The organism is Paenibacillus aurantiacus (assembly GCF_042431225.1).
GTDB lineage: Bacteria > Bacillota > Bacilli > Paenibacillales > Paenibacillaceae > Paenibacillus_Z > Paenibacillus_Z aurantiacus.
Window position 1 is genome coordinate 56,617 of record NZ_JBHMDO010000056.1, and the last position, 57,671, is coordinate 114,287.

A 57,671-nucleotide genomic window follows, 5' to 3' on the forward strand; every position below is an offset into this window, starting at 1 on the left:
GTGATTCAAGGATTGGCGGCCGCAGGGTTCATCTACTCGGGCTGGTTGAAGGCGGTTCAGTATGATAAAGCGAAAGCATCCTGGGGATGGGTAAGCGACGTCCCCCAAGCGTTCGTCGTCTGGATCGGGATCGCGGAATTGTTGGGGGCGATCGGACTCATTCTGCCGCAAGCGACGCATATCGCGCCCGTATGGACGCCTATTGCCGCCACCGGACTGGCCGCGATCGTGCTGCTTGGCGCCCTGTACCATGTGAGACGCAAGGAGTACCGGGAAATTGGAGTGAATGTTGTGTTTTTGGTATTGGCGGCGGTTGTGGCGGTCGGTCGGTTTTGAGGAGGGCTGGCAGAATGTCGAGCTTGCGCGGTAATAGCGAATAATCAAAAGAGACCTCCTCGACGCTTCTTCGGGGAGGTTCTTGTGGTTGAATCATCGGGCGCGGGTACTGGCATTAGCCGAAAATCCGTCTATTAATACACGCAAGCCAAAATGAAACTCGTGGTCCCAATTGGTCTTCGTGGTATAGGCAGCCAGGCGAATCATATTCGGAAATTGTTCTTCCGGCAGTTGGCGGAAAAATTGGTCCGCCTTCTCCTCCATATCCTCATATGACGCATATTGATTTTTGGCGGTTGCCTGCAGTCGGGCCTCTTCCGCCGCAAATCCGAGCACGTAATTTTTGAGCATGGAGGCCATCCATGGCACCTGGAGATCCGAGAAGCCGGCTGTAACGAATACTTGATAGAGCTTCTCCACCTGGGTGAGGCGTTCGTAGCCTGACGGGATCGCGAGATTAAACAGCTCTACCGCATCGCGATGGGAGAGCAAGACTTTGCGGAACTGTTCCGCCCATTGATAAATCTGTTCTTGCCAGGATAGGGACGTGGAAGGCCACGCCATTTCTCGGCATATGGCGTCAAGAAGCAGCTGCATCAATTCTTCTTTGTCTTTCACGTGATAATACAGCGATGCTGTCTTCACCTGCAACTGATCCGCTATTCTCCTCATGCTTAATTCCTTCAGCCCAATCTCATCCAGTACCTGCATAGCTGTATCCAGGATGCGTCGACGGTCGAGCGGGATGTAGCTCGTGCCTTCTTCCGTTATCGAGTTCGGGAATGGGACGATTCGTCGTCTTGCCAATTTTTCTCACCTCTTATCTTGACAATTATACCATGCCTCTGTATTCTAACACCATTAGATTATTCTAACGGTATTAGATTAATTACGGAGAGGAGCTCCACCCATGAAACTTAACCATATGAATTTAGGTGTGCACGATCTGTCGGAGGCCGTTACCTTTTTCGAGCAGGTTTTCGATTTTCAGCTTGTGGATCGAAAAGGCGATTTCATTGCCGCGATGAACGACGGTCATGGATTTAGCCTGGTTCTGAGCAAATTACAGGCCGATCCAGACAGCGCAGCCCCGTACCCTAAGGATTTTCATGTAGGCTTCTATGTCGATACGAAGTCCGAGGTCGACCAGTTCTATAAGAAGCTTGCGGCATTCGGCCTTGCATCGGAAAATGAACCTCGAATGATCAGGGCTGGGTATACGTTGTATTTCACGGCATTAAGGGGAATCTTGTTCGAGGTTACTTGCTATAATCTGTAGGCCGCTCACAAACACTTGCCACGGCAAGAAAGACCATCCTTCGCGGGATGGCCTTTCTGTATCCGTTCCATAATGGTGAAGGCGTAGGCGCTTGGCAGGCCACGCTTGTGGGATGGCCTTGTCGCTAAAGCTTATTGGCCTGCTGCGAAACGGTCGATCACCGCGATCTCCAGATGGTCGGTGACAAGTTGACTATAATGGGCCACTTGCACGATTCCATCCTCGTTGATTAATAAATCAGCGGGGATTCGATGAAAGTTAGCGTCCTTCTCGTGGGTCAGCTCGTAGCCGGCGGCTGCAGCCCCCGCGATAAACGCTTTTGTCCGAGGGTCGGCCAAGGTTGCCTCCATTTTCTCTTCGGATGTCTCGATCCCATACAAGTCGTACAGGACAGCTGTTGGATCGGCAACCAGCGGGAATGGCGCGTCTTGAGTTCCTACATAGGTATTCATGTTAGCTAAAGGTGATTCGAACACGGCGATGATGTCCATGCCTTGATCCTTCCACTGCAAGCTTCGACCAATAAACTGGTGGACGCGTAGATTGCAGAGCGCACAAGCAGCGTTGCGGAAAAAGGCGAGCAGCACTTTACGACCTCGATAGCTCTCCAACGCGACTCGGTTGCCATGGATGTCAAAGGTATTGAATGTTGGGGCGATTTGGCCCGGTTGAAGCAGGTGTACCATAGAATATGCCTCCTATGCTTCATGTAGATGAGTGTGCAACTCCATCTTAACAAGAGGTATATTCCGCTTCTGTGACCTAGTCACCTAACCGCGATTCCAATGCATCTCGTCGAATAATTCGAATCCAGCCACGCCCCGTCTCGATCCACCCCTGCTGCCGATAGCGCCGCAGCGCACGGCTTACGACTTCACGAGAGGAACCGATCTCTACAGCCAGCCCATGATGGGTCAAGTTCAGCAGCAACCCTTGTTCCGAAGGCATTCGCAGCAGAGCTCTCGTTAGCCGTGTATCCAACGCTTCCGCCCGATGCCCATCAACCTGCTCGCTGATGCGAAGCAACCCATCCAGCAGCCCTCCGAACACCGCGCTCCGAATTTCCGCGTACCTATGCAGCCAGCCAAGGAAGCTCTCTTTGGCCACAAAAAGCGCCTCGACTTCCGACTCCGCCGTTATGGTCCCGGGGTAGTCGCGGCTGCTGAGACCGCTAAGCACGAAAAGGGCACATACTTCGCCTGCGTGGAGAATACTCATGACGGATTCACCGCCATCTTCGGCAATCCGGCTGATGCGCGCGGTGCCGCTTAGTAGAAACATGCCGTAGGAAGCAGCTTCCTCCCGCTGAAAGATACGAGAATTAGCTGCGTACTTCCGGACTGCCGGTTGTGCCTTGACCCACTCCTCGGATGAAACGACGCTCAACCAGGGAAAAACGTCCAGCACTCGAGAATTATGAGATGGCGATAGCATATCGAATCGGATCACTCCCTTGACCTTGAATCTAAAGCAACTTAATCAGCGCTTCCAGCTCATCAAGCAATCCTTTGGCAAGTTCAAAATCCGTATTTTTCAGAGCCAATTCGATTTTCATTTCAACTGATTTTTTCTTTTGTTCCATTTCTAAATAGTCTTTATCAAAATGACTGGCATAAATCATCTGTTTAAATTTTTTCATCGTCATTTTTCTAATCGTCTTATCGTCGATAATTAAAACATAATCCATCACATTGACAACCGAATAGAAATCATGCGAAATCATAAGAATCGCACCTTTATAGTCTGCGATGGCTTTCTCCAGTGCGAGTTGCGTATAGGTATCTAAATGGCTTGTCGGCTCATCAAGAAGTAATACGTTTGCTTGACTGGCGGCAACCTTAGCCAATTGAAGCAGATTTTTCTCTCCACCAGATAGAGATCCTATTTTTTGACTAACGATTTCTCCTTCAAAGCCATAGTTTGACAAATATGATCTAACCTCATCATACGTTTTAAACCCTGCATCGATGAATTCTTCGAGTATGGTATTCGAATCCGTCAGCATTTCGCCTTGAATCTGAGATAAATAAGCCACTTTAGCGTCCGGATTTATTTCGATGGAAGCATGATTATTTTTGAAAATATCTCGGAGCAAGGTCGTTTTCCCGGTACCGTTCGCACCGATAATAGCGACTTTATCCGTCGATTTGATCTCAAAGTTAACATTGTCTAGCAGCAGCTCATCAAAGCCAACACGATAATTAGTAACGTTTACAACTGTGGCGTCTTCCATTTCATTATCCATACCAAAATGGATAATCGGTTGTTTAATTTCAACGAATGGCGCTTTAATTCGACGCGCTTCCAGTCTTTCTTGAAATCTAACTCTAGCTTTCAACGCTCTCCCTCTTGAAGCGTCTGAATTATAAGTTGCGATAACTCTAAGATTGTTGATGATCGTATCGTTTCTCTCCATCTCTTCTTGTTCAGCGACTGCGATTTCTTGCAGCTCGATTTTTGTCTGAAGCAAGGAGAAGTTATATTCCATATATCGCCCGTCAAACTCTTGGATCTCCATGTTTTCAAGATGGATAATTTTGTTGAAGCAATGATTCAATAGATACCGGTTATGCGTAACAACGAGCAGCATGCCTTTGTACGAATTAATCAATTTTTTAAGCGCATTAAGGTTTTCGAAGTCCAGAAATACATCCGGTTCGTCCATAATCATGAGGTCGGGGCGATTAAGCATTTCCTTCATCACTTGAATAAGCTTGAATTCCCCGCCGCTCAGGTCGGCTACCTTACTATCTCTTCGCTTCATCAGGTTGGCTACATTTAGCTGCTTATGAATGTTACTTTCAAAATCATCCCCACCCATTGCATCCAATGCGTCTAAAGCGAATTGATACTTTTCCAGTAACGGTTCTATATCTGTTGAGGTTTCCATCTCCGTGCAAATCAACTGAATTTCATTTTGAAGCTTTATAAAATGTTCGCCTATATATTCAAAAACGGTTGTTTCTCTCGAGTTGTCTAGTTCGGAGAACTGACTCACATATCCAATTGTGCAATCGGGGTCCATCTCTAATTTTCCATCATAAAGATATCGTTCCGGGTCCATCAGGATATCGATCAATGTACTTTTCCCACTGCCGCTTGTTCCGATAAAAGCGCAATGCTGCGCTTCTTCCAACGTAAATGAAATGTTGTTATAGAGTTCTTTTTGCGGAAATGAGAAGGATAAGTTTTCAACTTTTATCATCGTATGACCTTTCTTTTAACCATAATAGTGATTATCATGAGATGTTTTTGCAGACATAGGTTTTCCGTTTACCCTGGTTAGCGTAACACCGTTTACAACCAACTTCAATCCATTAGTACCCCTCTTATTCTGGAATCTCCCTGCGTTCCATATCTACCAAAGCTCATCCGGCCCGGCCCTTCCCATCCACTCCCTGACCACTTCGACCAGCAGCGGTTCTTTCGTGCTGAAATGGTACCTGATCAGCCCTCGAGCCACGCCTTCCTTGGCCGCAATGTCCGTTTTTAATTTATGTTGACGGCAACATATTTACCTGTTATCTTAGATACATGGAATATGTTGACGACCACATAAAAAAGGAGATGACCTAATTGAAGAACAGCGACAACAACGCAGCCATTGAGAATGAAATCAGTGCGGGCACCCAATTTCCCGTAAGCTTCTCGATCTTCAGCTTGGCTCGTTCTCATCATCGCATTGCGGGACAACTGCTTCGGGAAGCAGGTTTATACCCCGGGCAGGAACTCGTACTGATGCAGCTATGGCACCGGGACAGCCAATCTCAGAATAGTCTCTCAAGATCGCTGCGCCTTGATCACTCGACCATTGCCAAATCCGTTCGTCGTTTGGAAGATGCGGGCCTTGTCACCTGCAGCCGCTCTGAGGAAGATAAACGAGTCACCCTCGTATCGCTTACCCAAACAGGGCGTGAATTTGAATCCAGAGTCACTCAGGCCTGGAGCAAGTTGGAAGAGATAACAACCGAACATCTTCATGATGAAGAAAAAGCGCAGTTTGCAGCCTTGGCCAAAAAAATAGCCGCTACGCTAGAAAAGTAAATGGAAGTCATCCAAACAAAGCGTGATATTGGAGGAGAGATAGGTATGTCTAAAAGGTCGATACAAGCTGTTCTGATCAACGAATATGGTGGTCCTACCGTTTTGAAAGGCGCAACCGTCGAACGCCCTCAACCGCAAGCGGATGAAGTGCTCGTTCGCATCGCGTATGCTGCGGTCATCCCGCTTGACTTTAAAATCCGTAACGGTTGGCTTCAAAATGTTTTTCCTGTCACAATGCCCTACATTCCTGGTTTTTACGCTTCCGGAGTTGTCGAAGAGATTGGGCAAAGCGTAACAGCGTTCAAGCCCGGGGATCGTATATTCGGCAATATCAGAGGGGCTTACGCAGAATATGGCATTGCAACCATTCAGGAGTTGGTTAAAATACCGGACAATCTCACGTTTGAGGATGCAGCCACCATTAAAGCCGGAGCTGAAGCGGCTTGGAAGGCGTTGTTCACCGAAGGCGAGCTCGAATCCGGACAGACCGTTCTCGTTCATGCGGCAGCAGGCGGAGTTGGACAGTTCGCCGTTCAATTGGCGAAGTGGAAGGGAGCAACCGTAATCGCCACGGCTTCAACCTCTAACCTGGACTTCGTTAAGTCATTGGGTGCGGATCAAGTCATCGATTATACAACGACAGATTTCGAAGACATCGCCAAAGAAGTCGATCTGGTCGTCGATTCTGTTGGAGGCGAGACGGAGACCAGATCCTGGTCCGTTCTGAAGAAAGGCGGGATCCTCGTTTCTTTGACGCAGGATCCATCCCAAGAGCACGCTCAGCAGCATGGCGTAACCGCTAAATTCAATACCAAGTTCCCAACCCGCGAGGACTTGCAGCGCTTAACGGAATTAATGGCCGAAGGCACGATTAAGGCAGAGATTGATTCCATATTCCCGTTAAGTCAAGCGGATAAAGCGCTGGAGAAAAGCGAAGCAAGACATGGACGAGGAAGAATTTTGCTGAACGCAAACTTTATCTAAAGAAGGAACAACACGAGTGCATCGCGCACTTCGTGTTGTTTTCTTTTCTAGGCTGGTTACCCCATCCGACAGAAACCTGCGGTACGGTTCACGTAAGCTTTCTAAGGCAAAATAAAAAGGCATCCGGATAGATGCCTCAAAGTGAAAGATTCAATGATACGCCCTTATTTGGCGCGCCCGTCCAATCGTCGCGGCCAGCAGCAGGATCACCGTGCCGAGCAGGTAATACAAATAGACGCCGTGGCTGACCGATTGTGCCATGGAACCGATAAAGTCCAAATCCTCAAGTCTGTTAAGCGGACCTATATACCACATTAACAGAAACACCACCTGAAACAGCTTACCGCTTCCCGACCATACGCCCAACGCGAGTGCGAGCGCGGGAATAAACAACGCTCCCACGGCCATCGCAGCCACTTGTTCCCAATCCATGATCACGATGAAATGAATGAATGCGCCGATGCCGGTGAGAACCGATAAGATGACGCCTGCCAGCCACAGGGTCACGAATTGACGGCGAATCGGATTTACCGCGGTAAAGACCAGCAGATTCGTACGGAAATATGCTTCATTCGTACCCATAGCCGACCAGATCAGGACAGGCCACAACCACGTGAGCGGCAGCACCACCTTTAATACCACATCCGTCGGCAGCAACAAGCAAAGCACCGTCATCACAACGGCCATGGCATACCACCACAGATGCACGCCTTTCAGCATGAGGCGCAATTCATGTACGAGCGTTGTGCCAAAACGGGGTCGGCTGCTGACCTTCATATAAGGCGTTAGCTTGACCTCCGTACGTTCTTGACGTACCGGCTGATTTTGCATCTCCGCAGCCGCAAGGGGACCCCGCCTCTTCTTTTTGCTTGCTTTTACGCTGCGGGTCAAATCGAAGCGATGAAACAACAAGGAGGCCAACCAAACGATCAACAAGGCGACGGCAATCCACATGAGCCGGTATAGAAACATGGATGGATGCCAGTCTATACCACCCCAATCGTACATCGTCGGTTCGCCCTTCAACGGGCTGATCCCCGAGACATGGTCTGCGGCGTTGTGAGCCGTTCGGGATTTTGCTTCGTTCGTCATTTCGTTCGTGAAAGAGGATATACCTAGAATGTCCTGCCACGCGCCGCCGGCCGTCGTCGAGAATCGGATCATAACGCCCCACAGAATAAGATAGAGAATATTACCGAGCCCTCTGTTCAATAGAGGGACGGCTTCGAATAAGATCGCAAGTGCGGAAACCAATGCCATCGTCGGTATTGTCGAATAGAGGAAAGGCAGGAGTAACGCGGCCCAATCAACCGTGCTCTCTTCCCCCCGAATGAGCTGCATCGCAGGGGCCATCGCCATCAATACCGCTACTAAGGAAAGCAGTAGAATGAAGTTGCCCCACATTTTCCCGAGTAGGTACGTCCAGCGGCTAATCGGCGTTGTGGCAACGATTTGCCCCACACCGGTCTGAACGTCCCGCTCCACCGCGTTCTTAACCAGATAGAAGGCCGGAAGACTGAGCAGCATAGACGCCAATATGGCAAGCGCGCTGCCGATCCAAGCCGAGTTATAGACGCCCCGCACCCCATTCAAGGATAACGTTGCATAGCCGTCTCCGTTGGCGGGAATAAACTTGTACGCGATGAAAATCGACAGCACGACGGTGATCAAAAAGCTGTACCGCCGCGTCCGTTCCAAAAAATCGGCTTTCATCATGTGGGATACCCTGCGGAGCGAAGTCATATGCTAGCCTCCTGCCTGGAGGCCGATATGTGATACAAGTAAGCATCTTCCAGCGTCGGTGTCACCTTGGTGCATGCTGCAGAAGGCGGTGTGTCGGCAATGACCCGGACACGAACCCCTTCATTGGTCTGGATCGTGCTGCTGATAATGAGTTGATTCCGGTATGCTGCCCACGTATCGCTCGGCATCAGCCATTCCCATACCTTGTCGGTTGCGGATGCCAGTAGGCTGCTGGGCGACGCATGCGCCACAAGCTGCCCCTGCCGGATGACCGCGATATCGGTTGCGGTCGCCTCAATATCAGACACGATGTGCGTTGAGAGGATCACGATCCGATCACCGGACAGCTCGACTAACAGATTGCGAAACCGAATCCGCTCCTCAGGATCCAAGCCTACCGTGGGTTCATCCACGATCAGCAGATGTGGATCGTTAAGTAAGGCTTGCGCGATTCCCACACGCTGCCTCATGCCTCCTGAATAGGCACTCAGCGGCTTCTTGCGAACCTCGTGCAGGTTGACCAGATGAAGCAGCTCATCGATCCTCTTTCGGGCCGTTCTGGAATCCAGTCCCCGGATAGCGGCCAGATACTCCAGGAACTCCACGGCATTCAGATGCGGGTACACCCCGAAATCCTGGGGCAAATAGCCGAGCACCTGTCTCAGCGCATTCGGATTGTGCGCAATATCGATGCCATTCCAAGTCACCCTGCCGGTAGATGGCTGGGTAATGGTCGATAAAATCCGCATCAGGGTTGACTTACCGGCGCCATTGGGACCAAGCAGCCCCAGAATGCCCGTATGGATAGTAAGCGATAGGTCACGAAGCCCGTAAAAATTCCCCTTGTACTGCTTGCTTACACCCTCAATGATCAGCTCCATAATTCCCTCCCCATCGTCACAGCTCAATTGGGAAATAATTCAATTGTTTCTGTCACCTTCATCATAAACGAAGGATGAATGTATTACCATTGCTTCATCTAAATTTAAGGATGGCGATAGTACCTTTTGCTATCTTCAATCAAAAGTCCCACTCTAGGGATCTGTGACCTGAAAGGCAATTATCAGAAGCCATTTATTGAGATTTGCGTCATTTGTGATACGGTTCAGCTAAACGGGGGTATCGGCGAAAAAGACAAGGGAGCAGCGCCGCGGTGGCCTGCTCCTTGTTCGTTGAACTATCGTTCCCAGATGTATCTTCAATCGCAATTAACTTGCCTCATAATCCAAATTTGCACGGGGAGGGAGTTTAGAGAAAGCCTAGTTCAAATTTAATAATTAAAGTCAAAAAGCTGCAAATAGTTAGAACTATCGCAATTGCTATCTGTGGAGCCCTTGCCCATTCTAAGAAGCTTACTATTCCCGATTACTTAGTTACATATAAGCCATCTACTAAGGCCGACCGGCTTTTCTAAAAGTTCTTGCTTACTCTCGTATTTCTTCTTCATTTTTTGATAATCACAAGAGATGACACAGCGGCAGCGATAACGAGCAAAGCAGATATAGCACTGATGAATTTCGGTTCCTTATACGGAAGAAATATAAAACTGATTGCCAGCCATCCAACTGCGGCGGTGACAGTGAGTATAACGGCCGGCCATTGATTCAGCAATTGCGGAGCTTTTTGAGCAAGAATCAGACCGAATACTCCAAGAATAATCTGCCCGAGTGAGACGGCGGTATTCATCCCATAATAAAAGGTCGTCTCCGTGCTGGGAACGCGTATACCCCGCACATACTGGGAAATCACATCAATTATAAAATGCATGAAGCCCGTAACAATAATCCAGCCATAGGCTACAAACCACAAGATCATATTTTCAAACTCCCCTTAAGAAAACTTATAGGTTCATTGAAGCTATATACTGAAATCCACTTGCGTGTCTGCGAATCTGAAGTTTCGGCACTTGCCCCATGGTAAAGCCTCATACTTTTTTACTTAGTCTATTTTACTTTTTTGATTTCTTTTTCTCCACCTATTGACCACTAGTGCCGTTAAGAAAGAAATCACCGCAAAAATCATATTAAATCCTCTCCTCGTATATTAGTTAAAGTTGAAACCGCCCAGCAAGTTTAAGCATTTTACTCAAACCCGGTAGAATTTCAAATTTATCTCTCTTTATGCTGTCAATCGCCACAGCGACCACTTTTGGAACCTCCATTGTTGGCATACGATTATTCTTTTCATCATTTGGATTGGCACGATTAATAAGAGGTGCTGAAGTTTTGGGAGGTGCAAGTTCAAATACTTTGACGCTTGTATTTTTAAGCTGAAGACGAAGCGACTTTGTATATGCGTGAAGACCGGCTTTTGCCGCACTGTAGATAGGCGCCGTCGGAAACGTGATAAATGCAAGACCTGATGAAACATTAACAATGGCAGATTCAGGCTGTTTCTTTAAATGGGGTAAAAACTGCTGTACCATGCGAATTGGACCATTCAAATTAATGTCGACTTCATCGCAAATTTTGTCGTATTCCGTATCGTTAAAGTCAACTGCGCGCATTATTCCTGCGTTGTTTATTAATATATTTAACTTTGGAAAATCTGCCGTTACTTTTGCATGCAGCTCACATATTGCTTGTGAATCACTTACATCACATTGGTATATATGAATCGATGGCAATTCTTTTTTTGTCAATTCCAATTTAGAAATGTCTCGTCCTGTTATAATAACTGTGTTTCCTAGCGATATGAGCTGTTTTGCCATTTCAAGACCAATTCCTGATGAACCTCCGGTAATTAAAATAGTATCTGTTTTTAATTCCATACAATAATTCCTCCATTACTTTTTATTAATTTTATAATCTCGCTATTAAAGCGTGACTAGTCACTCTTTAATAAACAAAAAAAATTATACGACCACTCGCCAGAAGGCTTCGAATCCGGCCCTGCTATGTTTATCTGCGTTGGCTGGGTCCTGCATTATATAGTCGATTGTCGATTCCGCTATACCGTTTATCAAGGCAGCTCGCAGTCCTAGTGGCTCTTCGCTTAGGGGCCCGTTTTGGGTGACGCGCCTCATAAATTCTCTGAATCCGCTCATGGCTTGTCCTGCTGCCTGACGGCTCTCCGTTCTGATATCGTCCGATACGCTCAGCAGTGCCAGCGTTCGGCGCTTCTCCGGATGGGACGTTGCCCAGTTCATCCACTGGGACCACATATAGAGCGCCTGTTCCCGGAGGCCGCTTTCAGCCGGGATTCCATCTAGGACCGAAGCCATCTCCGTCTTGAGCTCGATATAAAGCTGGTTCAACAAATCTGCCTTAGTAGCGAAGTAGGTGAACAGTGACCCATTGGAGACACCAGCTTCCTTGGCGATTGCTGCCGTCGCTGCCCCCAATCCCTGAGAGGCAATCACACGGGTCGCTCCCGCAATGATCGCGCTTTGTTTATCATCACTTCTAGGCCTAGCCATGTTTCCCCTCCTTTTTCTTTACTACCACCATCTTATAGCAGAGTGATTAGTCAGTCAATACCCTATATTTACGATCATTTTGAAAAATGTGAAAGACATGTTTGTATACACGTACTGTTTAAATCCTCCAAGTACCAGAACAAAGGAAGTGCTGCCTACAAGCCGAAAGGCTCAATGACAATGTATGGGTCAGGGCAACAGCCGAAATCCATAGACGAAGACGCGGAAGTTCGAATCGATACGAACGAGCAAGTGGACTACATCAAGCGGCAGCCTGACGTGACCCTGAGTGAGGAACAGATCGAACCGAACCTTGACCTGGAGCTTAAGTTACTTGTCGAGAAGGGTATTGCTGTCAGAAGAATAGCAGCAGGGAAACTAGGGAAGAACCCTTATTCCTCACGGGTTTTTCCCTAGTTTCCACCAAAAAATTTGCGTCACTTGTGATACGGTTCACCGCGATTGATCTTAAACTATCCCTTCTGCGCAGTCTCCGTTCCAGCAACCATCACACCATTCCCAACACGCAACAAAGGCAGCCCACCTGAGCTGCCTTAACCTGCCCTTCTTATTCCGCACGCACTCTCCCCGCCAAAAAAACCGGCAGCTCATCCTCCGACAACACCCGAATCCCATTCCGGGCCAACAACGCCGTCGTCACGCCATCCCCCGGCACCCGCACCCCCGCGAACGTGCCGTCGTAGATCGTCCCGCTCCCGCAGGACGGGCTGTTTGCCTTCAGCACGACGACCTCAGCGCCCGCTTCGCGCGCCTGCCGCAGCGTCTCGTACGCGCCTTTCACATAGAGCGCCGTCACGTCCTCGCCGGACCGCGTGACCACTTTGGCCCGGCCGTCCAGCACGTCATGCCCGTCTCCGCCTTGAATCTCCGCCGGTTCGCGCGGTACGGCGAAGCCGCCGAGCAGCTCCGGACACACTGTGGCCGCCTGTCCGCTTCCGATCAGCTCCGCGATCGCGTCGTCCAGGCAGTCCGTACCGTTATAGCGAACCTTAAGCCCTGCCAAGCAGGCGCTAACCAGCAGCATTACGAGTCCTCCCTTTACACAACCTTAGTTATTCACGATCTATCCACATGTGGACTTGTGGATAATGTGGATGAAGCTGTGGATGAACGTGCCGCGCCACCTAATTTGAACACAATGACGCCACCAATAATGACCAGTACCCCGATCAGCTTCTTCGGCGTGAACGGCACTTGCTCCAATCCGAATAATCCGAGCGAATCCCAGACCAGCGCGCAGAGCAGCTGAGCCGTTAGCGCAATGGCGATCGCATACGTCGGCCCGAGCATCCGAATGCCTTTGACCAGACAGGTTACGACCCCAACGCCGATTATGCCGCTAAAATAAAACCACGTCTGCATCCCCTCGACTCGGAACATCGCCTTCCCTTCGAAGGCGACCCCAAATGTCAGCGACGCCAGAAACCCCATCCCGAGGACGAGCGTCGTCGTCGCCCACGATCCCGTCCGTTCGTTGACCTTGCTGTTGAAAATATTTTGCACGCTGACCAGCGCGCCCCCCATCATCGCGAGCAGTAGTCCGAGTATCATCGCCGTCTTTCCCTTCTATTCATAAATATTGCGGTCGGCAGCTTTCGCCTGCAGCCCCGCTTTGTCCAGTACCACGAGATGGCCGTCGACCCGCTCGATCAGCCCCGCCTCGCAGAACTGCTGGATGACCCGGTTCAAATGCCGGTAGCTCGTTCCCATCGAATTGGCCGCGTCCTTCAGCCGGCGCACCGGCAGCCGTCCCCGGAAGTCGGCATCCGTCTCGTCGAAGCAGACCGACAGCAGGTAGCTCGCCAGCCGCACCTCGACCGGGTACAGCAGATTAAGGTTCGTTAAGTTCGATTTAATCAGGAACTTGCGCGTCATCAGGCGAAGCAGAAAGTCCAGGAGCGGCGCGTGATCCTGCCCGTATTTGCGCAGCCATTTGTACGGAATCGCGATCATGTGGACGGCTCCGACCGCTTCCACCGTATTGTGGATATCCGTCTGGCTGACGTATTCCAGGTCCCCGATCACCTCGATCGGCGTCTTGAAGCAGAGCAGCAGCGTCCGGCCTTCCGCCGTATTCGTATACACCTTCAGCTTCCCCTTCACCAGCACGAACAGTTCCTCGGCCCGCTCGCCCTGCGCGCATATCAGCTCCCCTTGCTCGAACCGACGCAGCGACATATGGGGAACGAGCGCCTCGGGGAACACCCGCGCCAGCTCCGGATCGCGCAAATATTCGTGCAGCAGCCGCGAGTCCAACGGTTCCGACATTCCGCGCGCCTCCTTCATCTCCTCGATCTCTATACGCTCAAAATCACAACGCCCGCGATCATCATCCCGATCCCCGCGAAATGCGGCCATCGCATGCGCTGCTTCGCCACGCCGAACCAGCCGTTGCTGTCGATGGCGAAGGTTAATCCCAGCTGCGCGATAAGCAGCGACGCGCTCGAGATGGTGACGCCGACCATGCCAATGGCATGCACGTTGCTAAAAATAATAACCGCGGCGAATGCGCCGCCGAACAAGTAGCCCGGCTTCACCCGCCCGTAATCCCGAAGCTTGCCGTCGCGCACGATCAGCAGCACGAGCAGCGCCACGACGAAGCCGGTGAATTGCGTCAACGCCGCCGCCTGCCACGTGCCGATCGATTGGCTGATCTGCGCGTTCGCGACGCCCTGCAGCGTAATGAAAGCCCCGCCCAAGAATGCAAATATAGCGCCCATTTGTTATGTCACCTCATATTATATAAGTTGCTTCATTAATTAAAAGCGATTCGCCGGGCGCAGAGAAAGGACATATGTCCTAACCTTGCCGAAATCCGCGCGCGCGGGGCGTGCTCAGAATGACAAAAGCGGCAGCCACGAACGGCTGCCGCTTGGATTATTCATCTGTAACGTGACGTAAACGCTAGAAACCAGATTAGGAAAGGATTTGCTGAAGTTTAACATTCCCTTCGCTCTGCCACTCTCTCAGAGCTTGACGAACCTCTTTATCCCCAGTAAGCACTTCATTCAATTTATTGCGCCCAATTTCCAACACCTGGTATAGATCTGGCTTTTCATCGAACAAGCGTCCGAGTTTGATCTGGTAGGGAGCAGGCTCAAGCTTAAAGAAGGCATCCAGGTTGTAATTCAAATTGTTTTGAGGCTTGTTTGATTTCACATAGGTGAACAACTCGTTGCTATTGCTGCGCGATTTCGTGGTCGCCCATTCCTTGCTATTGAGAAACTTAATAAATTCCCATGCCTCTTTTTTATTCTGCGCATTCGCCGCAATACCGACGGCATTGTTAATGGTTATGTTCCCGCCTATGCCTGGCTGATCAGCATGGACCGGGAGGGTAACAACGTCCCATTCAATCTGTTTCATTCCCTGAATTCGCGGCGCGTTCCGATTCGCGTCTATTAACTGATTGACGTAATTATACGAAGCAATTGTCATTGCGGTTTGGCCTGATAAAAAGTAATCGTTAGAGTAAGGATTCATAGCGCCGCTGCTTGCTTCGGCATTATTGTTGTTCTCGGCGTCAGGCAGCGGTAGCTTTGTATTGCGAGCCAAATTGATAAAGCTCGTCCAGACCCGTTCCCAACTATCCGTATCAACCGTCATTTTGCGTTCCTTCTCATTAAAAATCATGGTTTGAAGCGGCGACGCATAACTCAACATATCGTAAAACGCATCCGAAGAGAAACTGTTGAATGTAAATCCATACGATAATTTCCCTTCTCCCGGCTGAAGACGCCCTGCCAACTGAATCATATCCTCCCATGTCATTCCATCGCGGGGGAACGGAACTCCCTTTTCATCAAAGATCGTTTTATTATAGAAGAGGGCGGTGGTTGAAAACGTTGGCGAGAGCGCATATGTACTGCCATTGCCTATCAGGGTCATGGCATTATTGACCGGCGCGGCAAATTGACCGGTATCAATCTGATCTTCCTTTATTAAGGAGTCTAGATTAGTCAACAGATTGTCATCAATTAGTCCCCACAAGCTTTGGTAGTCAACCATAACCAGGTCAGCCTTATTAGGCTCCCGTAACGTTGTCCTTAGTTGTTCTATAGGGCTCTGCCCTTGATCACCGTCGATTGTAACAGGGATAAATTCGATCGTGACGTTCGGATGCATGAACTCGAAAATCTCGGCGAACTGTTGTCTAAGCCAGTTGTTCTCAGACTCACCGTATGTAGTGGCGATCCGCAATACGCTGCTCGCTGTATCCGTTTCGGATGGCCTAGATGTACAACCTATTAAAGCTATAGTGAGCACCATGATCACTGCAACTGCGCTTACCGCGTTTTTACGTATACGCTGCATGGTATAGGCCTCCAGAGATGCGTTTATTCAAATTCCTTGTTTATCTTAAGAAGCGCTAGGATATTCTTCCTCGAATATCGCCGCAGGATCCATAAAACAATCACGCGGTTAATAGCGAAGAGAATGAGCAGTAGGAGTGCAACTACGGAGAGTGTGTATGCATACACATTTTTGCCTATGAAAATAGAACTCACGACCACGATGTAAAGCGTTATTCCCATAGCCGTAAACAAGAAGATTGCGTTAATATTCCGTGAATAAATTTGATTAATCGTTGTCATGCTGTATCCCAATTGCTTTAATATTCCCATATCCTTTTGCTGTACTTTGAGATACGAATTAAAGGACAATATTACATGCGAGGCCGTTATCATCAGGATCAGAAAGCCTAAGGCCAATGACAACGCGACCGTATTTTTCATTGATCCATCAAAATTGTCGAATGCTTTGAACGTATAGTTCGTATTATATCCTTTCGCATTGACCAGCTCTGCAATGCCTTCCACTTGAGATAAGGCATCGACATAGACATATATCTTCCTCAAGGATTGGATACCGAACGGATTATCGCTATCATATCGCTTGACGAATTGGTCCCATGGTATCCGGTATGTTTGTTCGATCATATCTTTATACGTATTGCCGCCTATATAAATAGTCTCTAATTGCTCATCGTTATATAGGGAAAAAGGGTTTTTATCGGCTACACCTAACTGATAGTTAATCGGATATTCGACGATTTCGCTGCTGCTCAGCCCATCTTCATGGACATCGACAATAGGGAGTTTCAATGTCAGCACCGGATCTAACTCCGTCTTTCCGCAAGCCCTTTTCGTTCCCAGGTCACAGCTTCCTAACAATGCGCCGCCTGCCTCATCGAGGCCGTAAATAAAATGGGTATCTCCATTGGCATCTTGTATGCCAAAGTTAAACTGATACTCCTTAAAGACCTGGTAGCTCGCTTCGGGAAACTTTGTTTCGATCTCTTCGCGAATGACCGTTTCATCCTCGTACTTCAAGGGCTGAGCATGCATCGCATTGCCTCGCGATGTCGTAATTTCAATGATATGCGTATTATCATTGGAAAGAAAATCTTTATCCACTTGCAAATATTGATTGATAAAATAAACGGCCGAGCTCGCAACCAACACAAGTGAGAAGATAAAGAGCAAAATTGAAATACGCAGATACGAGTTTGATTTCTTTAGAATTAAACGGGATATAACAGGCGTATTCTTAGCACTTTTCATGATACAATCTCCCGTTCTCCAGCCTTAGGTCCATTCCCCCCTCTAATAGCGGGTTACTTTCATGACTAACCACAATAATCAACTTGTCTTTGAACACCGTTTCGATCGTCTTGATAATTTGCTCTTTGTTTTTTTTGTCAAGCTTCGACGTCGGCTCGTCCATCAGAATAATATCCGGTTCTGAAATCAGAATGGATGCTAACTGCACGCGTTGTTTCTCTCCGCCCGACAGCATAGATACTTTTCTGTCGATCAGATCAAGAATATTGAAATCGTGCAGCGTTCGCGTAATCAGCGCTTCGAAATGCGAATCTGCTTGGTGATAAGGCGAGAATGAAGCGTACTTAATGAATAAATTCTCTCTAACCGTTAAATTTGAAAATAGCATTTCATCCTGGAATAAATAGCCGACGTTTAAAGCGCCCCCTCCTTCCACACGGCCGCTGTCCGGGTTATCGTAACCAGCTATCAAATTGAGCAGCGTGGTCTTCCCGGACCCGCTTTCCCCATGAATGATATACCGGCTTGGACTATGGAATTCGAAATCGAGCTGATTAAGAATATGCTTCTCGCCAAACTTTTTGGTCAACCCCACTAATTGTAACGTCTTCATCGGCCCCTCTTATCTGCCATTATGGAATATTGATATGCTCAATGCGTCCTTCACAATAAACGGTAACTACTCGCTGGTCGATTGAAAAATCAATAACGCCCGAAACACTTCCAATTTGTTTCTTAGACGCCGTATCTATAACGTCCAGCACAAGATCTGCTTGTTCGTTAGGATAGATCTGAATAAGAATATTAAGTTCATCTTCTATGTAATTTAACGTCTTCTTCTCGAATTGCATGCTGTCATTAAAAATCAACTCATTGTTGGAGGTCAGCAGTTCGCCATTTAAACTATATACATTTCCAGATTCGAGGTTTTCCGCTTCCGTATGTGGCGCTGCTTGCAAATTATCCAATAATAAGGATTGTAATTCGAAAGAATTAGAGCTTTCGTTATAAACCGTATAGTACAGTTTATCCTTTACGATTGCCCCATCTGACACCAGTCCTGATACATTCGGGATATCTTGCGTACGATCTTGAATTAATTCCGCAATTGCGCGTTTCGTTTCCTTCCCGCTGTCATCATAGTAGGAATGAATAAAGAAATGACGCTCATTATTTGTTGCCAATGGGAAAATCGCTTCGTTTTTTCTATCCTTTAGCCGCACGACTTCATCGACGACGTTCTTGTCCATTTTTAAAATGGAGAAGCCATTAGTGATACTATTGCCAACCGTAAAAAATGGACTAACCGTATTATATTCATAGTAGATGTAATTCGGGATATTCTGTTGTTCTTCGATAGACTTGGTCTTTGGATTATAGGTTAGTAGTTTCTGAGAATACCGATTGACCAAGTATACACACTGACCTTCATCGCTACATTTAGGCAGTTCAACATCGTTCACCGTCTCGCCGCTCGTCGGTCTATCATTTTGACGACTACAACCTACAATCGCGAGCTGAACAATAAGCAGCAGCAGTACGAATTTCTTCATTTGCCCCCCACATCAATCATGAAAGATAGTAAACGACAGGTAAAGAATCGGCCGCATGACGGCCGATTCTTTGCCTTTCACCTTATTATCGAATTAAACGCCTGCGCTAATTTCGTAATACTTAGGATCGCTCGAAAGTTTTACTTTAGCGGTATTTGTCGTGACGATCGTTCCGCTTCTATAGTCGCCGCTCGGTCCGATAACGATATTCGAACGCCAGTCAGACGACTTGGATCCATTGGAATTCTCCCAGTATTTCAGGACCGTTGTTGTATTTACCCAGGTAGAGCCTCCCCCTGCGCTTGCGCCGTCTGCAGAAACCCCCATAGAAATGTTCGCGGAGTTTCTCAAAGAAGCCGTACTTTGCCAGGAAGTTCTAATGGACGATACGGTTTTGGTACCGCTGTAAACAGCAGACACCTGCCAGTCCCATTGAAGCGTGTTGCCGGAAGACGTTGCAAGTGTAGCTCTCCATACGTTAGAGGTTAAAGTGCCTTGACTGGATGGAATCGTCAACTCTTTTGCCTGGGAACTAGCAAATGAAATTCCGGAAAAAAGAGAAATACTCAAAAGCGGCACAGACAAGAGTGTTGCGCAAGTCTTCTTGAAATTGATTGTCATTACTTAACCTCCATACGTAAAGTAATTTTTATTTGATAGCTGGCCAGCTTCTCAAACCACCACAATGTTCTTTCACTCCCATATTTTTCTTGCTTACTAGATACTATCATATTGATTACATTTTGAGAATACTCTCTTACAAATTTATTCCAAATTCCTACTCACCTGCATCGCTACCTCTCTTAAAATTGAAACTGTCCTCGTTCAACCTTAAGTTAAACGATTATGGGGAGGCTAACTTGAACAAATCTTAAAGCCTATGGTAAGGTGGAGTCGTTAAAATATGGAAACCACACAATATGGCGAGGTGAATTATGAATTTTTTTCGGAAGGATTATAGGCTTCTAATGATTATGATGATGGTAATGGCGCTTGCGCTAGCTGCATGCACTTCAACTAACATGACTCCGAATTCTGATGAAGACTTATTTAAGTTTAAGAACACCCCCTTGGGCAATAGCAGTGCCGTCGGGCAAATCATTCATCAGTTACCTGCAAGCGATAAATTTAACGAGATGAAGCTTGAAACAGACCAAGAACCGTATGGCTTGTCCTTAAGCTATGATAATGTCAATGAGCCGCTCTCCCTTGACGATTTGGAGCAAACGATTGTCTATAATGCCTCTTTTATTTTCGCCCTGATCCCAAATGTGGAGCGTGTCACGTTTACCTTGGAGGCAAAGACCTATGTGATCCACCGCGAGGCCCTGCAGAAATGGTACGATGGTCGCGTTCTCGAGGAATTTGAATCGGCAGATGCTTTAAAGGAATATATCGGGGCGTATATCTCCGATCAACAAAAAATGGATCAGCTATTAGAAGAGTCGTAAACCTGTAATAAATCCTCGTTACCAATGGCAGTGCATGTCGAGTAACCTTACCGACAAATGTAGCTGTTATCCTGGCATACCCCCATATACAACCTCACTCCCCTCCAATATGAAAAGGTTGCTCTGTAGTATCAGAGCAACCTAAGACGTAACCCGGTTCAAGAAAACCAATCTCGGAAGCTGACCGTGATCTGAACGATGCCAGTGCTCGTGCCAAGTCCGAAATTCAGCATGCCGACCAACTGGCAGCCCCTTGCGATGTTTCCTTCGTTCAACGTTCCTTGGTCGATCAACGCAGTCCCGCGAATATGATTATTGACCGCTACACAACCAACGCGCCGATCTCCGCTGCCACGCGCTTCGCGTTCGCCGCGGTCGCGTCAATTGAGCTTCTCCACCGCCTGCCCCCGGTACGCCGCCCGAATCTCCCCATCCAGTCCGGCCGCGAACATCGCGATTCGTCCCGGTGCCAGCTCAAAACGGTACGTCCCGCCATGCTCGGGATCGCGAACCGCCACGGTCGCCGCGTACGCATACTCCGATACGAAAATATACAGCGCCCCCTCCGCAAAACGCAGCTTCCGTCCGTACAGACCGGCGTTCTCGCCGCCTTCCAGCCACTCCAGCTCCCGCTTCACGCCGGCCTCTGACAGCGCATGCTCGTACAGCCGCGAGATCGCATCTGTCCGCTCGCTAAGCTCCACCGGCAAGCCGCACCAGATGACGCGTCCGCGTCCGACCGGCCACTGCATCACCTTCGGCATCGCGCCGCCGCTTACGTCCGCTGCTGCAGGCGCTTCCTTGCACAGCTCGGCGATCTTGCGCTGGCCGAACGGCGCCGGCACGACTGCGCCATCCAGCTCGAATGCGTCCTCGCGAAGCACGTTCGCCAGCCGAGTCTCGCCCGTGTGCGACGCCGCCCTCGGCTTCTGGCGCCAATACGCATCCAGTCCGATCGGTCCCGTATACAGCAGCGCCGCGCCCGTCGCGCCGACGATGTCCATCAGCGTATCGAACGCCTCGTCGCTGAAGTTGTGCGGACTCGGCACGACGATCAGCCGGGCGGGCGCCTTGCGCAGCTCCTCCAGCTGATATTCCCCTACGCCGCGAAAATGCACGTTCATCCCATAGCTCAGCACCCGGGTTAATCGGCTCGTCGCCTCTGCGGCGAGACGACGATTGCCCAGATCGTTGCTGTACGGGAACACGACCGCGACATCTGCCGCCTGCCGTCCGCGGAACAACTCCCCGATCTCCGCCATGAACCGGCCAAAGTCATAGCTGACGTCCGCCTCCGGCTTCTCCGTCCCGTCCGCGCGCAGCGCTCCGATGTTGGATTCGTTCACATTGTCCATGTAATAGTTCGTGTTCCAAATCCACTGCACGGCCCCCGCGCCGCCGGTCGCGAATGCGTACGCGTATTTGCGCTCGAGCAGATCGCGCAGCTCCTCCTCCGACCGCTTCGCCCGTCCGTCCGGCGTCTCCACGTACATGATGCCGGTCTCCTGGATCAGGTTCGGCTTGCCTTCCATCTTCGAGAACACGCCGTCCCATACCAATTGGTCATTCAGCCACCACGAGTGGTTCGTCGTGTAATCCGCGATCGGCGCGTAGAAATGCGTCGACGGCCGCTGCGCCCCCAGCGCTTCGTCCTGGCCGACCGTGATCAGCTGGCGCGGCTGCAGCGCGCGAAGCGTCGCGTTCATCTCCCGCGCCCACTCATTAAACATCTCCATCGCGAACAGCGAATAATCGAGCCAGCGCGTCCCTTTCTTGCCCGAGCGCATGTCCTGCACGTCGAAGTTGATATCCTCCGCCTCCGGCGGCATGACCGCCTCGAACGACGGCAGCTGCTCGGGCGTCATGTTCCACCGAGCCTGCAGCGCTTCAATGCTGCTGCCGTGCCGCTCGCGCAGCCAAGCGCGGAACGCACGCTGCTCGTGCGGATCGCGGGCCGTGCGCGGACCTTCGAAAATCCGCTTCGGATCGAACACCGACGGCTCGTTGATCAGATCCCAGTGGACATGCTTGCTCTCCCGGTGGCGGGAGGCGATGAAGGCGAGGAACCGCTTCTGCGCCGCGATGCTCCGCGGATCGAGATACGGATTGGTCCCCTCCCACGCTTCCGGCGCGAAGGAGAAGAACGTGAACGTGACTTCCAACCCGTGCCGCTTCGCCGTCAGCAAGAACGCATCGATTGCGCGCAGCGTCTCCTCCGACGCATGTCCGTCCTCGTACATATAGTTCCGGTAGGCCGTCCAAATACCGGTACGAATCAGGTTGATGCCGGCCTTCTTCATGGTCGCCATGTCGCGGTCCCAGACGGAGGCATTCGGCAGGAACAGGAATTTGCGCGCCAGGTCCGACGTCATGTACGTCATGCCGACGATCGGTACCGGCTTGCCTTCGCGTTCGAAATAATCCGAACCGCACGTAAGGAAGCTGCCTTCGGCAAGCAACGCGTCGTCCCGGCACCAGACGCCCTGCCGAAGCACGCGACGCTCGCCTTGCTCGCTCGTCATCGCAAGCTCGGCCTCGTAATAGCCGGGCGCGAGCGGCACCGGAACGCGGATGCGCTCGATGGCAAGCTCGCTTGTCGCCGTTACGCTCCACTCGCGCGTCCAGATAGACGGCTCGGCCTCGGCCTCGGCCACAACCGCCGATGCCGCGCCTGATTCGCTCCGGCCCCATGCGCGGCGGAAGCTCAATCTCGCTTGCCAACGGGTATCGCCCGATCCGGCGCCTGCGCTCCCCCCGCCTAACGCCTGCACCTGCAGCTTCAGCACCGGACGGTCGCCCTCGTCATAGCTGGCGTACATCGGCATAAGCCACATCTCCGTCACGCCGCGTGCGCAGAATGCCGCCCACTCCGCCAGCGCCTGCGCGCCGCCGCTGCGCCAGAAGCGCTCGCCCAGCGCTTGGTTCGCCATCAGCCAGCGGCTGCCCGCGAATTCGCCGCGCGCGTATTCCAGCAGCACGATCGGGGCCGCGATCTCCCGTCCTTCGGCGCTGATTCCTTTCAGCAGCGGATAGATCCGTCCGTCCATCGGACCGGACGTCCCCATCTCGTGCGGATGATCGCTCAGCTTCGTCAGATGGAGCACGAGGCCGTACGTCGGCGCTTTCTCCCATGCTCCCGCCATGGATGCCGCGGCCGGAATTTCGCCGGATGCTTCATATCGCGCAATATTCGCCTCGTTAACCTTTAACGCCTCGTGGATATGCAGCTGCTGATGGTACGCGGTCTGCTCCGGCTCGCACGTCCAACCGTCTACCTCGCGAACGACCGGCACGCGGAACGGAATGCCACCGAGGCTGACGAGTCCGCCGCCGCGCCGCAAGTAGTCCAATATCGCGGGCCACGCCGCCTTCGGGAAGTATGGCGCATGCACGTTGACGAAGCTGCCGCCTGCCGCGCCGCGCAGCGCCTCCGCCAGTCCGTCGGCATCTGCGATGACCGCTCCTTTCGCCAGCATCTGAAGATCCGCCACCCCCGGCCGTGCATTATCGATCGGAAAGTTAGCATCGTAAAATATGATGGTCTTGCTCATCGTCCGTCTCCTTTCAGGCTTCGGCATCGGTGCCGAGCCTCCTCCCATTGAAGCGCTCGTCGAATGCGACAAACGCGGCAGCCATTCCCGGCTGCCGCGCTTATTCACATCCTCATACTTATTTGCCGTTCGCTGCTTTCCAGTCGTCGAACTGCTTCTGCGCTTCGGCGATGACTTTGTCGAGGCCGGCAGCCTTCAGCTTCTCGATCGCCTTCGGCAGGTATTCGTCCGGATCGACCGAGCCGGTCATGATCGACGGGTAGAATTCCTTGACGATCGCGGAGATCGACGCGACTTCCGTCTTCACCGGATCCGGATTGAAGTTGAAGCCGAAGCTCGGCGCGACGATCGCGGAGTCGTTGAACTTCTTGAACGCGTCCCACTTGTCGGCCGGATCTTCTTTGTGCAGGTACGTCAGGAACAGGTTGCCGAGGGCGAAGCCCGGCATTTGGAAGCCATCCTTCATCGCCGGCAAGTCTTCAATGACGTTATCGGACAATTTCTTATAGTGCGTGCCTTCGATGCCGTAGTTGATCAGGTTGCGCAGGTACGGATCCGTGTTCAGCAAATTCAGGAACATCATGGCGCGCTCCGGATTTTTGGAGTTGGCCGAGATGGCGTGCATCGCGCCCGTCGCCGAGCCGGTGAAGATAACCGGGTCCTGCATCGGGTTCGAGACGATGTCGTAGCCCGCGCTGCGGGACCAGCCGAGGTCCGCGTACGGCTGCGTCTGCTCGCGGTCCGCGAACCATTTGCCCGTCTTGATGTTGTCGATGCCATCCAGCGTCGCTACGTCCTTGCGCAGGTAGCCCGCTTGGTAGTATTTGCGAATCGTCGCCAGGGAGCTCTTCAGCTCGGCGGATTCGAGAATGTTGACGTATCTGCCTTCCTTGTCGTTGAGATTGATACCCACCGGGAACTCGTCGCCGAGCAGGAAGTCGAACGGCACGTACGGCTTGAAGCCTTTCGGCACGGCCAGCGGCGTAATGTCGGCCGGCTCGCCGTTCTTGATCTGCTTCAGGTACGGCTCCAAATCCTCGAGCGTGCGGATCTTCGTCACGTCGATCTTGTATTTGTCCACGTACTGCTTGTTGAAGCGCCATACCCACTGGGAAGCGAGCTCCTTGTTCACCGGCACGGCATAGTTCTTGCCGTCGATCTGCGAACCGCTCAGGAAGCGCGGGTCGAGGTTCTCCTTAATCCCTTGGCCGTACTTATCCAGCAGATCGTTGATCGGCATGAACGCGCCGCGCGTCGCGTTCGGCAGGTAATCGAACGCCCACGAGGACGTGAAGGCGATGTCGAAATTCTCGCCGGAGGTCGTGATGACCTGCATCCGCTTGGAATAATCGCCCCAGTCGATCATCGTAATGTCGACGGTTGCGTTGATTTTCTCGGTCAGGTATTTGTTCATCTCGTCCTGCACCTGCGGCAGATCGCGCTGCGGACCGCCGATCATGTACACTTTGAGCTTCACCGGGTCCAGCTTGGCCTCGCCTTCGCTGCCCGCATTCTTCTCGCCAGCCGCATTGCTGCCCGCGTTACCCGCTTCATTCTTCGGCGCATTTGCGTTGCCGCCTCCATTGTCGCCGCCACAGCCGGCCAGCGCCGTCGTGGACGCCAGCATCAGCGTCGCCAGCGTGAGCATCATTTTTCTCGATTTCATACGTCTCCCCCTTAAGGATAAGTATTCGTATAGGAGCCGCCCATTATGGGCGGGTACAACCTTTGCGCGCAACCGCGTTACTCTTTGACCGACCCGATCGTCAGCCCCTGGATGAAATATTTCTGGAAGAACGGATACGCCAGCGCGATCGGCAGCGTTGCCAGGACGACCATCGCCATCCGCACCGTCTCCGTCGGCAGCGTCGCGGCAATGTCGTACGAGACGACCTTGCTGCTGTTGGTAACGACGAAGTCCATGTTGTTCTGGATGCGGATGAGCAGCGTCTGCAGCGGAATGAGGTTCGGGCTGTCGATGTAGAGCAGCGCGTTGAACCAGTCGTTCCAGAAGCCGAGCGTGCTGAACAATCCGATCGTCGCGATGCCCGGCAGCGAGATCGGCAGGACGATCCGCGTATAGATGCCGAACTCCGACGCCCCGTCGATTTTGGCCGATTCGATGATCGCATCCGGCACCGTCGTCGCGAAGAACGTCCGCATGACGATGATGTAGAAGGCGTTCAGAATCGACGGCAGAATGAGCGCCCACAGCGTGTCCCGCAGATGCAGGAACTGCGTCATGACGATGTAGCCCGGCACGAGTCCGCCCGAGAACAGCATCGTGAAGAAGGCGAGGAAGCTGAAGAACCGGCGCTGCGCGAAGTTTTTGCGCGAGATCGCGTAAGCGTAGGTCGAGACGAGGTACAACGTGAGGATCGTGCCGATGACCGTCACGAGCAGCGTTACCCCGAACGACTGCAGCATTTGCTGGCCGGATTGCATCAGGAATCGATAGGCTTCCAGTGAGAACTTCCTCGGGATGATCGAGAAGCCGTCGATGGCGAGCGTCTTCTCGTCGGTGAGCGAGATGATGATGATGAACAGGAACGGGAACACGCAGGAGAGGGCGAACAGCCCGATCGCCGCGTTGAACACCGCGTTCCACAGCGGCGAGATGCCGCCGATCGTGCGATTTCGCCGACCGGACCGCACCGCGACCGCTCCTTGCGGGATCGATTCGCGCAAGTCAGCCATTGCAAGCACCCCCTTGCCGAATCTTAAAATACGGCATAATCTTTTTCAATTTTGCGCACCGCCCAGTTGGCGGTCAGAACGAGAATCAAGCCGACGAACGATTGATACAACCCCGCCGCCGTGCTCATGCCCATGTCGCCCATGATGGTGAGACCCCGGTAGACGAAGGTGTCGATGACGTTCGTGACCGGATAGAGCGCGCCGGAATCCCGCGTCACCTGGTAGAACAGACCGAAGTCCGAGCGGAAGATGCCGCCGAGGTTAAGCACGGTCAGAATAATCATCAGTGGCTTCAGCTGCGGCAGCGTAATGTTCTTGATCTGCTGCCATTTGCTCGCCCCGTCGATCATGGCCGCCTCGTACAGCGATTTGTCGATGCCCGCGATCGCCGCGAGGTAGACGACGCTGCCGTAGCCGGCGTTCTTCCACAAGCCGAGCAGGATGAGGAAATACGGCCAATATGTCGTCTCGTTGTACCAGCTAACCGGATCGGCGCCGAAGTACGCGAGAATTTGATTGAACACGCCTTTCTCGACGTTCAGGAACGAGAAGACGAAGTAGCTGATAATAACCCAGGACAGAAAGTACGGCATGAACATCGCCGTCTGGTACATTTTCGCCAGCCGCTTGTTCAGCAGCTCGTTCATGACGATCGCCAGCGTCACCGCCAGGACCAGGCCGAGCGCGATGAGGCCGACGTTATACAGGATGGTATTGCGCGTGATAATGTAAGCGTCGTTGGTCGAGAACAGAAACTCGAAATTTTTGAATCCGACCCAATCGCTCTCGTAGACGCTCTTGAAAAAGCCGCCCGGATGAATCCGGAAATCCTTGAACGCGATGATCGTTCCGAACATCGGCAGGTAGGCAAAGATGATAAACCACGCGGCTCCCGGCAGTACCATCAGAAGAAACGCCTTGTTCTTCAGCAGACTCTTCAAGATGCCAGGCACGGCTGCTCCCTCCTTCGTGCTTCGCGAATCCGCTTGCCCGCCCCGTCCGCCGATCCCCTATAATCGGCTCGCGATTTGGCGCAAGCATTAACATGTGGTGCAATGGATCCTTTCGTTCACCCTTGCCCCTATTATGCGAGCCGGAGCGCCGCGCCGAATAGTTGAAAAATGCTCGGCCCACGTGGACAAATTAAAGATAGCGTTTTCATGAAACAGGGGAAAAGCGGATGAAACCCGCGTGGTTGCAGGATTTCGCATCGTGGACAAGGGGTGGACTCCGTTGGCTGCGAGCTTCGTCTGCTGGACTTAGTGGTCCTCTCGCAATCTGTGATCGGGGGGCTGTGCGGGTCGAAAATAAGGCCTCATCTCCCGAGAATCGCGAATTCGAGCAGGCCACGTACTCCGAGGAACAGCAAGATGGAGGCGGGATCTAGCTACCTCTTGCGATTCCCGCACGCACGGAAAAAGGGGCCGCTCCCCATCAGCCGAAGATGATGTTGGGGACGCCCCTGTATGGATTGGCGCTGCACGCACCCAGCTCGGCACGTTGGGCAATAGTCGAACTCCCGCCACTACCGGTGCGCACTTGCTCGGCACACCACTCAATAGTCGCGCTCTCGCCACTATCGGCGCGCACTTGCTCCGTCAACGGCCAATAGTTGCGCACAGCCCACTATTAGCCCCCACTTGCTCCACGCACCGCTCAATAGTTGCGCTCACGCCACTATCGGCGTGCACTTGTTCCGTCGACGGCCAATAGTTGCGCACAGCCCACTATTGGCCCCACTTGCTCGGCATACCGCTCAATAGTCGCGCTCTCGCCACTATTGGAGCCCACTCGCTCCGTCGACGGCCCAATAGTTGCGCACAGCCCACTATTGGCCACCACTTGCTCCGTACACCGCTCAATAGTCGCGCTCACGCCACTATCGGCGTGCACTTGCTCCGTCGACGGCCAATAGTTGCGCACAGCCCACTATTGGCCCCACTTGCTCCACGCACCGCTCAATAGTTGCACTCCCGCCACTATCGACGCGCACTTGCTCCTTCGACGGCCCAATAGTTGCGCACAGCCCACTATTGCTTCCCACTTGCTCGGCACGACGCTCAATAGTCGCGCTCTCGCCACAATTGGCCCCCACTTGCTCCACCCGACGCTCAATAGTCGTACTCACGCCACTAACGGCGCACGCACCCAGCCCCGCCGCTCACTTCTTCTGGTACATCGCGCGCAGCTCGGTCGGCGACACGCCCGCGTATTTCTTGAACTGGCGATAGAAGTACGACGTGTCCCAATAGCCGACCTCGGCCGCGATCTCGGCCGTCTTCTTGTCCGTGTACAGCAGCAGCTGCGTGGCCCGCTCGACCCGGTACTGGTTGACGTAATCCGAGAAGCTCGTGCCCGCCTCCTGCTGGAACAGCTGGCCCAGATAGTTCGGGTGCAAGCCCAGCTTCTGGCTGAGCGTCTTGAGCGAAAGCTCCTCCTGATAATGGGCCTTCACGTAATCGAGCGCGGCCGCGACATGCGGACTATACTCCGCCTTCGTCTCCGCTTCCTGGAGCGAGCCGAGAATTGCCTGAACGAGCGTCTTCGTCCGCTCCCGCAGCCCGTGCAGCGTATGGATGCGGGCGAGCGGCGCGAACATGTCGCCATAGTCGGGACTCGTCTCCAGCTCCTTCGCCGCCAGCATGAGCGCGATCGCCGCATTGACGTACGGCGCGCGCAGGAGCGGACGACAAGCCGTCGTCTCGGCAAAATATTCATCGATGAACGCGTCGAGCGCCGCCAAATCTCCCTCCCGCAGCAGCTGGTGGAACCGGTCGAGCGCCGGCGGACCGGGCTGCTTGCCGCCAGCAGGAGCAGCATCCGCCAAGGCGCGCTCCGCCCCGTCCGCGGACGGCGAACGCCCCGCCATAGCAGCTGAGCTGTCGCTGCTCCCCGGCGGCGACGAACGCTCCGGCGTCAGACGATCGCCCCATGCGCCGCCTTCGCCATCCGCTATCCCGCGCATCGAGCCGTCAGCCGATGCTCCTGCCTCGCCGCCGATACCCGCCTCCGCGATCTCCGGCTCCGTCTCGCTCATGAGATGCTGCTGCAGCCACAGTTTCGCCGCCCGGAAACTATCCGGGAACCCGTCGTGGGCCTCCTCCGCCGGACCGCATACGCACCAAATCCCGGCATGCGTCTCCTCCGCCAGCCGCGCCTTCATCTGCCGCAGCGCATCCCGCTCCCAGCCGTCCGGCTCCGTCCCGCCGCCCGCCAGCATGACGATGAGATCCTCGTCCTGATCCGGGAAGCAGATCAACTCGCCGTCTTCCGGCACGAACGCCGACCCAGCCCGCTCGCACAGCTCCGCCAGCGCCGACGGATGATGCGCCAGCACACCGTCGCCGCCGTTGCCGCCGCTGCCGCCCTCGCCGCCGCGATCCGTCTCCGTCGCGACGCGCAGCACGGCCGCGCGATAGCGGCCCTTGCCCGTCGGGATGCCGAGCAGCTGCGCGCGTTCGCGGAATTCCTTCGCGTCGATCGTCGCCTGCGCCCACCGCTGCAAAATGTTGTTGCGCAGAATTTTCCAATCCTGATTCATCTGCAGCCGGCGAATCTCCTCGCGCTCCCAATCGTGCTGCATATGGCGGATCGTCGCCTCCAGCTCCTCGATGTTGACCGGCTTGAGCAGATAATTCTCGACGCCGAGCTTGATGCCTTCGCGCACATAACCGAATTCCTCATAACCGCTCAAAATGATGAATTTCGTCTGCTGGCTGCGAGCTTTCACTTCGCGAATGAGGTCCAGCCCTGTCATCTGCGGCATCATAATGTCCGTTATGAGCAGGTCGACCGGCTGCTCGCCGAGCTTTGTCAACGCTTCCAAGCCATTTGGCGCCGTTCCCGCCACCTTCAGGTTATAGGCGCTCCAGTCGATAATGGCCTGCATGCCTTCCACGATCAGCGGCTCGTCGTCCGCCAGAAACACCGTTCTCATCGCATTTCGTCCTCCCTTATGACCGGAATGTGCAGCGTAACCTCGCAGCCTTCGCCCGGCGCGCCGTCCACCGCAATACCGTATTCGCCGCCGTAGTTGAGCCGAATCCGCTCATGCACGTTGCGCAGACCGAGCGAGCCCGAGCCCGATTCGAGCGTTCCCGCATCCGCGAGCGATTGCCGGATGTCCGCCAGCTTCGCCGGTTCGATGCCCCGCCCGTTGTCCTTCACCCGGATGACGATGCGGCCGTCTTCCTCTCGCGCCGTCACCGCGATTACGTTATCCGACGCGTCCGCGCGGAAGCCGTGCACGATGTAGTTCTCGATGATCGGCTGCACGAGCAGCTTGACGACAGTGCTGCGCGCCGCCGTTTTGTCGACGTCCGTCTCCACCCGGAGCTTGGATTCATAGCGGTACTGGAACAACGCCAAATACATGCCGCACAGCTCCATCTCTTCGGCAAGCGTGACGTGGGTTTGCTTTTTGATCAAATGCCGGAACATCGTCGCCAGAATGTAGATCATCTGCCCGACGTCCCGCGCTCCGGAGCTGATCGCTTTCATCCGGATGCTCTCGAGCGTGTTGTACAGAAAATGCGGGTTGATTTGCGCCTGCAGCGCCACTAGCTGCGCGTTCTTCTGCTTGATCTCCGACACGTAGACACTCTGGATATACGCCTCCAGCCGGTCGCACATGTAGTTAAAGCTTTGCGAAATTTGCTGCAGCTCGTCCTCGCCTTCCAGCACGATGCGCTTGCTCAGGTCGCCTTCCTGCAGCCGCCGCATGTGGATGACGATTTTGCGGATCTTCTTGGAATAACGCCGGATGATCGTGAACGTGACCGCGGAGCTGACGACGATGCAGAGCAGCACGATGCCGATCAGCGCCAACCGGATCGCGGAGAGGCTCGCCTCGATCTGGGATTTCGGCGTAATGGCCGCGACGACCATCCCGGTGTTGCCGACGTTGAGCAGCTGCACCTTCGCGCGCTCCCCGAGATCCGCCCATTCCGCATCCGTATGCAGCTCGTTCCAGTAGGGGTATATGGTGTTCTCGCCGCGGCCCGCCGAGTCGAAAATAACCTCGCCCCGCGACGTCATGAGCATGATCCGATTGCCCGTATCGGTCATCTTGCCGCGCACCAGCTCCCGGATCCGGTCGGTGTTCAGCTCGAACAGCACCGCCCCGTACTTGCGCAGCGTGACCGGGTCCTTCAGCACGTTCACGTAACTGTACGGCGCGTCCGCCAGCTCGGTCCGATCGCGAAGCAGCGGCTCTTCGCCGGTGAACAGCCACGGATCGTTCTGCGCCCGCTCGAACCAGTCCGCATACCGCGCAGGCACCTTCGGCTCGTAGTAGAAATGCTGCGTGTCCCGGTTCAGCACGTAGAAATAGTTCTGGTCCGCGCTGTACAGCATGATATTGGCAATGGCCGGCTCGTCCTTAAGCAACAGCCGGAACCGGTAGTCGAAGGAGCTGCGCTCCGTCCGGTAGCTGAGCACGTATTGGTTCAGCCGCCATTTGATGAAATCCTCGTAGTCGTGCGTCAGGAAGTAGTTCAAGTCCTCGCCGATGAGCGCATCCGTGTAAATTTGCTGCACCGCGTCGTACAGCCGCTCGTACTGCTGGTTCAAGTTGATGCTGACGATGTCCAGCTCCTGCAGGCTCGTGTCCATCTGCTCGCGCACGACCCGCTGCTCGTAGTAGCGGTACGCCAGCACCGACAAGCCGATCAGCAGCAGCACCATGACGAGCGAGTAGAGCAGCAGAATTTGGTTGAACATCCGTTTCTTCAAGTGGTTATGATAAAAGGTCCGTATTTTGGACATCCGCTCCGCTGCCTCCCATGCCCCGATTGTCCCCCAGTGTAACACCGCTTCCGGAAAAAGAGCAATGCGGAGCGTGGCTGGCGAACGCGGCAACAAGGGCTGCAACCACAACCGTTATCGAGGCCGCTTACGCAGTCCCGGACAAAATACGGGTACGGTTCGCCGTTCCATCGTCGCTCGCGACAAACTGGCACGCCGCCGCTTTATTCGTCCCCGCCCGCAAATTCCATTTGACCAATTTCCGAACCTCCGGCTATAATGGCGTCATTCCCCTATGAACGTTTTTGGAATGTCCGCAAGACGCTTCACCCGAACTGGATCCCCCTATTTCGTTCACCCCCTACTAACCGAGGGGGCTGACCCAATGTTTCTGACCGAACACAAACTCCAAGCGCGCATACACGAATTGTCCGTGCTCCGTTACCGGGACCGCATGCCCTTTAACGCTTTTTTGTCCTACGAAGATTCCCGTCCCGACATCAATCCGTCCATGCCCGGCGAGGACGCGCAATGGGCGCCGCTTACGCAAGGCGAGACATGGAGCGGACGCGACTTATATCTATGGCTGCAGGTCGAAGCCGACATTCCCGCAAGCTGGGCGGACCGGAGGTTCCTCGGCTTATTTGACTTTGGCGACACCGGAGCCGGCAACAATTCCGGCTTCGAATCCCTCTTCTACTGGGACGGCAAGCCTTACCAAGGCGTCGATTCCAACCACAAGGAAGTGTTCCTTCCCCCTGCCGCGGCGGGCGAGCGCAAGTCTTTCGTATTCCGGCTCTGGTCGGGTCTGGAAGGCGGCGGCGTGCCGCGCGACCAAACCCATGCGTACAAACAGGCCGAGCTGTGCTGGCTCGACGAGCAGCTGGACGACCTCGTGTTCACCGGCACCGCCATTCTCGAGACGCTCAAGGTACTCGACGCGAACGCGCCAGAGCGCACGAAGCTGCTGCAGGCGCTCGATCAAGCGTTCCGCCTGATCGACTGGTCGGCGCCGGGCAGCGATGCGTTCTTCGCGTCGGCTCACGCAGCGGCGGCCGATCTGAGCACGCGGCTCGATGCGATGGAGCGCATCTCGGACGTCACCGTCACGTGCATCGGCCATACCCATATCGACGTCGCCTGGCTGTGGCGGCTGAAGCATACGCGCGAGAAATGCGCCCGTTCCTTCTCCACCGTCATGCGGCTGATGGAGATGTTCCCGGAATACACGTTCCTCCAGACGCAGCCGCAGCTGTACGACTACGTCCGCGAAGACTATCCCGAGCTGTACGAGGCGATCAAGCAGCGCGCGGCCGAAGGACGCTGGGAGGCCGGCGGCGGCATGTGGCTGGAGGCGGACTGCAACCTGACCTCGGGCGAATCGCTCGTGCGGCAGCTGCTCGTCGGCACCCGCTTCCTGCGGGACGAGTTCGGCACGGAATGCCGCTACCTGTGGCTGCCGGACGTGTTCGGCTACAGCTGGTCGCTGCCCCAAATTCTCAAGAAATCCGGCATTCACACGTTCATGACGACCAAAATCAGCTGGAACCAATACAACCGGATGCCCTTCGATACGTTCCGCTGGCGCGGCATCGACGGCTCCGAGGTGCTCACCCACTTCATCACGACGCCGGAGCCATGGTCCGAGCCGGGCTCATGGTTCTACACGTACAACGGCAAGATTATTCCGAAGACGGTCAAAGGCATTTGGGACGCCTACCGCGACAAAGAGATGAACCAAGAGCTGCTGCTCTCCTACGGCTATGGCGACGGCGGCGGCGGGGTCAACCGCGAAATGCTGGAGATGCGCCGCAGGCTGGATAAGCTGCCGGGACTGCCGAACGTGCGCACCGGCCGGGCCGACGATTATTTCGAGCGGCTGCAGCAGACGGTCGCCGAGACCGACTCGTACATCCACACATGGGACGGCGAGCTGTACTTGGAGTATCACCGCGGCACGTACACGAGCCAAGCGTACAACAAGCTCGCGAACCGGAAGCTGGAGCTCGCCTACCGCGAGGCGGAGTGGCTCGGCGCGCTGCAGAGCGTCCTGCACGCCGACTGGTCCCGCTATGACGCAAGCGCCTTGCTGGCGGGGTGGAAAATCATCCTGCGCAACCAGTTCCACGACATCATCCCCGGCTCCTCGATCCGCGAGGTGTACGAGGACAGCCGGGTCGAATATGCGGAGGCGGAAGCGATTGCGCAGCGGGTCGACGCAGAGGCCAGAGGCGCGATCATGGCGGCATCCGCGCCGCATGGCGTGGACGTGACGGGCGGAGCTCCAGTCCAAACGGTCGGCAGCGCTCCCGGGCCAAGCGGCAGCGCCGGCGTCCTGCGCCAGGCAACCGCGGAATTGGCCGCCGGCAGCGCCCCCGCGCTTCTTGCCTATGAACCTACGAACGGCAGCACATTCGCCGACAACGCGTCAACCCGCGCCTACACGGTCTGGAATTCCTCGCCGTGGACGGTGACCGGCCTTGCGGAGATCCCTGCCGGCGAACTGCCGCGCGAGGGCCACTGGACGAACGCATCCGGCGAGCTTCTACCCGCGCAGCGAGCAGACGGCAAGTGGCTTGTTGAGGCAGCTGACGTTCCGGCGCTCGGCTTTACGACGATTTATTTAGCAACCGCACCTGCCGCCTCGGCGTCTACTCCATTCACGCTAACCGACCGCGGCATCGAGACGCCGTTCTACGCGCTCGCATGGAACGAATCGGGCCAGCTCGTCCGGATTTACGACAAGCAAGCTCGGCGCGAAGTGCTCGCTCAAGGCGCCCGCGGCAACGCGCTGCAGGTGTTCGAAGATAAGCCTCTCGCGCACGAGGCGTGGGATATCGACCTGTTCTACCAGGAGAACATGCGCGAAATTCAAGATTGCGCGTCCGCCGAAGTCGTGGAGATCGGCCCGCTGCGCGCCGTCATCCGCTTCAATTGGCGGTATATGAGCTCGACGATCACGCAAGACCTGATCGTGTACGCCTCCGATCGCCGCATCGACTTCGTCACGGAAGCCGATTGGCAGGAGCGCCAGCAGCTGCTGAAAGCCGCCTTCCCGGTCGCGATCCGCTCGACGGAAGCGACCTACGACGTGCAGTTCGGCAACGTCAAGCGTCCGACTCACTGGAACACGAGCTGGGATTGGGCCCGCTTCGAATCCGTCGGCCACCAATGGGCCGACCTGTCCGACCGCGGCTACGGCGTCAGCCTGCTGAACGATTGCAAATACGGCTACGACATCAAGGACAACGTCATGCGCCTGACGCTCATCAAGAGCGCGACGCATCCGGACCCGGATGCGGACCGCGGCGAGCACCGCTTCACGTATGCCCTGCTGCCGCATGAGGGCGACTGGCTCGCGGGCGGCACGGTGAAGCAAGCTTGGCAGCTGAACGCGCCGCTTGCGGCGACGCCGGGCCAAGCCGCGACGCCGTCCCTATCCATGTTCGCGCTCTCCGGCGATACGGCGATGATCTCCGCCGTGAAGAAAGCCGAGGATGCGGACCGCGTCATCGTTCGCGTGCACGACTACTCCGGCAGCCGTAACGAGCTTGTCCTGACGAGCGACCTGCGCATCGCCGCTTGGCGGGAGACGAATCTGATGGAACAGCCGGAGAGCGAGTTCCGCGAGGAAGCGTCGATTGCCTTTGTCCTCGATCCGTACGAGATCAAGACGTTCGAGATTGATTTGCGCCGTTAACGGTTCACGGGGTAAAGCCTGAAGCGAGCCGATCGCCGCGGGAACAACGCCTTTTTTAACGACAATAATCACTTAGCTCATCAATGACCTACCGCTCGCAGGGGGCCGCCCGGCATTCGTGCCATCCGCGGCTCCCTCGGCGGCAAGAAAGGAAGTCTGCCTTATGTCCATCCCTATGCCATTATCGATCACGAAGCAATTGGACGCAGCGCGAGGCGCGCTCGCCCATCGGCCGAAGCTGCTCGAGCTGTACGCGAACTGTTTTCCGAATACGCTCCAAACGACGACCAAACTGCTCGACGACGGCACGAGCTTTGTCTTCACCGGGGATATCCCCGCGATGTGGCTGCGCGATTCCAGCGCGCAGGTGCGGCAGTACCTGCCTTTCGCCCGCGAAGACGCCGACCTGCGCCGCATCCTGGAGGGCTTGATCGAACGCCAATTTCTGTACATCGGCATGGACCCGTATGCGAACGCGTTCAATGAAGAGCCGAACGGGAAACGGTGGGACGAGGATCTCGCCGAGACGAATCCGTGGGTGTGGGAGCGCAAGTACGAGCTCGACTCGCTGTGCTATCCGATCCAGCTGGGCTACTTGTACTGGAAGGAGACCGGACGCGACGCCGTGTTCAAAGGCAGCTTCGACCGGAGCATCCGCGCCATTCTGCGCCTGATGGAGACCGAGCAATATCACATGGAGAAGTCCGACTACCGCTTCTCGCGGACGAACTGCCCGGCGCAGGATACGCTGCGCAATCAGGGCCGCGGCATGCCGGTCGGCTACACCGGCATGGTGTGGAGCGGCTTCCGGCCGAGCGACGACGCGTGCACCTTCGGCTACCACATTCCGTCGAACATGTTCGCCGCCGTCGTGCTCGGCTACGTCCGGGAGATCGCGGAGACCGTCATGAACGACGCTTATTTGGCCGCCTGGGCCGCGCGCCTCGAGGACGACATCCGGTATGGCATCGAGACGTACGGCATCTATCGCCATCCGGTCCACGGCCCGATGTACGCCTACGAAACCGACGGCTTCGGCCACTACGCCCTCATGGACGACGCGAACGTACCGAGCCTGCTCGCGATTCCGTATCTCGGGTATACGGACGCGGCGAATCCGGTGTACATGAACACGCGCCGGTTTATTTTGAGTCCGGAGAACCCGTATTTCTACCGGGGCACGGCAGCGGAGGGCATCGGCAGCCCGCATACGCCGCCCCGTTATATTTGGCCGATCAGCCTGACGATGCAGGCGCTCACGTCCACGTCGGAAGAGGAGGTCGGCCGCATCGTCGCCATGCTGGAGAGGACGGACGCCGGGACCGGATTTATGCACGAAGGCTTTCACGTCGACGATCCGGCGCAGTTCACGCGGCCGTGGTTCGCGTGGGCGAATAGTTTGTTCAGCGAGTTAATAACGGGACTTATGAAAGACGGAAAACTCGGGTAAGGAGGACCACCTATGACAACGCAACGCACGACCGCCCATCTAATCTCCCACACCCACTGGGACCGGGAATGGTATATGTCCTATGAGCGGCATCACGTCCGCCTCATCGAGCTGATGGACACGCTGCTCGACACGTTCGACCGCGATCCGAACTATCGCACCTTCTTCCTGGACGGCCAGACGATCATCCTCGACGATTATTTGCAGGTGCGTCCCGAGCAGGCCGAGCAGCTGGCGCGCTATATTCGGGAAGGTCGGCTCATTATCGGGCCGTGGTATATTTTGCAGGATGAATTCCTGACGAGCAGCGAGGCGAACGTCCGGAATTTACAGATCGGCCACCAGGATGCGGCCCGCTATGGTCCCGTCGTGGCCAAGATCGGCTACTTCCCCGATTCCTTCGGCAACATCGGGCAGGCGCCGCAGCTGTTCGCCCAAGCCGGCATCGACAACGCCTTCTTCGGCCGGGGCGTGAAGCCGACCGGGTTCAACAATCAGGTGGGCGAGAGCGCGAGCTTCGAGTCGCCGTACTCCGAGATGATCTGGCAGGCGCCGGACGGCTCAAGCGTCCTCGGCATTCTCTTCGCCAACTGGTATAACAACGGCATGGAAGCGCCCGTGGACGCGGAGGAAGCACGCAGCTATTGGGCCAAGCGGCTCACGGACGCGCGCCGCTTCGCCTCCACCCCGCATCTGCTGTTCATGAACGGATGCGACCATCAGCCGGTCCAGACCGATCTGCCGGCGGCGCTCGAGACGGCGCGCGCGCTTCACCCGGACGCGGATTTCGTGCACGGCACGTTCGAGGACTACTTGCGCCTGGTGCGGGAATCGCTGCCGGAGGACCTGGTCACGATCCAGGGCGAGCTTCGCAGCCAGCGTACCGACGGCTGGGGCACGCTCGTGAACACCGCGTCCTCGCGCATCTACCTGAAGCAGCTGAACCAGCACGGCCAGGCGCTGCTCGAACGCGGCGCCGAGCCGCTGGCCGCATTCGCCAAGCTCAGTGCCGGCAAGGCGTATCCGCACCATCTGCTCACGTATGCTTGGAAAACACTTATGCAGAACCATCCGCACGACAGCATCTGCGGCTGCAGCGTCGACGAGGTGCATCGCGAGATGACGGCCCGCTTCGCCAAGAGCGCGGAGGTCGCCGGAGCCATTATCGACGATAGTTTGGCCGCGATCGCGTCGTCTATCGATACCGCAAGCGTCCCGGCTTGGGCGGATTGCGGCGCGGCGATCTCCGTATTCAATACGTCCGGCTGGGCACGCAGCGGCGTCATCGAGCGAGAGCTCGAGGTAGCGCGGATCTATTTCGGCGTTAACCCTTCGCTGCCGGACATTATCGCCGAGCTGGAGCGCCTGCCCGTGCAGATTGCAGGCAGCAAGCTGCTCGACGAACAAGGCCTCGCCGTGCCGGCGCGCGTGGAAGATCTCGGCGTGCATTTCGGCTACGATCTGCCCCGCGATCGCTTCCGCCAACCGTATATGGCCCGCAAAATCCGGGTCGCCTTCGAAGCGGTCGACGTCCCGGCGCTCGGGTACCGGACGTACGCGTGGGAACCGGGCGTGGATGGCGAGCACGGAGCATCGACGCTTGCGCTTGCTGCCAAAAGCGCGCCCAACGCCACGTCGCTCGCACCTGGCGCGGAGGGCATGCCCGGAGCCGCACCGCTTGCGGTCGGCGTGGAGGTCCAGCACGAAGACGCGCCATCCGCGGTCGGTAACAACAGCGGCAGCACCGCTCCCCGCTCCCTGCTCACCGGTCCACGCAGCATGGCTAACGACTATGTCTCTGTCACCCTGCACGAGGACGGCTCTTTCGACCTCGTCGATCGGACCACCGGTCAGACCTACGCGGGCCTCGGCGTCTACGAGGATTGCGGCGATATCGGCAACGAGTATGTCTTCCGCCAGCCGGACGGCGAGAAGCCGCTCACCACGGCCGGGCTCCCGGCGAACATCCGGCTCCTTGACGATGAGTCTTACCGCGCCGTATTCGAGATTACGCGCGAGTGGGCGCTTCCGAGCGGGGCTGAAGCTGCTTTCGAAGAGGAGAAGCGCAAGCTGATCTACGTTCCCGAGCGCACATCCAAGCGGACGGACGCAACGGTCGACTGCCGCATCGTGACGCGTATTTCGCTCGACGCGCACGGGCGCGGCGTGCACATCCATAGCGAGATTCGCAACGAAGCGAAGGATCACCGCATCCGCATGCTGTTCCCGTCGGGAGCCGCGGCCGATCATCATTGGGCCGATTCGATCTTCGAGGTGGCGCGTCGCGACACCCGGCCCGCCGAGGAATGGATCAATCCGAGCAACTGCCAGCATATGCAGACATTCGCCAGCGTCGCCGACGAACGCCGCGGGCTGACCGTCGCCGGCAAGGGGCTGCACGAGTACGAGGTGCTGCTGGACGGCCGCGGCACGCTCGCGCTGACGCTGCTCCGTTCCGTCTCCGAGCTCGGCGACTGGGGCGACTTCCCTACGCCCGAAGCGCAATGCCTCGGCGTTCAGACCGCCGAGCTGACAGTCTATCCGCATGCAGACGGTCCGGTTACATCAGGCATTTACGTCGAGGCCTACAACCTGCAGACGCCATGGTTCACGGCCCAGCCTCCGGTTCGCCAATCCGGCCCGCTCCCGCCTGTCCATCAATGGGTAGCATGGGAAGGCGCTTCGCTTGCGCTGACGAGCGTGAAGCTCGCCGCCGGGACCTGCGACCTCATGCTCCGCTGGGCGAATCTCGCTTCCGAGCCGACGACGCTATCCGCCGCGCCTTCGTTCGCGCCGTATCGCACGTTTACAAGCAGCATTTTGGAAGAGCGGCTTGCACCGCTTGATAGCGGAGCTCCCGCTACGCTGCCGGTTGGCCCGGCCAAGATCGTGACGCTTGCTTTGGAATACTAGAAAAACGCGAGACCCCATCATTAGTCAGGGGGCCTCGCGTTTTCTTTTCCTGCGCATCGTCCAGCCGCAACCCACGACTATTCCGCCGTAATGTTGACCGGTTCCGACCGGACTTCCTTCGTCTGCTCCGTGCTTCCATTCTTCACCCGGAATTTCGCCAATGCCACGATTTCATAACGGCCGGCTGCAAGCGTCAGCTCGTCCAGCCGAGGGAGCACCTGCTGCTCCGAATCGTACCGGTACATTTCCCCGGGTTTTAGCGTGACGTTATAGCCGATCATATTGATGATCTGCTCACCATGATATACTTGAACAGCCTTTCCCTGCTCGTCCACCACCTCGAGCTTGAACAAATCCGCGCCGTGTTCGATCGTTCGGGACTGTTTGTCCTTATTGATCAACGTCCCCTGCACGCGGAACGGCTCGCCCGCCCGAATCGATGCCGGAACCTCAATCCCGACCGCGATTCCCGCGGCCTCCGGTTCCTTCACCTCCGAACGCGTACAGCCGCCAACGATGACGATGGCTACCAGCATAAGCACGGCAGCGATGGAGGACGACAATCTTTTCATCCTATGCCCCTCCTTCCTCGTACACATTCCACACTGATTCATCGTAAGCAGCATAACACTTCCACCATCCATATTCTACCATGCACTTATTATCGCACCCATTGCCGCGCGCGAATCACAAAAAGGAGCGGATGCCGCAAGCGGCCCGCTCCCTTCCCATCCCAATGTCGACGATGCCGTCGGCCCGGCGCAGACGATGAACGTCTCCTCACTCGCGCCCGCGTCGTGCCGGACCCGACGCGTCGACCTCTTCCTGCTCATCCGCGTACCACGGGTTCAAATGGACCATTACTTCCTCAACCCCGTCCATATGCTGGGAGATCGCCTGTTTGATCGCCCGTGACACATCGTGTCCCTGCTGCACGCTTAGCTGCGCCGGGATGCCTACGCGGACGTCGACGATCATGTAATGACCGTGCTCCCGCGCCCGGATCCGGTCGATCCGCTTCACCTCTGGCACGCGCAGCACCAGCTGCGTAATTGCCTCCAGCGTCTCCGCGCCCACGTTCTTCTCCATGAGCACATCGATCGAAGTCCGGCCCATATGAATGGCAAGCCGCACGACGAAATACGCGACGACGATGCCGGCGAGCGGATCGCCGTACATGAGCCAGCGGATACCGTAATGATCGCCCGCGAGCGCCATGCTGATGCCGAGCACTGCCGCCAGCGACGCATAGACGTCGGCCAGATGATCGTAGGCGGTGGCGATGAGACCGCTGCTGTTCATTTTGCGCCCGATCCGCATCGTGTACATGTACAGCCATTGCTTCCAGACGAGCGAGATCGCCGCGGCGACCAACACAAGCAGATTGGCCTCATGCGCAGGCTCCATCAGCGCCTGTATGGAATGGTACCCCATGAACAAGCCAGCCAGCACCAAAATGACGGCGACCATGCCCGCTCCGATGACCTCCGCCTTGCCATGTCCGTAAGGATGATCCTCGTCGGGCGGCCGCTTCGAGATCATCATCGAGATTAGCGCGGCCGCGGTCGCACACACGTCCCCCGCGTTATGGATGCCGTCGGCGATGAGCACCTGACTGCCGAACAGCAGGCCCACCACCAGCTTCATGACCGTCAGCACGATGTTGCTGACCAGACTTACCCAGATGGCGACGGTCGACTGCGTTTGCGTTTGCGATGAATCCATAATCTCTACGTTTGCCTCCTGCATCGTCGCTCGCGCGGGAAATGTCATCTCCCGCGACACTCGAACCATTATACAGAAGCGATTTCGTGTGGGTCTAGAGAAACAGTGTTGCCCCTTCTTAGAACTGTTCGACCCGGGAAATAGAGTTTGAATCGGCGAAGAGAGTTTGCCCCGGGCAACTTGTCCGTCTACGCCGGCAGCTCGCCAGCGAATTGAACATCCCCCTGTCCGGCGAAGATGTCGCCGATCTCGTACGCTTGGCACCCGGACATCTTCAAATCCCCGGTGAACTCCGCGACCTTCGCAGCTTCTACTACGACCACTAGCCCCACGCCCATATTGAACGTTTGCAGCATATCGTCCGCAGGTACATGACCATAGCGTTGAATAACGGAGAATATCGGGAGAACTTCGAGACGGCCGAGCTCGATTCGCGCCGTTGTTCCCGCTGGCAAAATCCGCTTCACGTTCCCTTCGATCCCGCCGCCGGTAATATGCGCCATCCCCTGGATCGCTGCATTGCCCAACCAACCTCGAAGCGGCTTGTAGTAACAGGTATGCGGAAGCAAGATCGCATCCAGAAAACTCATCTCCCCGATCGTCTCCTGCGTGATCTCCGGCCGATCGGCCATCAGCCGGCGCACCAGCGAGTAACCGTTCGTATGCAGGCCGTTCGAAGCGAGCGCCACCACCTTGTCGCCCGGACGGATTCGGCTGCCATCGACGATTCGCGTACGGTCCGCCACGCCTAGAATACTGGCGTTCAACATGTATTGACCCGCCGCGAGCACGCCCGGCTGCTCCGACGTCTCGCCGCCGACAAGGCTGCAGCCGAGCGCCCGGCACGCTTCCGCGAGGTGCTCCACGATGGCCAGCACCGTCTCGGACTCGATCCGCCCGCACAGAATCGTGTCCAGCACGACCTCCGGTCTCGCCCCCATGACCACGATGTCATTGACCAAGTGATGAATCAGATCCTGACAGATACTCTTGATCTGGCCGTGCTCGAACGCCAGCTGCTGCTTGGAGCCCGGCTCCTCGGACTTCAACACCAACACCGGATCATCGATGCCTTCGAACCGGGGCAGGAACAACGAAGCGAACGCGCCGCTTCGATTCAGCACACGGGGATCGGCCGTAGCCGTCAGCGTCCCCATTCTCCCTTTAGCCCGCTCCGCTCCCTTGACGTCGACGCCCGCCTCCTTATACGTATGCCTACGAACTCCGTGATTATCCATTCGATCCCCTCGCCTCTCCTCCATATATCGGCTGCACCTGCAGCTTCAGGGCTAATTATAGCGGCGTGTTGTCATTTTCAAATGGACAGAAATATTTTAGACTGGATGACAGATGCAACCGCTATTCACGCGAAAGGAGAGGAGCCGCTTGCTCATGCCGCCGCTGCTAGACAGGGACGCTTCGAGGCCGGTCTACCTATCGATCTATCACTATTACCGGGAGCAGATACTGCGAGGTTCCCTGCCGGGCGAGGCGAAGCTGCCTTCCATTCGCGCGCTTGCGCAGCACCTGGGGATCAGCCGCAATCCGGTCGAGACGGCGTACGCTCACCTTGTCGCGGAAGGCTATGTCACGAATCGCCCCCGCAGCGGATATATGGCCGTGCCGGTCACGGCGCTTCCCGACGCAGGTGAGCTCTTCGGGGTGCGCGGACTAAGCCCATTTCTTGACTCAAGCGAGCCCTCCATTGCGTGCGGGCTAAGCTCATTCCCTGACGCAAGCAAGTCCTCCGGCATGCACGGATTAAGCCCATCCCTTGAAGCAAACAAGCCCTCCGGCGCGAACAGATTAAGCCCATCCCTTGAGGCAAACAAGCTCTCCGGCGCGCGCGGGCTGGTAAGCCCATTCCAAGACGCCAACACACTCGTCAAGGCACCTGCAGCCCTCAGCACCTCCGCATTCGAGGCCCCCTTACAGGGTCCCGAATCCGGGGTACTCCCTTCTTTGCCGACTGAATCGCCAATTCCGTTGTCCGTCGACTTCGCCTATGACGCCATCGCACACGAAGGTTTCCCGCTCCGCGTGTGGACTCGGCTGACCCAACGCGCCATCCGCCAAGCCGGCGGCGACCTGTTCCGCTACGGCGATGGCAAAGGGGAACTCGGTCTTCGGCGTCTCATCCGATCCTATGTAAAGCAGAAGCGCGGCGTGAGCTGCGATCCGGAGCAGATTATCGTCACAGCCGGCACGCAGCATGCGGCGATCCTGCTCGGACAGCTGCTCTCCGGCGATTCACGTCCGCTCGGCGTCGAGGCGGCCATGCACCCAGGGCTGTATCGCATATTCGCGCGCCAACGGCTCGCCCCCCAGCCCATCTTGCTCGAACACGACGGGATTAGCTGCGATGCCCTTGAACGGGGAGGCGAATTATGCGGCGTCTATCTGACCCCTTCCCACCAATTCCCCTACGGCAGCATCCTGCCGGCAGCCAAGCGCGTCCGTCTTCTTCAGTGGGCGGCCGATCGACGCGCTTGGCTAATCGAAGACGACTACGACAGCGAGTTCGTCTACGACGGAAGGCCGCTGCCGGCGCTGCAGGGGATGGATCGGGATGGGCGCGTGATCTACATGGGGACCTTCTCCAAAGCGCTCGCACCTTCGCTTCGGCTCGGGTTTCTCGTGCTGCCGCCGGCTTTGCTCGAGCGGTACGAACGGGAATTCGCGGGCGATGACGGAACGGTCTCCCGGTTAACGCAATTTGCGATGGCGGCGTTCATGGAGGAGGGACATCTGGAGCGGCATGTGCGAAGAATGCGCACGATCTACAACGACAATCGCGAGGCGCTGCTCGCCGCGGCGGCGCATCATTTTCAAGGGGCGGCCGCCGTTTCGGGGGTTGGCTCCGGGCTGCATGCCCTGCTTGGGTATGAGACAAGCTTAACGGTGGCGGAACTTCTCGCGCGAAGCCGCCAAGCAGGGATCGGGATTCGGCCCGCGTCGGATTTCCATGTTCGGGCCAACACAGAGGTATATCCCCCCTTTGGTCCGTTCGTGCTCGGCTACGGAGGATTAACGCAAGCACAAATCGCAGAAGGCCTGCATGGTTTGAGTCGAGCTTGGCTTCAAGAGAGCGGAATGTGAAACACGATCACCCAGAACGCCGCCGCCGCCGCGGTTAACCCATACGCCCACAAGGGCCGATTATGGTGGAGCAGCATCAAAGAGAACATCATCACGTTGAACAGCATGGACCACCACAGCGTCCAGCCATGACCATAGGCCATATGGGTGGTTGACACATAGAACCCTTCGCCGAGCACGAACGCGGCATACCACTTGAGCATGTAGAGCAGCTTCACAGACAGACGGCCTTCGGCAGGATAATGGAATATGAACATAAGCGCAGTCGCGGGCAAAAACACGAACGTATACATATAATTCGTGAGCAGCTGATGTTGGATCGGCCATTTCGGCACATAGGTCCATAAGAGGTAGTGGGAACAGAGGCACTGATAGAGCAAATCACAGGCTGCGACATACAGCAGGGTAGGTTGAAAATCCCGCCAACGGCGATACGTCCTGTACCGCCAATTCAACCAAACCATGAAAGCCGTTATCCCCACATGCATACCTCTATAGCCCCTTTGCGTCAGTTAACGAACGAGAACTATTATGCGCATTTCCCGACGCTTTACGCACCAACTCGAATAAGACCCGGAAGCGCGACCTTGGAGGTCCGTTGGGCCGTACTGGCATTCCTACTCTAGGCTAATATTGCACACCCTCGGCTTTGGCGTTCCGCACCCATTCGACGAGCCGCCCATCCTTGCCTTTATTCAGTACCCGGTCCCCGATGCTCATGAATGTCATCAACTCCTGCTTCGTCAGCATGGAGAAGTCGATCGGGAAATCCTCGTTCACCTTCACGTACGCGGCCAGCTCCATATACATCTGCTTCCCTGCCGGCGTAATCGTTACGTATTTGTGCTTCGATTGCGTCCGGTCGTAGCTCACGACAATCCAGCCGCGTTCCTGGAGCGTCTTGAGCAGCCGCGTCACGGTCGATATATGCCAGCTGCCGAGTTGACTGATCTGGGACACCGTCAAGGAACCTTGCTTCGTCGACAGGATGAATAATATCATCTGCTGCGCGGGGGTAACGCCAAACTTCTTGCCCATCGCTTCCCACTCTTCTTCCACGTATGCGTACAGCGCCCGAATCATCAGCAGAAACTGCTGTCTAGCCAGTAGATCCACCTGACCACCTCATTTGTATCGCCAACTGTTAGATACATTGTGGCCACTGGAGATGGAATGTATGCGAAATCCGCTTAATTCGTATACAAACATCCCGATGACGGGGCCGACGTGTGCCCAAGCACCGCGTGCCGCGATACCATCACCGGGATTTCGTGACGCATAAGCTTCTAAGGACATGCTGACTATGCGGCTGCCGTCGTGGGTCGTTCATTCGGAAGTGAAAACCTTCAGGGTCAGCGTGAAGCATGCGTGCAGTATATGAAAAATGTGCGACTGCTTAAATTTGCCGGCACCCCAGAGGACAATCCCCATACCATTCGAGTGGAAGTTGTGAAATTGACAGATTCGAAAACCACACCCCCCGTCACAAGAACATTTACAATCCTATACGGTATTACCTGGTTTGATCTATCAATCGGCAACCCGATAAAAAAGAATACTATAACTTTACTCGCTTCAAACGAAACTAAATAAGCAGTCGCTGGTAGATTTCCGACGACTGGCTGCTTCGACTTGAATGGTGTTTTGATCTCTGTCTCGAAAGCGGGGGTTCCGTCCCCACTCGCCCCTTATGGTTTTCTTCGTTTACAGCGTTTGAAGAATTACACCGACAGCAATATTGCCTCCTCCACCAGTCGAAAGTTGGATTGGAGAGTCCATCGCGCTGCCTTTGGTAACAGCACATCGATAACCTTTTCTTTGCACCTAGTTGGGTTGTACCGCCAACAACAGGCGCTTGTATAATAGGTAACTTGCTCGTAATCAGTACGATCCGGTACGACAATATTTCGCCTTCCGCGGTTTCGGCGGCCCTGATACCAGGTACACATCTCCCATGGTTCCGCCCTGTAACGGCATAGTCTGGCAGTCGGCTTGAGCTTCAGAAGGGTAATTCAGCACGATGATCAACACCACACTGCTTACCCGCTTCTATGGTTATAGTTAAAATGAATGATTGTCTAACCAAAATAAAAAGGGTTGATCCGAGTCTTAGCTCAGATCAACCTAGAACGTACTGGTGGTTCCATACATTTTTTACAGTTTCCGCACTTTTTTTTATCGCCAGACAAGTATATGACGTTACTCGTTACTCGTCTTACTACTCGACCGTTACGCTCTTCGCGAGGTTACGCGGTTTGTCGACATCGTTGCCTCTAGCGAGCGACGCGTAGTAGGCGATTAGTTGAAGCGGCACTACTGACAGCGCCGGCGCCAGCACTTGCAGCGTCTTCGGAATGACGAACGTTTCGTCGACCGATTTGGCCACTTCGTGCTCCATGCCTTCGTTGACGATCGCCAGCACGTGCGCGCCGCGCGCCTTCACTTCTTTGATGTTGCTGAGCGTTTTCTCATACAGATCTTCCTGCGTGATGACCGCGATGACCGGAATGCCTTCTTCGATCAATGCCAGCGTGCCGTGCTTCAGCTCGCCCGCCGCATACGCTTCAGAGTGGATGTACGAGATTTCTTTGAGCTTCAGCGAGCCCTCCTGCGCGACCGCGAAGTCCACGCCGCGGCCGATGAAGAACAAGTTGTCGTGCTTCGAGATCGATTCCGCGACTTGCTTCAGCACGTTCGCTTGCGACAGAATCGCTTCGACCTGCTCCGGCAATTGGTGCATCGCGTCAAGAACCTCTGCTACCCATGCGCTGTCCTTCGTACCGAGCACTTCCGCCAGGTAGAGACCGAACAGGCTGAACGCGATCAATTGAGACGTGTACGCTTTGGTCGACGCCACCGCGATCTCCGGACCGGCTTGCGTGATGATGACATCATCCGCTTCGCGGGCGACCGAGCTGCCGACAACGTTCGTCACCGCGAGCACGCGGGCACCATTGCGTTTCGCTTCGCGCAGTGCGGCCAGCGTATCCGCCGTTTCGCCCGATTGGCTGACGACGATGACGAGCGTATCCGGCGTGATGATTGGCGATCGATAACGGTACTCCGATGCCACGTCCGTCTCAACCGGGATGCGGGCTAAGTTCTCGATGATCGTTTTGCCGACCAAGCCAGCATGGAATGCCGTGCCGCAGGCCACGATGTGAACTTTGCGGATCGCCTTGATTTGCTCCGGCGTCATGCCGATTTCCTTCAGGACGACCGACTTGCCGTCTTCCGACACGCGGCCCATCATCGTATCGCGGTAGGCTTTCGGCTGCTCGTAGATTTCTTTCAGCATGAAATGATCATATCCGGCTTTTTCCGCCGTCACCAGATCCCAATCGACATGGAATATTTCCTTGGAAATAATTTCGCCTTCGATCGTCATCAGTTCGACGCCGTTCTGCGTCAATACAGCCATTTCGCCATCGTTCAAAATGTACACGTCGCGCGTATGCTCGAGAATCGCCGGAATGTCCGAGCCGATGAAATTCTCGCCTTTGCCGACACCGATGACGAGCGGGCTTGCGAAACGCACCGCTACGAGACGCTCTGGCTCGTATTCCGTCAGGACGCCGAGCGCGAACGCGCCACGCATCCGTTTCACCGCGCGCTGTACCGCCTTCACAATATCGCCGTCATATTCTTCCGCGACCAGATGCGAAATAACCTCCGTGTCCGTCTCCGATACGAAACGGCGTCCTTTCGCGATCAGCTCTTCTTTCAGCTCGATGTAGTTCTCGATGATGCCGTTATGCACGACGGAGAACTTCTGCGAATTGTCCGTGTGGGGATGGGAATTCACGTCCGACGGTTTGCCGTGCGTCGCCCAGCGAGTATGACCGATGCCGACCGACCCTTGCAGCGGCTGTCCTTCGAGCTTTTCCTCCAGGTTCGCCAGACGGCCAATAGATTTGCGAATTTCAAGACCTTGTTTCGTGAACACGGCAATGCCGGCCGAGTCGTATCCACGGTATTCGAGCTTCTTGAGCCCTTCGATCAAAATGTCCTGCGATTCACGTTTACCGATATATCCTACGATTCCACACATAATTAAACAGACCTCCGTATAAGGGGATAATGCCCGCTTCTTACGGATGCGCCCGCCACAATGCGGCGACCAAGCTATAGGGGTTAGCTAACGTTAACAAGGTTGTCTGTTCTCGCAAGTAACCGTATTGCTCCAGCCGCAGGCAACAGGACGGCATCGTAAGCAATCGGGAAAAAGACAATAAAAAACTAAACGCGGCGTGCTGTCGAAACAAGCCTGCGTATCAAGTCGAATCATGACAGTCCAGCAATCAACAGCTCTTCGTTGCTTACTGCTGCCGGGTATGAATAGCATTCACATAAATCAGGGCAACCCATGCAGATCCCGGACGGCCTCCGTTGCCGAACGAATCTGCGTTATCTTGCATATGAAGCATTCACGCGATTTCTTTGTGCGACCGGTCGCCCGTTCGTTTTCGAAATTCGCTTTCGGTTGGAATGCACAACCGGGAGGTCCCCGCCGAATATTTCGAACACCTCCACCTCGTCAGCTTGCCGAACACCCCCGGCTGTCCTTGATTGCGACAACGGGAACCATTCGCGCGAGCTCTGGCGCTTGGTGGTACTTTTCTCCTACCCTCTCTTTCCTTCCGGAATACATATCCTATCATATTCATTTTGATGCCGATGCGCAACCGCTAATTTTCACGATTATTTTCATCTCTTGTCTAACTTGTCAAAATGACGCCTGGCTTCCATCCGCTTCAGCACTCACTGCCTGGGAGATCCCCTAGCAGAGACATCCGCCTTCCGTCGAGGCGTACGACCGCTTTAGCCACAGCCAACCTTCCTCTTCTTGCTCCGTATTCGTGCATCCTATCCGTCTTTGACCTGTCGTACCTGGTAAAGCTAGCCAGTCCCCCCTGATTCATTCGACCTAATCATAAACTCCAAAACCAGACTCGACCGACTGTCCATGCCTTCCTTGCCCCATGCTTGACGGCTGCCTCTGAAGCAAGAGGGGAATCACAGACAGATCGGCCCGGGTATGAGCAATCATGCCGTCTATTCGACATACGCGCTTATCTAGCATCCCCGCTATCATTCGCGCAAACTAGCTACTTGTGCCCCGTTATATCGTTTCCAAGGGAGCTTGAACCATATTCCCCCCAGACCATACGTAGCACCTTCCCTCGTCCAATCTCGTCTCCACGAGCATACGCGGAATCTTCCCGTTTATATTCACCCCCACGAGCGCTCGCACACCTCCCCCGTTCGCTTTCCACCCTCACGAACACACACGTACTCCCTCGTTCATCCACACCCCTCACGAGCACTCGCGCACTTCCTTGGCCAACTTTCGTCCCCACGTGCACACGCATTTTCCCACACCACCTCCGTCTCACGCGCACACGCATTTTCCCACACCACCTCCGTCTCACGCGCACACGCGTTTTCCCACGCCACCTCCGTCCACACGCGCACACGCATTTTCCCACGCCACCTCCGTCCACACGCGTCCGCCCAGCTTCCCACGCCACTTCCGTCCCCACGCGCACATGCTATATTCCCACGCCACCTTCGTCCCCACGTGTGCGCGCAGCTTCCCACGTCCGCATCCGCCTGCAACGCAAACAGCGCCACCCGATTCGTTCGGGGGCGCTGTCTTATACTTATTCCTTCTTGCAGTTCTTAGACGCGCAGGCGTCCTTTACACGCTGCCGAGCTCTGCACGTACCGTGTCGGCGATCGCTGCCACGTACGCTTCCACCTGGTCCTTCTCCGGTCCCTCCGCCATGACGCGAATGAGTGATTCCGTTCCGGATGGGCGCACGAGCACGCGGCCGTTGTCGCCGAGCTCTTGTTCGACTTTCGCAATCGCCGCCGCGATCGCAGCGTTGTCCTTGTACTGGCTCTTGTCCGCAACGCGCACGTTCACGAGCACCTGCGGGTACTTGCGCATCAGCGTTTTCATTTCGCCCAGTTTACGGCCTGCGCCGACGAGCGTGTTGACGAGCTGCAGCGCCGTCAGAATGCCGTCACCGGTCGTATTGTAGTCGAGGAAGATAACATGGCCGGATTGCTCGCCGCCCAGGTTGTAGCCGCCTTTGCGCATCTCTTCCATGACGTAACGGTCGCCTACCGCCGTTTGAGCCGTCTTCAAGCCGATCCGCTCCGCCGCTTTGAAGAACCCGATGTTGCTCATGACCGTTGTCACGACGGTGTCGTTCTTCAGCTTGCCTTCCCGCTTCATGGCATCGCCGCAGATGCATAGGATGAAATCGCCGTCGACCTCTTCGCCGTTCTCGTCGATCGCGATCAGACGGTCCGCGTCGCCATCGAAGGAGAGCCCCAGGTCCGCGCCGTGCTTCAGCACTTCCTCGCGCAAATATTCCGGATGCGTCGAACCGACGCCATCGTTAATGTTCAAACCGTTCGGCTCCGCGCCGACTGTGATGACTTCCGCGCCAAGCTCACGGAATACGGAAGGCGCTAGCGAGTAAGCCGAGCCGTTCGCGCAGTCCAGCACCACTTTAAGCCCCGCGAACGAGTGCGTGACCGTTGTTTTGAGAAAATCGAGGTAAAGCCGCTTCGCATGCTCGTCAACCGTCACCGAGCCAATGTCGCCGCCTTCCGGACGTGGGAGCTCATCGACTACCGCATCCATCAGCCGCTCGATTTCGTTCTCCGTCTCATCGGACAGCTTGTAGCCGTCGCCGCCGAAAAATTTAATGCCGTTATCTTGAACCGGATTGTGGGAAGCCGAGATCATAACGCCCGCATCCGCGTCGAGCACGCGCGTCAAATACGCGACCGCCGGCGTCGACACGACGCCGATGCGGATAACGCTTGCGCCGATCGACAGCAAGCCGGCCGTCAGCGCCGCCTCGAGCATCGGGCCGGAAATACGCGTATCGAGGCCGATGATCACTTTCGGCTTCTCTGCTTGCCCTGCCAATACGTAACCGCCGCAGCGGCCGATTTTATACGCCAGCTCCGGTGTCAGCTCCCGATTCGCAACGCCGCGGACCCCATCTGTTCCGAAATATTTCCCCATTTGATAGTCATACCCCTTTGTCAGTATTCGTTCTGTGTATTCGTTATGATACGACGCTATTCGTCATTTGTCACTCATCTATTCGCTTTCTTCCGCACGGACTTGTTGATCCACGATCGGTTCGCTCGAGTTAGAAGCATTCCCGCTTCCGCTCACGGCGCCGCTCGGCTCCCCGCCGCTTCCCGTATTCGGATTGGCGACGTCACCCTTCCCGCTTTGGTTCGTTACGCCTTCTACCGCGGCGCCTCCGCTCTCGCCATTGTTCGCACCCGACGTATCGCCTCCGCTCTTCGCAGCCGACTCGTCGGCCGAACCGTCGGTAATTGCAATCGTAACTTGCCCGCTGCTGCCGGAGATCGTCACGAATCGCGGCAGATCGGCGCGCAGCAGCACGGCGTGGTTACCGACGCCGAGTCCTGTCAAATCCGCGACGAGCTCCACATTCGCGGCAGTAAGGGATGCGAGTACATTCGGCGCTCCGCTTACCGTAATATCGACACTGCCTGCGCCCGACAACTGGGCCTTCAGCCCGCTGCCAAGACCGCTGATCGTGACGGGTACCTGCGGAATGACTTTCGTATCGGTCGTCGCATACGTGACATTCACGTTCGCTTTCGTCGGCTCTACCGCTGCGATCCCTGCCGCGACGGGAATCGAGACCGTCAAGCTCCCCGATTCCGTCTTTTTGGACAGATCGACGGGGACGGAGGGATACGTGCTGATTTTGTCCAACTGCTCCTGCGGGCCATAGATGGTGACGCGGTCCACATTCGCTTGGACGGCCGCAATGGCCAGTCCATCTGGGGCGCTCCCCGAATAATTGAACGAGATCGGCACGCTCTTGGACGGCAGCGATACGGGAATTTGGACCTCGACGGTTTTTGGTTCGATGACCGCCTCCGAGATTTCTTCCCCTGCCTTGTTGAACACCACGATCGCCGATTTCTTCTCGGTTATGTTCTCGTCCGCATCCTGGATCGAGATGACGACGCCGACGAAGCCGACCTCGTCCATACGGTCCTCTGGCAGCGTCACCGAGACTTCGCCCGGCGACAGGACGGGAACGCCCGTCTTGTACCCTTCAGCCGGCGTGCCGTCTGTCTTGAGATCGACCGTAAAATTCTTCGTCACGAGCGGCTCGATTTGAACCGAGACGTTGCTCGGCGTGTAGTTGGTCAATTCCACTGTATTCGGCTTCGTAATCGTGACGGGAACATCATGAACGCCCGCCTCGATGCCGGTCAAATCAATGACAGCTTTCGTTCCTCGGGATGCTTCGATCAAATCCAGCCGCGTCCCCCGCAGCTTGACTCGCACCGTCGCGGGCTCCATGCCGCGAAGCGCATAATTGTCGCCCAGGCCCGTGTACTCGACGTTGATGTCATACTCTTCCGAAGCGGTAAGCTCGGCCACCGTGCTCGGCGACCGTTCCGAATCGAAATGAACGACCGCGAACAGCAGCACCCCAATAACGAGTGAAATGATTTTGATCGCGGTCGGATGGCTGAGCCACTTATCCATCTTGGCTGCCCCCTCTCCATCTGCGCCAGAATGGCGTTTTGGACGATAGCGGCTGCTTTTCCTTCACGTTCGGGTTAAGCTCTTCGAACAGCTTCGAGATGAGCGATTCTTCTTTAATATCACGAACAATCATGCCGCCTACAGCAAGCGACACTTGTCCGGTCTCCTCCGATACGATGACGGACACGGCGTCGCACACTTCTGTGATGCCGATGCCGGCGCGATGACGTGTTCCAAGTTCCTTGCTGATGAACGGATTCTCCGACAGTGGCAAATAACAGCCCGCCGCCATGATCTGGTTGCCCCGGATAATAACCGCTCCATCATGCAATGGCGTATTCGGAATGAAAATATTAATGAGCAGCTCCGAGCTCGTGCGCGATTCCATCTGAATGCCGGATTCAATGTAATCGTTCAAGCCCGTGCTTCGTTCGAATACGATGAGCGCCCCGATCTTTCGCTTCGCCAAATACTGAATGGCCTTGATGATCTCGTTAATCCGATCACTTACATCCCTCTCCACCACCGACGTGCGGCTGAACAACTTTCCACGCCCGAGCTGCTCGAGTGCGCGCCGCAATTCCGGCTGGAAAATGATGAGCACCGTCACGACCCCGAAGGTGAACATCTGATTCATCAGCCATTTGAGCGTGTAGAGATTAAACCAGGTGCTAATCGCCCAAGTCCCAACCAGCACGAAGATCCCCTTCAGCAGCTGCACTGCCTTCGTGCCACGGACGAGCAAAATCAGTTTATAAATGATGTAGCTGACAATGGCAACGTCGATAATATCCTTAATCCATTCATTCCATGTCAAATCGGCAAAATAGCTCATGCGACAACCCCCGGACGACCGATTGCATTGGTTTTCGATCAGCGTGTTTTTGGAATTCTTAACTTTATTGTCTTCTAGAAACGGGGTTGTAAATCCTTTATTTTTACAAAAAAACCTCCCTTAAAGGGAGGCCTCCGATCAGTACGCGAATTTGCTGATCGATTGTGTCACTTTATACCAGAACCAGTCCAGCGCCTGATCGATTGTTTTCGTTTGTCCCGCGATATGCGCCGTCGATGCCTGGTAAAGCTGTCCATCGATGACCGTAACGTTCCCGTCCACGTCGCCGAGCACGTTCGCTTTGCCGTTCTCGATCGTCAGATCGCCCTTCACGCGAGCGCCTTCCGGTATCGTAACCGTATCGCCTTCGATGACGACTTGCGCCAGATCGGTACCGCTGACCGTCAGCTGTGTATTCTGCTCCCACATGGTCGTGAAGCTTCCCAACATGACGAAAGCGAATACCGCCGCGACCGTGACGGCCGGGTGTTTGCGAATCCATGCCACGAAGGCGTTCGGTTTACCTGCCCGCTTCGATGGAATCTGACTCATGATCCGTTCGGTGAGCAGCGCCGATTGCTTCTCGTCCAGTACCGCCCCCATGCCGGCTCCGACCATACCGAAAGCCATCGCTTCGGTCTGCTGGAGCTGCTCGAAACGCGAGCGGCAGGATGGGCAAGCAATGAGATGCGTCTTCAAAGCCGCCATATCATCGCGGGGCAGTTCGCCGTCTAAATAATCATGCATCCATACGATGGCGACGTTGCAGTTCATAGCAGCCATTCCTTTCTTCGTCTTAGATGAAACCCGCGGCCTTACCGCGGAAGCGATATGCAATGTTGTTGCTTGTATACGTTACGTGCCTTGACCAGATACGGTTTCGTTTTTTCATCGTCCCGCTACAGCTTATGCTCAAGCTTCTTGCGCAGAAACTCCCGCCCCCGGTGAACGCGTGTCTTGATCGTCGTCACCGGCATATCCAACACGTCGCCGATCTCCTGAAGCGACATATCCTGCAAATACCGAAGTACCATGACGCTCTTATATTTCGCCGGCAGCGTTTCGATCGCCTGATGAATGATGCGCTGCGTCTCGGACAACAGCGTCTCGCTCTCCGGCGTCCGATTGTCGCTTGGAATCATTGAATACCCGTCAAGTCCTTCGTGCTCGGATGATTCCGCGTCGAGCGAATAGCTAGGTTTTCTTTTGCGTAGACGGTCGATGCACAAATTCGTCGCGATTCGGTAAATCCACGTTGAGAACTTCATCGTGTCGTCGTAACGCTCCAGATTTTTGTAGACGCGAAGGAACGTATCCTGCACAACGTCTTCTGCTTCCTGACGATTGTACAGCATCCGGTATGCCATGTGATACAATTTGTCCTGATATAGACTCACGATCTCGGCAAAAGCGCTCTGATCGCCTTTTAACGCCAATCGCGCTAGACGCGCTTCCAGTGATTTCACCATTTCTCCTCCACGTATGCTGACTTTCGCTTCACGTACGTGATCGCGACAGTCCGGCAATGCCATTCCCCGTCCGTTCAACGCGAGATCCGCCCGCTCGGCCAGGATGCTTGCCATGACAACCGGCAAATCCGTTAGTCTTTGGCCGATTCGGCATTTTCATGCCATCCAGCAAAATGGTAATCCAAATGAACTAAAAATGCAACACGTCCGCATCGTTTTCTGAGCCAGCCCTTATTTCGCGCAAACATAATCGTTCTGCTCGCAAACAAAAAACCGGGCGCCCGGACAGTACTTGCCGTCCGGCCACCCGGCCTATTGATATGAATTCGTATTAGCCCGTATTCCGGAGCCCTGCCGCTATGCCGTTAATCGTAAGCAGCACTTCACGCAGCAACTCAGGAGCATCCTCGCCCTTGTCGCGCAGCTCACGCAGCTCGGTAAGCAGCTGCACTTGCATGTAGCTGAGCGGATCCACGTAAGGGTTGCGCAGTCGGATCGATTCTTGAATAACCGGAACGTTATCCAAAATTTCGGACTGACCGGTAATCTCGAGAATGAGCGACGACGTCCGTGTATACTCCTCAGCGATTAGCGTGAAGATCCGCCCGCGAACTTGATCGTCTTTAATCATGCCCGCGTATTCTTTGGCAATATTCAGATCCGCTTTCGCGAGCGCCATCTGCAGGTTATCGATGAGCGACGTGAAGAATGGGAATTTCGCGTACATCGTTCTGAGCGTATCAAGACGATCCGCATTACCTTGCACGTAGCCTTCAAGCGCTGTGCCTGCTGCATACCATGCCGGCAGCAAATAACGGCTTTGCGTCCACGCGAACACCCACGGAATCGCGCGAAGGTCTTCGAATCGGTCGCTGTTCTTCCGCTTCGACGGACGAGAACCGATATTCAACTCGCCAACTTCCGGCAGCGGCGTCGATTCCTTGAAGAACGTCATGAAATCCGGATCGCGGAAAATAAGATCCTGATATTTCGTCTGCGCCGCCTCCGAGATTCCTTTGGAAATTTCATCCCACTCGGCCACGTCCGCAACCTGTTGTTCCGGATATTTCGCAAGACGAGCAGCCGTAATGAGTGCCCATGTCGCTTGCTCCAAACTCCGGTAAGCTATGCCCTGCATCGAGTAACGGGAAGAGAGCACCTCGCCCTGTTCCGTAATCTTAATGCCTCCGCCGATCGTATGTGGCGGCTGCGCCAGAATACTCCGGTTCAGTGGCATGCCTCCACGACCGAGCGCTCCACCGCGACCATGGAAGAACTTCAGCTTCACGTTATGTTTCTTCGCCGTGTTCGTAATCGTGTTGAGCGCGACGCGCAACTCCCAGTTCGCCGTTACCGCTCCGCCGTCTTTATTGCTGTCCGAGTACCCGAGCATGATCTCGTGCAGGTTGCCATTGGCTTCCACCGCTTGGCGATAGACCGGCAAATTGAACAACGTCTCCATAATGCCCGGAGCAGCGTGCAGATCGTCGATCGTCTCGAACAGCGGCACGGATTGGATCGTGCT

The 57,671-nt window shown here is 55.3% G+C and carries 45 protein-coding genes (2 of these 45 only partly in view); 9 read left to right on the forward strand and 36 right to left on the reverse strand.

Going from position 1 to position 57,671, the window contains the following annotated elements; genetic code table 11:
* On the forward strand, nucleotides 1–336 hold the 3' portion of the coding sequence (locus tag ACFFSY_RS34725; protein WP_377503145.1) for a DoxX family protein. The gene continues 18 nt to the left of window position 1, outside the view; 336 of the gene's 354 nt are visible here — the last part of the coding sequence; its start codon lies beyond the left edge, outside the window; the stop codon is at nucleotides 334–336.
* 93 nt (nucleotides 337–429) lie between these two features.
* Here the strand turns inward: ACFFSY_RS34725 and ACFFSY_RS34730 are convergent, their stop codons facing one another.
* The gene (locus ACFFSY_RS34730) at nucleotides 430–1,143 is read right to left on the reverse strand and encodes a TetR/AcrR family transcriptional regulator C-terminal domain-containing protein (RefSeq protein ID WP_377503147.1); all 714 of its coding nucleotides are present in this window, start codon (nucleotides 1,141–1,143) and stop codon (nucleotides 430–432) included.
* Nucleotides 1,144–1,246: 103 nt separating this feature from the next.
* Here ACFFSY_RS34730 and ACFFSY_RS34735 point away from each other — a divergent pair, with 103 nt between their 5' ends.
* The gene (locus ACFFSY_RS34735) at nucleotides 1,247–1,615 is read left to right on the forward strand and encodes a VOC family protein (protein ID WP_377503149.1); all 369 of its coding nucleotides are present in this window, start codon (nucleotides 1,247–1,249) and stop codon (nucleotides 1,613–1,615) included.
* Between the two features lie 131 nt (nucleotides 1,616–1,746).
* On the opposite strand, the gene ACFFSY_RS34740 is transcribed toward ACFFSY_RS34735, so the two are convergent.
* The 3 genes from ACFFSY_RS34740 to ACFFSY_RS34750 all read right to left on the reverse strand — a co-directional run bounded on the left by ACFFSY_RS34740 (nucleotide 1,747) and on the right by ACFFSY_RS34750 (nucleotide 4,820).
* On the reverse strand, nucleotides 1,747–2,301 hold the full coding sequence (locus ACFFSY_RS34740) for a redoxin domain-containing protein (RefSeq protein ID WP_377503151.1): 555 nt from the start codon (nucleotides 2,299–2,301) through the stop codon (nucleotides 1,747–1,749).
* A 76-nt stretch (nucleotides 2,302–2,377) separates the two neighbouring features.
* Complete coding sequence (locus tag ACFFSY_RS34745; RefSeq protein WP_377503153.1) at nucleotides 2,378–3,049, reverse strand: Crp/Fnr family transcriptional regulator; 672 nt, start codon at nucleotides 3,047–3,049, stop codon at nucleotides 2,378–2,380.
* A 31-nt stretch (nucleotides 3,050–3,080) separates the two neighbouring features.
* Nucleotides 3,081–4,820, reverse strand: a complete 1,740-nt coding sequence (locus ACFFSY_RS34750) for an ABC-F family ATP-binding cassette domain-containing protein (RefSeq protein WP_377503154.1) — start codon at nucleotides 4,818–4,820, stop codon at nucleotides 3,081–3,083.
* 371 nt (nucleotides 4,821–5,191) lie between these two features.
* Between ACFFSY_RS34750 and ACFFSY_RS34755 the strand changes: the two genes are divergently transcribed.
* Both ACFFSY_RS34755 and ACFFSY_RS34760 read left to right on the forward strand, forming a co-directional pair.
* On the forward strand, nucleotides 5,192–5,659 hold the full coding sequence (locus tag ACFFSY_RS34755; protein WP_377503156.1) for a MarR family winged helix-turn-helix transcriptional regulator: 468 nt from the start codon (nucleotides 5,192–5,194) through the stop codon (nucleotides 5,657–5,659).
* A 45-nt stretch (nucleotides 5,660–5,704) separates the two neighbouring features.
* Nucleotides 5,705–6,643, forward strand: coding sequence for an NADP-dependent oxidoreductase (locus ACFFSY_RS34760; protein ID WP_377503158.1), 939 nt, complete (start codon nucleotides 5,705–5,707; stop codon nucleotides 6,641–6,643).
* Between the two features lie 150 nt (nucleotides 6,644–6,793).
* Here ACFFSY_RS34760 and ACFFSY_RS34765 read toward each other — a convergent pair whose 3' ends face one another.
* The 14 genes from ACFFSY_RS34765 to ACFFSY_RS34830 all read right to left on the reverse strand — a co-directional run bounded on the left by ACFFSY_RS34765 (nucleotide 6,794) and on the right by ACFFSY_RS34830 (nucleotide 19,563).
* A complete protein-coding gene (locus tag ACFFSY_RS34765; RefSeq protein WP_377503160.1) occupies nucleotides 6,794–8,386 on the reverse strand; it encodes an ABC transporter permease in 1,593 nt (530 codons plus the stop codon).
* The gene (locus ACFFSY_RS34770) at nucleotides 8,383–9,267 is read right to left on the reverse strand and encodes an ABC transporter ATP-binding protein (RefSeq protein ID WP_377503162.1); all 885 of its coding nucleotides are present in this window, start codon (nucleotides 9,265–9,267) and stop codon (nucleotides 8,383–8,385) included. Before ACFFSY_RS34770 ends, ACFFSY_RS34765 begins: the two co-directional genes overlap by 4 nt.
* A 562-nt stretch (nucleotides 9,268–9,829) precedes the next feature.
* Nucleotides 9,830–10,201 (reverse strand): hypothetical protein, encoded by a 372-nt coding sequence (locus tag ACFFSY_RS34775; protein WP_377503164.1) that lies wholly within the window; start codon nucleotides 10,199–10,201, stop codon nucleotides 9,830–9,832.
* A gap of 232 nt (nucleotides 10,202–10,433) precedes the next feature.
* Nucleotides 10,434–11,156 carry an SDR family oxidoreductase gene (locus ACFFSY_RS34780; protein WP_377503166.1) on the reverse strand — a complete coding sequence of 241 codons (723 nt, stop codon included), beginning with the start codon at nucleotides 11,154–11,156 and terminating at the stop codon, nucleotides 10,434–10,436.
* Between the two features lie 84 nt (nucleotides 11,157–11,240).
* On the reverse strand, nucleotides 11,241–11,804 hold the full coding sequence (locus ACFFSY_RS34785) for a TetR/AcrR family transcriptional regulator (RefSeq protein ID WP_377503168.1): 564 nt from the start codon (nucleotides 11,802–11,804) through the stop codon (nucleotides 11,241–11,243).
* 568 nt (nucleotides 11,805–12,372) lie between these two features.
* Complete coding sequence (locus ACFFSY_RS34790; RefSeq protein WP_377503170.1) at nucleotides 12,373–12,849, reverse strand: 2-thiouracil desulfurase family protein; 477 nt, start codon at nucleotides 12,847–12,849, stop codon at nucleotides 12,373–12,375.
* Between the two features lie 32 nt (nucleotides 12,850–12,881).
* Entirely contained in the window at nucleotides 12,882–13,376 is a 495-nt protein-coding gene (locus ACFFSY_RS34795) for a DMT family transporter (RefSeq protein WP_377503172.1), read from the reverse strand.
* Between the two features lie 15 nt (nucleotides 13,377–13,391).
* Nucleotides 13,392–14,093 (reverse strand): Crp/Fnr family transcriptional regulator, encoded by a 702-nt coding sequence (locus ACFFSY_RS34800; RefSeq protein WP_377503174.1) that lies wholly within the window; start codon nucleotides 14,091–14,093, stop codon nucleotides 13,392–13,394.
* A 29-nt stretch (nucleotides 14,094–14,122) separates the two neighbouring features.
* Nucleotides 14,123–14,545 (reverse strand): DMT family transporter, encoded by a 423-nt coding sequence (locus tag ACFFSY_RS34805; RefSeq protein ID WP_377503176.1) that lies wholly within the window; start codon nucleotides 14,543–14,545, stop codon nucleotides 14,123–14,125.
* 196 nt (nucleotides 14,546–14,741) lie between these two features.
* Complete coding sequence (locus tag ACFFSY_RS34810) at nucleotides 14,742–16,139, reverse strand: ABC transporter substrate-binding protein (RefSeq protein WP_377503178.1); 1,398 nt, start codon at nucleotides 16,137–16,139, stop codon at nucleotides 14,742–14,744.
* A gap of 23 nt (nucleotides 16,140–16,162) precedes the next feature.
* On the reverse strand, nucleotides 16,163–17,389 hold the full coding sequence (locus ACFFSY_RS34815) for an ABC transporter permease family protein (protein WP_377503180.1): 1,227 nt from the start codon (nucleotides 17,387–17,389) through the stop codon (nucleotides 16,163–16,165).
* Nucleotides 17,376–18,002, reverse strand: coding sequence for an ATP-binding cassette domain-containing protein (locus tag ACFFSY_RS34820; RefSeq protein WP_377503182.1), 627 nt, complete (start codon nucleotides 18,000–18,002; stop codon nucleotides 17,376–17,378). The genes ACFFSY_RS34815 and ACFFSY_RS34820 overlap by 14 nt, the downstream gene beginning before the upstream one ends.
* Nucleotides 18,003–18,021: 19 nt before the next feature.
* A complete protein-coding gene (locus ACFFSY_RS34825) occupies nucleotides 18,022–18,942 on the reverse strand; it encodes a hypothetical protein (protein ID WP_377503184.1) in 921 nt (306 codons plus the stop codon).
* A 93-nt stretch (nucleotides 18,943–19,035) separates the two neighbouring features.
* Complete coding sequence (locus ACFFSY_RS34830) at nucleotides 19,036–19,563, reverse strand: hypothetical protein (RefSeq protein WP_377503185.1); 528 nt, start codon at nucleotides 19,561–19,563, stop codon at nucleotides 19,036–19,038.
* Between the two features lie 347 nt (nucleotides 19,564–19,910).
* Between ACFFSY_RS34830 and ACFFSY_RS34835 the strand changes: the two genes are divergently transcribed.
* The gene (locus ACFFSY_RS34835; RefSeq protein ID WP_377503187.1) at nucleotides 19,911–20,393 is read left to right on the forward strand and encodes a DUF4825 domain-containing protein; all 483 of its coding nucleotides are present in this window, start codon (nucleotides 19,911–19,913) and stop codon (nucleotides 20,391–20,393) included.
* A 380-nt stretch (nucleotides 20,394–20,773) separates the two neighbouring features.
* On the opposite strand, the gene ACFFSY_RS34840 is transcribed toward ACFFSY_RS34835, so the two are convergent.
* The 6 genes from ACFFSY_RS34840 to ACFFSY_RS34865 all read right to left on the reverse strand — a co-directional run bounded on the left by ACFFSY_RS34840 (nucleotide 20,774) and on the right by ACFFSY_RS34865 (nucleotide 32,407).
* Entirely contained in the window at nucleotides 20,774–23,944 is a 3,171-nt protein-coding gene (locus ACFFSY_RS34840) for a beta-galactosidase (protein ID WP_377503189.1), read from the reverse strand.
* A 118-nt stretch (nucleotides 23,945–24,062) separates the two neighbouring features.
* Entirely contained in the window at nucleotides 24,063–25,610 is a 1,548-nt protein-coding gene (locus ACFFSY_RS34845) for an ABC transporter substrate-binding protein (protein WP_377503191.1), read from the reverse strand.
* A 77-nt stretch (nucleotides 25,611–25,687) separates the two neighbouring features.
* Nucleotides 25,688–26,641, reverse strand: a complete 954-nt coding sequence (locus ACFFSY_RS34850) for a carbohydrate ABC transporter permease (protein WP_377503192.1) — start codon at nucleotides 26,639–26,641, stop codon at nucleotides 25,688–25,690.
* A 23-nt stretch (nucleotides 26,642–26,664) separates the two neighbouring features.
* The gene (locus ACFFSY_RS34855) at nucleotides 26,665–27,546 is read right to left on the reverse strand and encodes an ABC transporter permease (RefSeq protein ID WP_377503232.1); all 882 of its coding nucleotides are present in this window, start codon (nucleotides 27,544–27,546) and stop codon (nucleotides 26,665–26,667) included.
* 1,256 nt (nucleotides 27,547–28,802) lie between these two features.
* Entirely contained in the window at nucleotides 28,803–30,578 is a 1,776-nt protein-coding gene (locus ACFFSY_RS34860; protein ID WP_377503194.1) for a response regulator, read from the reverse strand.
* Nucleotides 30,575–32,407 (reverse strand): cache domain-containing sensor histidine kinase, encoded by a 1,833-nt coding sequence (locus ACFFSY_RS34865; protein WP_377503196.1) that lies wholly within the window; start codon nucleotides 32,405–32,407, stop codon nucleotides 30,575–30,577. Before ACFFSY_RS34865 ends, ACFFSY_RS34860 begins: the two co-directional genes overlap by 4 nt.
* 364 nt (nucleotides 32,408–32,771) lie before the next feature.
* On the opposite strand from ACFFSY_RS34865, the gene ACFFSY_RS34870 reads away from it, so the two are divergent.
* From ACFFSY_RS34870 to ACFFSY_RS34880, 3 genes are all read left to right on the forward strand, one after another.
* A complete protein-coding gene (locus tag ACFFSY_RS34870) occupies nucleotides 32,772–36,086 on the forward strand; it encodes an alpha-mannosidase (RefSeq protein WP_377503198.1) in 3,315 nt (1,104 codons plus the stop codon).
* A gap of 163 nt (nucleotides 36,087–36,249) precedes the next feature.
* On the forward strand, nucleotides 36,250–37,536 hold the full coding sequence (locus ACFFSY_RS34875; RefSeq protein ID WP_377503200.1) for a glycoside hydrolase family 125 protein: 1,287 nt from the start codon (nucleotides 36,250–36,252) through the stop codon (nucleotides 37,534–37,536).
* A gap of 12 nt (nucleotides 37,537–37,548) precedes the next feature.
* On the forward strand, nucleotides 37,549–40,449 hold the full coding sequence (locus ACFFSY_RS34880; RefSeq protein ID WP_377503202.1) for an alpha-mannosidase: 2,901 nt from the start codon (nucleotides 37,549–37,551) through the stop codon (nucleotides 40,447–40,449).
* A gap of 77 nt (nucleotides 40,450–40,526) precedes the next feature.
* Here the strand turns inward: ACFFSY_RS34880 and ACFFSY_RS34885 are convergent, their stop codons facing one another.
* From ACFFSY_RS34885 to purM, 3 genes are all read right to left on the reverse strand, one after another.
* On the reverse strand, nucleotides 40,527–41,021 hold the full coding sequence (locus ACFFSY_RS34885) for a BsuPI-related putative proteinase inhibitor (protein ID WP_377503203.1): 495 nt from the start codon (nucleotides 41,019–41,021) through the stop codon (nucleotides 40,527–40,529).
* Between the two features lie 208 nt (nucleotides 41,022–41,229).
* Nucleotides 41,230–42,174 carry a cation diffusion facilitator family transporter gene (locus ACFFSY_RS34890; protein WP_377503205.1) on the reverse strand — a complete coding sequence of 315 codons (945 nt, stop codon included), beginning with the start codon at nucleotides 42,172–42,174 and terminating at the stop codon, nucleotides 41,230–41,232.
* Between the two features lie 188 nt (nucleotides 42,175–42,362).
* On the reverse strand, nucleotides 42,363–43,412 hold the full coding sequence (gene purM, locus ACFFSY_RS34895; protein WP_377503207.1) for a phosphoribosylformylglycinamidine cyclo-ligase: 1,050 nt from the start codon (nucleotides 43,410–43,412) through the stop codon (nucleotides 42,363–42,365).
* 154 nt (nucleotides 43,413–43,566) lie between these two features.
* On the opposite strand from purM, the gene pdxR reads away from it, so the two are divergent.
* On the forward strand, nucleotides 43,567–45,273 hold the full coding sequence (pdxR, locus tag ACFFSY_RS34900; RefSeq protein WP_377503209.1) for a MocR-like pyridoxine biosynthesis transcription factor PdxR: 1,707 nt from the start codon (nucleotides 43,567–43,569) through the stop codon (nucleotides 45,271–45,273).
* On the opposite strand, the gene ACFFSY_RS34905 is transcribed toward pdxR, so the two are convergent.
* The 9 genes from ACFFSY_RS34905 to ppc form a co-directional block, all read right to left on the reverse strand.
* Nucleotides 45,255–45,737, reverse strand: coding sequence for a CBO0543 family protein (locus ACFFSY_RS34905; protein WP_377503210.1), 483 nt, complete (start codon nucleotides 45,735–45,737; stop codon nucleotides 45,255–45,257). The two genes, pdxR and ACFFSY_RS34905, sit on opposite strands and share 19 nt — an antisense overlap.
* 163 nt (nucleotides 45,738–45,900) lie before the next feature.
* Complete coding sequence (locus ACFFSY_RS34910) at nucleotides 45,901–46,389, reverse strand: MarR family winged helix-turn-helix transcriptional regulator (RefSeq protein WP_377503212.1); 489 nt, start codon at nucleotides 46,387–46,389, stop codon at nucleotides 45,901–45,903.
* Between the two features lie 1,102 nt (nucleotides 46,390–47,491).
* Complete coding sequence (glmS, locus tag ACFFSY_RS34915; RefSeq protein ID WP_377503214.1) at nucleotides 47,492–49,324, reverse strand: glutamine--fructose-6-phosphate transaminase (isomerizing); 1,833 nt, start codon at nucleotides 49,322–49,324, stop codon at nucleotides 47,492–47,494.
* Nucleotides 49,325–50,974: 1,650 nt separating this feature from the next.
* A complete protein-coding gene (glmM, locus tag ACFFSY_RS34920; RefSeq protein WP_377503216.1) occupies nucleotides 50,975–52,321 on the reverse strand; it encodes a phosphoglucosamine mutase in 1,347 nt (448 codons plus the stop codon).
* A gap of 78 nt (nucleotides 52,322–52,399) precedes the next feature.
* Nucleotides 52,400–53,842 (reverse strand): CdaR family protein, encoded by a 1,443-nt coding sequence (locus tag ACFFSY_RS34925; protein ID WP_377503218.1) that lies wholly within the window; start codon nucleotides 53,840–53,842, stop codon nucleotides 52,400–52,402.
* A complete protein-coding gene (gene cdaA / locus ACFFSY_RS34930; RefSeq protein ID WP_377503220.1) occupies nucleotides 53,835–54,677 on the reverse strand; it encodes a diadenylate cyclase CdaA in 843 nt (280 codons plus the stop codon). Before cdaA ends, ACFFSY_RS34925 begins: the two co-directional genes overlap by 8 nt.
* 138 nt (nucleotides 54,678–54,815) lie before the next feature.
* A complete protein-coding gene (locus ACFFSY_RS34935; protein WP_377503222.1) occupies nucleotides 54,816–55,451 on the reverse strand; it encodes a zf-HC2 domain-containing protein in 636 nt (211 codons plus the stop codon).
* Between the two features lie 125 nt (nucleotides 55,452–55,576).
* Nucleotides 55,577–56,146, reverse strand: coding sequence for an RNA polymerase sigma factor SigW (gene sigW, locus ACFFSY_RS34940; protein ID WP_377503234.1), 570 nt, complete (start codon nucleotides 56,144–56,146; stop codon nucleotides 55,577–55,579).
* Between the two features lie 331 nt (nucleotides 56,147–56,477).
* Nucleotides 56,478–57,671: the final stretch of a phosphoenolpyruvate carboxylase gene (gene ppc, locus ACFFSY_RS34945; protein WP_377503224.1), read on the reverse strand. Its footprint extends 1,605 nt past the window's final position; 1,194 of the gene's 2,799 nt are visible here — the last part of the coding sequence; its start codon lies beyond the right edge, outside the window; its stop codon occupies nucleotides 56,478–56,480.

Excerpts from the sequence above, each read along its gene's own strand:
- ACFFSY_RS34735 (WP_377503149.1), top strand. The coding sequence starts at position 1,247 with ATGAAACTTAACCATATGAATTTAGGTGTGCACGATCTGTCGGAGGCC.
- ACFFSY_RS34740 (WP_377503151.1), bottom strand. The coding sequence starts at position 2,301 with ATGGTACACCTGCTTCAACCGGGCCAAATCGCCCCAACATTCAATACC.
- ACFFSY_RS34745 (WP_377503153.1), bottom strand. The coding sequence starts at position 3,049 with ATGCTATCGCCATCTCATAATTCTCGAGTGCTGGACGTTTTTCCCTGG.
- ACFFSY_RS34750 (WP_377503154.1), bottom strand. The coding sequence starts at position 4,820 with ATGATAAAAGTTGAAAACTTATCCTTCTCATTTCCGCAAAAAGAACTC.
- ACFFSY_RS34760 (WP_377503158.1), top strand. The coding sequence starts at position 5,705 with ATGTCTAAAAGGTCGATACAAGCTGTTCTGATCAACGAATATGGTGGT.
- ACFFSY_RS34765 (WP_377503160.1), bottom strand. The coding sequence starts at position 8,386 with ATGACTTCGCTCCGCAGGGTATCCCACATGATGAAAGCCGATTTTTTG.
- ACFFSY_RS34770 (WP_377503162.1), bottom strand. The coding sequence starts at position 9,267 with ATGGAGCTGATCATTGAGGGTGTAAGCAAGCAGTACAAGGGGAATTTT.
- ACFFSY_RS34775 (WP_377503164.1), bottom strand. The coding sequence starts at position 10,201 with ATGATCTTGTGGTTTGTAGCCTATGGCTGGATTATTGTTACGGGCTTC.
- ACFFSY_RS34780 (WP_377503166.1), bottom strand. The coding sequence starts at position 11,156 with ATGGAATTAAAAACAGATACTATTTTAATTACCGGAGGTTCATCAGGA.
- ACFFSY_RS34785 (WP_377503168.1), bottom strand. The coding sequence starts at position 11,804 with ATGGCTAGGCCTAGAAGTGATGATAAACAAAGCGCGATCATTGCGGGA.
- ACFFSY_RS34790 (WP_377503170.1), bottom strand. The coding sequence starts at position 12,849 with ATGCTGCTGGTTAGCGCCTGCTTGGCAGGGCTTAAGGTTCGCTATAAC.
- ACFFSY_RS34795 (WP_377503172.1), bottom strand. The coding sequence starts at position 13,376 with ATGATACTCGGACTACTGCTCGCGATGATGGGGGGCGCGCTGGTCAGC.
- ACFFSY_RS34800 (WP_377503174.1), bottom strand. The coding sequence starts at position 14,093 with ATGTCGGAACCGTTGGACTCGCGGCTGCTGCACGAATATTTGCGCGAT.
- ACFFSY_RS34805 (WP_377503176.1), bottom strand. The coding sequence starts at position 14,545 with ATGGGCGCTATATTTGCATTCTTGGGCGGGGCTTTCATTACGCTGCAG.
- ACFFSY_RS34810 (WP_377503178.1), bottom strand. The coding sequence starts at position 16,139 with ATGCAGCGTATACGTAAAAACGCGGTAAGCGCAGTTGCAGTGATCATG.
- ACFFSY_RS34815 (WP_377503180.1), bottom strand. The coding sequence starts at position 17,389 with ATGAAAAGTGCTAAGAATACGCCTGTTATATCCCGTTTAATTCTAAAG.
- ACFFSY_RS34820 (WP_377503182.1), bottom strand. The coding sequence starts at position 18,002 with ATGAAGACGTTACAATTAGTGGGGTTGACCAAAAAGTTTGGCGAGAAG.
- ACFFSY_RS34825 (WP_377503184.1), bottom strand. The coding sequence starts at position 18,942 with ATGAAGAAATTCGTACTGCTGCTGCTTATTGTTCAGCTCGCGATTGTA.
- ACFFSY_RS34830 (WP_377503185.1), bottom strand. The coding sequence starts at position 19,563 with ATGACAATCAATTTCAAGAAGACTTGCGCAACACTCTTGTCTGTGCCG.
- ACFFSY_RS34835 (WP_377503187.1), top strand. The coding sequence starts at position 19,911 with ATGATTATGATGATGGTAATGGCGCTTGCGCTAGCTGCATGCACTTCA.
- ACFFSY_RS34840 (WP_377503189.1), bottom strand. The coding sequence starts at position 23,944 with ATGAGCAAGACCATCATATTTTACGATGCTAACTTTCCGATCGATAAT.
- ACFFSY_RS34845 (WP_377503191.1), bottom strand. The coding sequence starts at position 25,610 with ATGAAATCGAGAAAAATGATGCTCACGCTGGCGACGCTGATGCTGGCG.
- ACFFSY_RS34850 (WP_377503192.1), bottom strand. The coding sequence starts at position 26,641 with ATGGCTGACTTGCGCGAATCGATCCCGCAAGGAGCGGTCGCGGTGCGG.
- ACFFSY_RS34855 (WP_377503232.1), bottom strand. The coding sequence starts at position 27,546 with ATGGTACTGCCGGGAGCCGCGTGGTTTATCATCTTTGCCTACCTGCCG.
- ACFFSY_RS34860 (WP_377503194.1), bottom strand. The coding sequence starts at position 30,578 with ATGAGAACGGTGTTTCTGGCGGACGACGAGCCGCTGATCGTGGAAGGC.
- ACFFSY_RS34865 (WP_377503196.1), bottom strand. The coding sequence starts at position 32,407 with ATGTCCAAAATACGGACCTTTTATCATAACCACTTGAAGAAACGGATG.
- ACFFSY_RS34870 (WP_377503198.1), top strand. The coding sequence starts at position 32,772 with ATGTTTCTGACCGAACACAAACTCCAAGCGCGCATACACGAATTGTCC.
- ACFFSY_RS34875 (WP_377503200.1), top strand. The coding sequence starts at position 36,250 with ATGTCCATCCCTATGCCATTATCGATCACGAAGCAATTGGACGCAGCG.
- ACFFSY_RS34880 (WP_377503202.1), top strand. The coding sequence starts at position 37,549 with ATGACAACGCAACGCACGACCGCCCATCTAATCTCCCACACCCACTGG.
- ACFFSY_RS34885 (WP_377503203.1), bottom strand. The coding sequence starts at position 41,021 with ATGAAAAGATTGTCGTCCTCCATCGCTGCCGTGCTTATGCTGGTAGCC.
- ACFFSY_RS34890 (WP_377503205.1), bottom strand. The coding sequence starts at position 42,174 with ATGGATTCATCGCAAACGCAAACGCAGTCGACCGTCGCCATCTGGGTA.
- purM (WP_377503207.1), bottom strand. The coding sequence starts at position 43,412 with ATGGATAATCACGGAGTTCGTAGGCATACGTATAAGGAGGCGGGCGTC.
- pdxR (WP_377503209.1), top strand. The coding sequence starts at position 43,567 with ATGCCGCCGCTGCTAGACAGGGACGCTTCGAGGCCGGTCTACCTATCG.
- ACFFSY_RS34905 (WP_377503210.1), bottom strand. The coding sequence starts at position 45,737 with ATGGTTTGGTTGAATTGGCGGTACAGGACGTATCGCCGTTGGCGGGAT.
- glmS (WP_377503214.1), bottom strand. The coding sequence starts at position 49,324 with ATGTGTGGAATCGTAGGATATATCGGTAAACGTGAATCGCAGGACATT.
- glmM (WP_377503216.1), bottom strand. The coding sequence starts at position 52,321 with ATGGGGAAATATTTCGGAACAGATGGGGTCCGCGGCGTTGCGAATCGG.
- ACFFSY_RS34925 (WP_377503218.1), bottom strand. The coding sequence starts at position 53,842 with ATGGATAAGTGGCTCAGCCATCCGACCGCGATCAAAATCATTTCACTC.
- cdaA (WP_377503220.1), bottom strand. The coding sequence starts at position 54,677 with ATGAGCTATTTTGCCGATTTGACATGGAATGAATGGATTAAGGATATT.
- ACFFSY_RS34935 (WP_377503222.1), bottom strand. The coding sequence starts at position 55,451 with ATGAACTGCAACGTCGCCATCGTATGGATGCATGATTATTTAGACGGC.
- sigW (WP_377503234.1), bottom strand. The coding sequence starts at position 56,146 with ATGGTGAAATCACTGGAAGCGCGTCTAGCGCGATTGGCGTTAAAAGGC.